Origin of the sequence: Catellatospora tritici, assembly GCF_019083965.1 — a bacterium.
Taxonomy (GTDB): domain Bacteria; phylum Actinomycetota; class Actinomycetes; order Mycobacteriales; family Micromonosporaceae; genus Catellatospora; species Catellatospora tritici.
Window position 1 is genome coordinate 114,042 of sequence record NZ_JAHRCY010000008.1, and the last position, 57,671, is coordinate 171,712.

The 57,671-nt window shown below is 71.4% G+C and carries 43 protein-coding genes, 1 tRNA gene and 1 pseudogene (2 of these 45 cut by a window edge); 16 read left to right on the forward strand and 29 right to left on the reverse strand.

The window, feature by feature from the left end; all coding sequences use genetic code 11:
• The 3 genes from KUA19_RS19665 to KUA19_RS19675 all read right to left on the reverse strand — a co-directional run.
• A protein-coding gene (locus KUA19_RS19665) for a hypothetical protein (protein ID WP_217397559.1) crosses the window boundary here: on the reverse strand, positions 1-2,604 show its 5' portion. It extends 369 nt beyond the left edge of the window; only the first 2,604 of its 2,973 coding nucleotides appear in the window; it begins with the start codon at positions 2,602-2,604; its stop codon lies off the left edge, out of view.
• Positions 2,601-5,693 (reverse strand): ABC transporter permease family protein, encoded by a 3,093-nt coding sequence (locus tag KUA19_RS19670; RefSeq protein ID WP_217397561.1) that lies wholly within the window; start codon positions 5,691-5,693, stop codon positions 2,601-2,603. The genes KUA19_RS19665 and KUA19_RS19670 overlap by 4 nt, the downstream gene beginning before the upstream one ends.
• Before the next feature lie 201 nt (positions 5,694-5,894).
• Positions 5,895-6,935, reverse strand: a complete 1,041-nt coding sequence (locus tag KUA19_RS19675; protein ID WP_217397563.1) for a glucosaminidase domain-containing protein — start codon at positions 6,933-6,935, stop codon at positions 5,895-5,897.
• Between the two features lie 131 nt (positions 6,936-7,066).
• Here KUA19_RS19675 and typA point away from each other — a divergent pair, with 131 nt between their 5' ends.
• Positions 7,067-8,929, forward strand: a complete 1,863-nt coding sequence (gene typA, locus KUA19_RS19680) for a translational GTPase TypA (protein WP_217397565.1) — start codon at positions 7,067-7,069, stop codon at positions 8,927-8,929.
• A gap of 75 nt (positions 8,930-9,004) precedes the next feature.
• Positions 9,005-9,670 carry a lysoplasmalogenase gene (locus tag KUA19_RS19685; protein ID WP_217397567.1) on the forward strand — a complete coding sequence of 222 codons (666 nt, stop codon included), beginning with the start codon at positions 9,005-9,007 and terminating at the stop codon, positions 9,668-9,670.
• Here KUA19_RS19685 and KUA19_RS19690 read toward each other — a convergent pair.
• Both KUA19_RS19690 and KUA19_RS19695 read right to left on the reverse strand, forming a co-directional pair.
• The gene (locus KUA19_RS19690; protein WP_217397569.1) at positions 9,667-10,608 is read right to left on the reverse strand and encodes a lytic transglycosylase domain-containing protein; all 942 of its coding nucleotides are present in this window, start codon (positions 10,606-10,608) and stop codon (positions 9,667-9,669) included. The two genes, KUA19_RS19685 and KUA19_RS19690, sit on opposite strands and share 4 nt — an antisense overlap.
• A gap of 64 nt (positions 10,609-10,672) precedes the next feature.
• A complete protein-coding gene (locus KUA19_RS19695) occupies positions 10,673-11,344 on the reverse strand; it encodes a hypothetical protein (protein ID WP_217397571.1) in 672 nt (223 codons plus the stop codon).
• Positions 11,345-11,405: 61 nt separating this feature from the next.
• Here KUA19_RS19695 and KUA19_RS19700 point away from each other — a divergent pair, with 61 nt between their 5' ends.
• From KUA19_RS19700 to KUA19_RS43990, 3 genes are all read left to right on the forward strand, one after another.
• Complete coding sequence (locus KUA19_RS19700) at positions 11,406-12,236, forward strand: serine hydrolase (RefSeq protein ID WP_217397573.1); 831 nt, start codon at positions 11,406-11,408, stop codon at positions 12,234-12,236.
• A 106-nt stretch (positions 12,237-12,342) separates the two neighbouring features.
• Positions 12,343-13,419, forward strand: a complete 1,077-nt coding sequence (locus tag KUA19_RS19705; protein ID WP_217397575.1) for a mandelate racemase/muconate lactonizing enzyme family protein — start codon at positions 12,343-12,345, stop codon at positions 13,417-13,419.
• A 38-nt stretch (positions 13,420-13,457) separates the two neighbouring features.
• The gene (locus tag KUA19_RS43990) at positions 13,458-14,189 is read left to right on the forward strand and encodes a C40 family peptidase (protein WP_217397578.1); all 732 of its coding nucleotides are present in this window, start codon (positions 13,458-13,460) and stop codon (positions 14,187-14,189) included.
• Here the strand turns inward: KUA19_RS43990 and KUA19_RS19715 are convergent.
• The 3 genes from KUA19_RS19715 to pnuC all read right to left on the reverse strand — a co-directional run bounded on the left by KUA19_RS19715 (position 14,173) and on the right by pnuC (position 17,134).
• Positions 14,173-15,177, reverse strand: coding sequence for a TerC family protein (locus tag KUA19_RS19715; protein WP_217397579.1), 1,005 nt, complete (start codon positions 15,175-15,177; stop codon positions 14,173-14,175). The two genes, KUA19_RS43990 and KUA19_RS19715, sit on opposite strands and share 17 nt — an antisense overlap.
• 239 nt (positions 15,178-15,416) lie before the next feature.
• Positions 15,417-16,496, reverse strand: coding sequence for an AAA family ATPase (locus tag KUA19_RS19720; RefSeq protein ID WP_308167525.1), 1,080 nt, complete (start codon positions 16,494-16,496; stop codon positions 15,417-15,419).
• Positions 16,493-17,134 carry a nicotinamide riboside transporter PnuC gene (pnuC, locus tag KUA19_RS19725; protein WP_217397581.1) on the reverse strand — a complete coding sequence of 214 codons (642 nt, stop codon included), beginning with the start codon at positions 17,132-17,134 and terminating at the stop codon, positions 16,493-16,495. Before pnuC ends, KUA19_RS19720 begins: the two co-directional genes overlap by 4 nt.
• Before the next feature lie 56 nt (positions 17,135-17,190).
• On the opposite strand from pnuC, the gene KUA19_RS19730 reads away from it, so the two are divergent.
• The 4 genes from KUA19_RS19730 to KUA19_RS19745 all read left to right on the forward strand — a co-directional run bounded on the left by KUA19_RS19730 (position 17,191) and on the right by KUA19_RS19745 (position 19,711).
• Positions 17,191-17,487: an antibiotic biosynthesis monooxygenase family protein gene (locus tag KUA19_RS19730; RefSeq protein ID WP_217397583.1), complete on the forward strand. Its 297-nt coding sequence runs from the start codon at positions 17,191-17,193 to the stop codon at positions 17,485-17,487.
• Positions 17,487-18,227 (forward strand): alpha/beta hydrolase, encoded by a 741-nt coding sequence (locus KUA19_RS19735; RefSeq protein ID WP_254549772.1) that lies wholly within the window; start codon positions 17,487-17,489, stop codon positions 18,225-18,227. Before KUA19_RS19730 ends, KUA19_RS19735 begins: the two co-directional genes overlap by 1 nt.
• A gap of 161 nt (positions 18,228-18,388) precedes the next feature.
• Positions 18,389-19,036, forward strand: a complete 648-nt coding sequence (locus KUA19_RS19740) for a DUF2238 domain-containing protein (RefSeq protein ID WP_217397585.1) — start codon at positions 18,389-18,391, stop codon at positions 19,034-19,036.
• A gap of 39 nt (positions 19,037-19,075) precedes the next feature.
• A complete protein-coding gene (locus KUA19_RS19745) occupies positions 19,076-19,711 on the forward strand; it encodes a hemerythrin domain-containing protein (protein ID WP_217397587.1) in 636 nt (211 codons plus the stop codon).
• A gap of 135 nt (positions 19,712-19,846) precedes the next feature.
• Here KUA19_RS19745 and uvrB read toward each other — a convergent pair whose 3' ends face one another.
• Entirely contained in the window at positions 19,847-21,985 is a 2,139-nt protein-coding gene (gene uvrB / locus KUA19_RS19750) for an excinuclease ABC subunit UvrB (RefSeq protein ID WP_217397589.1), read from the reverse strand.
• Positions 21,986-22,447: 462 nt separating this feature from the next.
• Here uvrB and KUA19_RS19755 point away from each other — a divergent pair, with 462 nt between their 5' ends.
• Positions 22,448-24,088, forward strand: a complete 1,641-nt coding sequence (locus tag KUA19_RS19755; RefSeq protein ID WP_217397591.1) for a hypothetical protein — start codon at positions 22,448-22,450, stop codon at positions 24,086-24,088.
• A 470-nt stretch (positions 24,089-24,558) separates the two neighbouring features.
• Here the strand turns inward: KUA19_RS19755 and coaE are convergent.
• Both coaE and rpsA read right to left on the reverse strand, forming a co-directional pair.
• A pseudogene (coaE, locus tag KUA19_RS19760) lies at positions 24,559-25,128 on the reverse strand (dephospho-CoA kinase); the annotation flags it as partial.
• Positions 25,129-25,298: 170 nt separating this feature from the next.
• Complete coding sequence (gene rpsA / locus KUA19_RS19765; RefSeq protein WP_217397595.1) at positions 25,299-26,780, reverse strand: 30S ribosomal protein S1; 1,482 nt, start codon at positions 26,778-26,780, stop codon at positions 25,299-25,301.
• A 549-nt stretch (positions 26,781-27,329) separates the two neighbouring features.
• Between rpsA and KUA19_RS19770 the strand changes: the two genes are divergently transcribed.
• From KUA19_RS19770 to KUA19_RS19785, 4 genes are all read left to right on the forward strand, one after another.
• Positions 27,330-28,181 (forward strand): class I SAM-dependent methyltransferase, encoded by an 852-nt coding sequence (locus KUA19_RS19770; protein WP_217397597.1) that lies wholly within the window; start codon positions 27,330-27,332, stop codon positions 28,179-28,181.
• 151 nt (positions 28,182-28,332) lie between these two features.
• Positions 28,333-31,014 (forward strand): alanine--tRNA ligase, encoded by a 2,682-nt coding sequence (gene alaS / locus KUA19_RS19775; protein WP_217397599.1) that lies wholly within the window; start codon positions 28,333-28,335, stop codon positions 31,012-31,014.
• A 118-nt stretch (positions 31,015-31,132) separates the two neighbouring features.
• Positions 31,133-32,596, forward strand: coding sequence for an amino acid permease (locus tag KUA19_RS19780; RefSeq protein ID WP_308167526.1), 1,464 nt, complete (start codon positions 31,133-31,135; stop codon positions 32,594-32,596).
• A 313-nt stretch (positions 32,597-32,909) separates the two neighbouring features.
• A complete protein-coding gene (locus KUA19_RS19785; RefSeq protein ID WP_308167528.1) occupies positions 32,910-33,413 on the forward strand; it encodes a gluconokinase in 504 nt (167 codons plus the stop codon).
• 338 nt (positions 33,414-33,751) lie between these two features.
• Here KUA19_RS19785 and polA read toward each other — a convergent pair whose 3' ends face one another.
• From polA to KUA19_RS19845, 12 genes are all read right to left on the reverse strand, one after another.
• The gene (gene polA, locus KUA19_RS19790; protein WP_217397601.1) at positions 33,752-36,421 is read right to left on the reverse strand and encodes a DNA polymerase I; all 2,670 of its coding nucleotides are present in this window, start codon (positions 36,419-36,421) and stop codon (positions 33,752-33,754) included.
• A gap of 37 nt (positions 36,422-36,458) precedes the next feature.
• Positions 36,459-36,854, reverse strand: coding sequence for a PPOX class F420-dependent oxidoreductase (locus KUA19_RS19795; protein ID WP_217397603.1), 396 nt, complete (start codon positions 36,852-36,854; stop codon positions 36,459-36,461).
• A 125-nt stretch (positions 36,855-36,979) separates the two neighbouring features.
• Complete coding sequence (locus KUA19_RS19800; protein WP_217397967.1) at positions 36,980-37,732, reverse strand: amino acid ABC transporter ATP-binding protein; 753 nt, start codon at positions 37,730-37,732, stop codon at positions 36,980-36,982.
• Positions 37,733-37,752: 20 nt separating this feature from the next.
• On the reverse strand, positions 37,753-38,736 hold the full coding sequence (locus KUA19_RS19805) for an amino acid ABC transporter permease (protein WP_217397604.1): 984 nt from the start codon (positions 38,734-38,736) through the stop codon (positions 37,753-37,755).
• A gap of 4 nt (positions 38,737-38,740) precedes the next feature.
• Complete coding sequence (locus KUA19_RS19810; protein WP_372451814.1) at positions 38,741-39,616, reverse strand: ABC transporter substrate-binding protein; 876 nt, start codon at positions 39,614-39,616, stop codon at positions 38,741-38,743.
• 118 nt (positions 39,617-39,734) lie between these two features.
• Positions 39,735-40,445 (reverse strand): ABC transporter ATP-binding protein, encoded by a 711-nt coding sequence (locus tag KUA19_RS19815; RefSeq protein ID WP_217397606.1) that lies wholly within the window; start codon positions 40,443-40,445, stop codon positions 39,735-39,737.
• Positions 40,435-41,214, reverse strand: coding sequence for an ABC transporter ATP-binding protein (locus KUA19_RS19820; RefSeq protein ID WP_217397607.1), 780 nt, complete (start codon positions 41,212-41,214; stop codon positions 40,435-40,437). The genes KUA19_RS19815 and KUA19_RS19820 overlap by 11 nt, the downstream gene beginning before the upstream one ends.
• On the reverse strand, positions 41,207-42,370 hold the full coding sequence (locus KUA19_RS19825; protein ID WP_217397608.1) for a branched-chain amino acid ABC transporter permease: 1,164 nt from the start codon (positions 42,368-42,370) through the stop codon (positions 41,207-41,209). The genes KUA19_RS19820 and KUA19_RS19825 overlap by 8 nt, the downstream gene beginning before the upstream one ends.
• Complete coding sequence (locus KUA19_RS19830; protein WP_217397610.1) at positions 42,367-43,317, reverse strand: branched-chain amino acid ABC transporter permease; 951 nt, start codon at positions 43,315-43,317, stop codon at positions 42,367-42,369. Before KUA19_RS19830 ends, KUA19_RS19825 begins: the two co-directional genes overlap by 4 nt.
• A 105-nt stretch (positions 43,318-43,422) precedes the next feature.
• Positions 43,423-44,586 (reverse strand): branched-chain amino acid ABC transporter substrate-binding protein, encoded by a 1,164-nt coding sequence (locus tag KUA19_RS19835; RefSeq protein ID WP_217397612.1) that lies wholly within the window; start codon positions 44,584-44,586, stop codon positions 43,423-43,425.
• 198 nt (positions 44,587-44,784) lie between these two features.
• Positions 44,785-46,050, reverse strand: coding sequence for a hypothetical protein (locus KUA19_RS19840; protein WP_217397614.1), 1,266 nt, complete (start codon positions 46,048-46,050; stop codon positions 44,785-44,787).
• Between the two features lie 32 nt (positions 46,051-46,082).
• Positions 46,083-46,697, reverse strand: coding sequence for an ANTAR domain-containing response regulator (locus KUA19_RS19845; RefSeq protein ID WP_217397616.1), 615 nt, complete (start codon positions 46,695-46,697; stop codon positions 46,083-46,085).
• Positions 46,698-46,792: 95 nt separating this feature from the next.
• On the opposite strand from KUA19_RS19845, the gene KUA19_RS19850 reads away from it, so the two are divergent.
• Both KUA19_RS19850 and KUA19_RS19855 read left to right on the forward strand, forming a co-directional pair.
• Positions 46,793-46,866: transfer RNA gene (locus KUA19_RS19850), tRNA-Leu, on the forward strand.
• 220 nt (positions 46,867-47,086) lie between these two features.
• Positions 47,087-47,671: a transcriptional regulator gene (locus KUA19_RS19855; RefSeq protein WP_308167529.1), complete on the forward strand. Its 585-nt coding sequence runs from the start codon at positions 47,087-47,089 to the stop codon at positions 47,669-47,671.
• A 187-nt stretch (positions 47,672-47,858) separates the two neighbouring features.
• On the opposite strand, the gene KUA19_RS19860 is transcribed toward KUA19_RS19855, so the two are convergent.
• From KUA19_RS19860 to gltB, 6 genes are all read right to left on the reverse strand, one after another.
• A complete protein-coding gene (locus tag KUA19_RS19860) occupies positions 47,859-48,293 on the reverse strand; it encodes an RrF2 family transcriptional regulator (protein ID WP_217397620.1) in 435 nt (144 codons plus the stop codon).
• Between the two features lie 115 nt (positions 48,294-48,408).
• A complete protein-coding gene (locus tag KUA19_RS19865) occupies positions 48,409-49,287 on the reverse strand; it encodes an acyl-CoA thioesterase (RefSeq protein WP_217397622.1) in 879 nt (292 codons plus the stop codon).
• 34 nt (positions 49,288-49,321) lie between these two features.
• A complete protein-coding gene (pyk, locus tag KUA19_RS19870) occupies positions 49,322-50,755 on the reverse strand; it encodes a pyruvate kinase (protein WP_217397624.1) in 1,434 nt (477 codons plus the stop codon).
• A 55-nt stretch (positions 50,756-50,810) separates the two neighbouring features.
• Positions 50,811-51,704 carry an LLM class flavin-dependent oxidoreductase gene (locus KUA19_RS19875; RefSeq protein WP_217397626.1) on the reverse strand — a complete coding sequence of 298 codons (894 nt, stop codon included), beginning with the start codon at positions 51,702-51,704 and terminating at the stop codon, positions 50,811-50,813.
• 232 nt (positions 51,705-51,936) lie between these two features.
• Positions 51,937-53,430, reverse strand: coding sequence for a glutamate synthase subunit beta (locus tag KUA19_RS19880; protein WP_217397628.1), 1,494 nt, complete (start codon positions 53,428-53,430; stop codon positions 51,937-51,939).
• On the reverse strand, positions 53,423-57,671 hold the 3' portion of the coding sequence (gltB, locus tag KUA19_RS19885; protein ID WP_217397630.1) for a glutamate synthase large subunit. 329 nt of this gene lie beyond the right edge of the window; 4,249 of the gene's 4,578 nt are visible here — the last part of the coding sequence; its start codon lies beyond the right edge, outside the window; it ends in the stop codon at positions 53,423-53,425. Before gltB ends, KUA19_RS19880 begins: the two co-directional genes overlap by 8 nt.

The following is a 57,671-nucleotide window of genomic DNA, read 5'->3' on the forward strand; positions in this document are numbered from 1 at the left end:
CGAGATCGCCGACACGACCAGGCCGAACCACAGCCCCAGCCGGGGCGCGACGCTGATCTGGTCGCGCCGCTGCGCCACCGTGTAGTGGCCGAGCACGGTCAGCCCGGCCGCGTGCAGCCGCTCGATCGTGTCCGGCGGCGCGTCCGCCGCCAGCCACACCTCCGTCGCCGTGAGCGTCACGCCCCGACCCAGCACCAGGTCGGCGTAGCTCAGGTCGATCAGGGCGCCGTACGTGCCGAACCGCGGCACCGACGAGGTGCGGGCCGCCGCCGCCACCGGAATCTCCAGCCCGCCGGTGCCGGTGAACTTCGGCGCGACCAGCGGCTGGGTCACCACCAGCGGCAGCGGGCCCGGCAGAATCGCCGCGACCAACCTGGTGTCGGGCAGCACGGCCCCGTCGGCCGTCATGGTCAGACCCTCGGGGGTACGGGTCAACTTCGCCACCGGCCGCGCCGAGCTGGACTCCGCCTGGGACCACCGCGCCAACCGCGACAGCTCGTCGGCGCTGAGCACCACCTGTCCGGTCTCGTCCCGCAGCGCGCCGAGGGTCAGCGTGAACCGGGTCTGTCCGGTGCGCTCCGGCACCACCGACAACTCGTCGAGGCGGCACGGCGCCTGGCCGCAGCCGTCCGTCGGCACGGTCACCCGCTGCCGACCCGGCCGCAGCTGCACCAGGCGCGCCTCCACCCGCCGCAGCGCGTCCGCGCTGATGAACACCAGCCGCACCTGCAGCGTGATCTCCGGGTCGGGCGAGGTCACCGTCACGTCGACGTCCAGGGCGTTCGCCTTGACCAGCATCTGGTCCGGTTCGACCGGGTGCAGCAGCCGAGCCGCCTCGGCCGGGCCGACGGTGGCGTCCTGCGGCCAGTTGGCCACGTTCGGCAGGCGCGAGCTGTCCACCGCCATGATCAGCTGCATGCCGCTGTTGCGGTACCGGGACACCGCCATCGCGTAGTCGCCCCGGGGGTCGACCTTCGCCACCGCCGCCAGCAGCAGCGGCGCGGTCGTGTCCTGCACCGTCACCACCTGCGCCGCGCCGGTCTGCACCCGGGCCCGCTCGGCCCAGGCCCGGCCCGAGGTGTCGTACGCGGTGAGCACGAACCCGAGCAGCCCGAACGCCACCGTGATCAGCACGACCAGGCGGGCGGCGCCGGGCACCCGCGCGATCGCGAACGCGGCCAGGCTGGTCCGCAGCCGTCCGCGCCGCAGACTGGCGCGGGCCAGGCGCACCGCCTGCGCGGGCAGCACCCGCGCGGCGACCAGGCCGAGCCCGAGCCCGAAGCAGACCGGCGCGAGCAGACCCAGCCCACCGGCACTGCCCGCCACCGCGGCCTGGTATCCGGCCAGCGCCGCCAGCGCCCCGACCGCCACCTCGATCGCGGCGGCCACCCCGGCCCGGCGGGGCGCCCGCAGCCGCCGCAGCAGCCCGAGCACCGGCGTACGCAGGGCGCCGACCTGGGCGAAGGCGCCCGCGAGCAGCGCGCCGAGCACGGCGACGGCGGCGTACTGCAGGGAGCGGGTGCCCAGGGTGACCTGTGCCTGCGGCATCGCCGAGGCGAGCACCGCCCTGGTGCCGTAGTAGCCCAGCAGCAGCCCCGGTCCCGCCGCGAGCAGCACCGGCAACGCCACCTCGGCGAACGGCAGCGCCCAGCGCAGCCGCCACGGCGTGCCGCGCAGCGCGGTCAGGCCCAGCTCCTCGCTGCGCCCCTCCACCGCCGCGGCGACCACCAGGAACAGCACGAACCAGCACAGCAGCACCAGCGGCAGCGCCGCGACGGTGACGCTGTCGGCCAGCAGGCCCTCGCCCTCGGCGATGCGGGCCATCAGCGCGGGGATGTCGGTGATCGTCACGAAGTTGCCCGCGGTCAACTCGACCCGGGCCTGGTTCAGGCCCGCGATGAGCGTGTCCGGGTCGGCGTACGCCTCAGGCGGGGCGATCAGGTCGACCGTACGGGTGACCAGCCCCTCCAGGCGGAGCACGGTGTGGTCGGTGGTGAACATCGGCGACGACTCGCCGCCGAGCAGGCCCGCCCGTCCGGCCCAGTAGGCGTCGGTGGACGACGGCGGCGCGAACGTGCCCACCACCGCCAGCGGCAGCCGCTGCTCCAGCTGGTCGCCCGGAGAGAACTCCACCGTCGCGCCCGGCTTGAGCCCGAGCCGCGCGGCGAGGTCGTCGCGGACCACCACCTCGGCGTCGGCGACCGCGCACCGGCCACTGGAGATGGTGAGCTCGCGGCAGGCGCCACCGCGCGACACCAGCCAGGCGTTGGTCTTGACCGGGTCGGTCCCGGGCGCCGCACCGGCGGGCACGGCCAGCGCCCGCCCGACGACCTGCAGCCCCGGCACGGTACGCAGCCCCGGCACGTACGGCAGCCGCGGCGACTGGCCGTTCCTGACCTCGTCCTCCTCCACCAGCCGCTGGCCCGCGACGACCCGCTCGGTCACCGGGGCGTCCTGGACCTGCGCCAGCCGCAACGCCTGGGCCGCGGCGTCGTGATACACCGGGCCGCCGGTCGCGGCCGCGGCGGCGGCCAGCGTCAGCAGCAGCGTGATCAGGGCGGCGGCGCGCCGTTCGCGCAGCATGTCCCACAGCAGCCCGGTCACCGGACCTCCTCCAGGTCGAGCCCGTCCACCCGCGACAGTCGGCCGCCCACCCACAGCGCGGCTCCGGCCAGCAGGGCCGCGGCGGGCAGCAGCACCGCGAGCAGCACCACCGGCGTCGGCGGCCCGCCGGACAGCGGCCGAACCAGCCACACCGGCACGGCCACGAGGCTGCCCGCGAGCGCCGCGGCCGCCACGACCAGCGTGTAGCCGGTCCGGGTGGCCGCCCGCACCGCCCGCTGCGGCACCCCCTGGGTACGCAGCGCGGCCAGCTGCGCCCCCCGGCCGCCGGAGTCGACCGCGGCGATCAGGGCCACCGCGACCAGCGCCAGCACCAGCGCGAGCAGCGCCGCGCCAAGATGGAACCGGGCGCCGGGCCCGGTCCGCAGCGCCAGGCCGCGCTCGACCAGTTCGTCGACGCCCACGGTGCCCACGGTGACCAGGCCCGCGGCGCGCAGCCGGTCGAGGGCGTCGGCGGGAGCGTTCTCGGCCAGCCACACCTGCAGCTCGGCGATGTTGTCGAAGGTGTCGGCGGCCCGGTCTGCGGTGGTCAGGTCGACCAGGATCCCGTCGATACCCACCCCGGGCAGCTCCGGCGCGGTGCCGACGATGTCGATCGGCCGGGGCAGCGCCCCGAACGCGCTCGCGCGCACCACCGTCCCGTCCTGCTCCACCGAGGGCGGCCCGGCGACCAGCACCGGCAGCGGCACCGCGGTGTCGGAGGCCTGGATGCGGATGTCCGGGTCGGGGTGGCGCGGGTCGGCGGGGTAGTACCGCAGGGACAGGCCCTCGGCGCTGGGCAGCAGCAGCACGCCGGACTCGGCGCCGACCTCGGTGCGGAAACGGGCCGGGGCGCTCATCCCCGCCTCGTCGAGCACGACCGCGTCGGGGGTGTGCTGCAGGACGCGGTGGAACACCACGTCGTCGGGGGAGAACGGGAAGCTGAACCAGGCCAGGCGGCAGCCGTCGCCGGTCGCGCAGACGGGCACCGGCAGCCGCTGTTCGCGGCGGCCGGGCACCGGCTCGAGCCGGGCGACGACGGAGATCTGCTCGCCCTTGGGGCCTTCCAGCACCACGGTCACCGGGACGGTGGAGCGCTGGCCGGGCGGGACGGTCACGTCCAGCGCCAGCTCCGCGCCGGTGATCCGGATCGGGTCGTTGGCGCGCGGGCTCAGCCGCCGCGCCGCCCGCTCGGCGGACTGCGTGGCGGCGGCTGGCCAGTACGCGACCCGGGCCAGGCGGGAGGTGTCCACGGCGACAGTGGTGCCGGACGAGCCGCGCTCCCGGGCGACGGCCATGGCCCACTGCCCCGCCGGGTCGGCCCGGCGCACCGCGTGCAGCAGGGCCGAGCGGGACGGCGCCCGGACGGTCACCACGCGCTCGGCGCCGAGTCCGAGGCGAGCCTGGTCGGTCACGGCGCCCCGGGTCGCCTGCCAGCCCAGGGCGGCCTGCCCAAGCAGCGCCACCACCACCACGACCAGCGCGACGAGGCGGTCGGTGCCGGGGCGGCGGGCGACGTACAGCGCGGCCAGCGCCGCACCGGGGCGGCCGATGCGCAGCAGCGCGGTGCCGACCGCCGCCGCGACGGGGCGGACGATGCGGGCCAGCAGCACGCCCGCCGCGACGGCCAGCAGCGCCGCGGCCAGCGCGGGCAGCACCGTTCCGGCGTCGTCGACCGCGCCGTCCGCCGACGGTCCGCTCTGCGTCAGCGCCGCGACCGCGAGCACCACGGCCAGCACCTCGACCGTGCCCGCGACCCGGCCGCCGCGCCGAGCGGGCACCTCGCGCAGCGCGTCGAGCACCGGGCCCGAGTGCACCCGCAGCTGCGCCACGACCGCGCCGACCAGCACCCCCACCGCCACCGCACCCGCGGTGGCGAGCGTGGGCACGTCCAGGGGCACGCTGTCGACCTGGTCGAGCGCGAGCCAGGCGAGCACCCGGACGAGCAGCCACCCCAGGCCGAGCCCGACCGGCGCGGCGGCCAGCAGCACCAGCACCGCGGGTCCGGCGGTCAGCGCGATCCGGGTCCGCCGGGGCGCGCCACGCAGGCCGCCCATCGCCACCTGGGTACGCCGCTGGGCGGCCGAGTAGACCAGGCCGAGCAGCAGCACCGCCCAGGCCACGGCGACCAACTGGCCGGCGCCGATCAGCACCGGGGTGGGCAGCGCGGCCTGGCTGGCACGAACCCGGCGCAGCAGGTTGTAGACCCCGTCGCGGACGGCGTAGCCGGGGCCGGGTGCCGACCTGGCCCCGGTCGGGCGGCTCAGCTGGTCGAGCACCGCCGGGGTCAGCCGGGTCGGCGTGAGGAAGTCGACGGTGGCGCTGACGGTGACCGGGCCGAGCTGGTCGATCGTGGTGGTGACGGTGTAGACGGGGTTCTGCGGCCGCAGCGGGATCGGCGTCAGGTCCGCCCGGCCCGCCCAGTACGGATCGGCCAGCGGCGTCGTGCCGTCGGGAGTGTGGTCGGGGTCGTAGACGCCGACGACCCGCACCGGCCGGGGCGTCAGGTCGCCCAGCCGGTAGCTCAGCGTCGCTCCTACGTCGACACCGAGCTCGGCGGCGGTCGGCGCGGACAGCGCCACCTCTCCGGCCTGGCCGGGGCAGGCGCCGCGCAGCACCAGGTGCGCGCAGGCGCCGTCGCGCGCGGCCAGCGCGGCGGCGACGGTCCGGACGTCCGGCGCCGCCCCGGCCGCGTTCGACGACGCGGTGCCGGTCGCCGGGGTCGGCGTGGGGGCGGTCGCCGGGGTCGGCGTGGGGGCGGTCGACGGCGCGGGGGCGGTCGAGATCGTGCCGAGCACGTACGCGCCGCGGACCTCGGTCAGCCCCGGGCGGGACAGCAGCGGGCCGACCTCCCCGGCGGCGGTGCCGGCGGCGGAGGCGGCGTCGGGCTTGGCGTCGATCTCGGCGGTGGTGGTGATCGCGTGCTCGGCCGCCGAGGCACCGGCCGCCTCGACGGCGATCGCCTGTGCGGTGGCCGCCGCGGCGTACAGCGGACCGGCCGCGGCGGCGGCCACGACCAGGATGCCCAGCAGCGCCAACAGCGCTGTCTCGCCACGGCGTTCGCGCAGCGCGCTCAGTATCAGCCGACCCATGTCACCCTCTGCCACCCGCGCCCAGTGCCCCGCCGCGACGAGCCGCCGCGCGACGCGTCACCGCGATAGGCGATCAAGACGGGGACCTTGGTTGACCAGGACGAGTGTTTATGGCTGCCCGGCTGACGTCACTCAGCCGTCCGTGCCGCCGGAACAGCCCGAACGGGTGACGGGACCCCCAGCGGTCGTAGCGGTACAGCCTCAGCGGTCGTAGCGGTACAGGTCGTACCGGCGCATCAGGACGGTCAGCCGCTCGGCCTGGGCGGCGGTGCCGTACCCGGCGCGGGCCAGCGCGGACGCGAACCGGTCCGGGTCGGCGCCGGGCGCGGGCGCGCCGCCGAGGCGGGTCGCCAGCAGTCGGGCCTGATCGAGGAACGCCTCGCGCGGCGAACGGTAGGCGCGCAGGCCGTCGCGGCAGCCCAGCGCGGTGGTGCCGGGGCCGTCGACGCAGTCGCGCCGGAACAGGTCGTGGTCGGCGTACGCGGTGGCCGCCCGTCCCCACCCGCTCGCCTCCGCCGCCTGCGCCAGCAGCACCGACGCGGGCACGCCGGTGGCTCGCGCCGCCGTGCGGGCGGCGTCGGCGTACGCCAGTGCGAAGGCGCGCGCCCCGGCGGGCAGTGCCCCCGGTGGCTCCTGACCGCACCAGGGCAGCCGGGGCGGGCCGGGTGACCAGCGCACGTACGCCTGCGCGACATATCCGCCGGAGCCGAGCCGCAGCCAGACCGGGCTGCGCCGCCCGTCGCCCACCGCCTGCCCCCACGCCTGACACCGCACGGCCAGGGGTGCGCCGTCGTCGAGGGCGCCCACCCGGTCGTGCCCGGTGCCGGGCCCGGAGCGGATGTTCAGCTCACCGCCGCCCGCCGCCACCCGGGCGGTCCCGGGCCGCCCCGACTCCGCGCACCAGGCCAGCCCGTCCGGCATCGCCGCGCGCCCAGGTGACCAGGCCAGGAACGCGTCGGGCACCATCCCGCCGTCGACCAGCACCCAGTACGCGCTGCCGCGCAGCGGGCCGGTCAGCCGCTGCCCCCAGACCCGGCAACGTGGCATCACCGCGGTCCCGTCCGCGAGCCGGGCGGTCACCGGACGGTCGACGCCCGGTCCCGCGCGCACCGCGAGCACCCCGCCCTCGGCGTGGACCCGGGCCGCGGGGGCGGCCGGTTCGGCGTGGGCCGTCGTGGGCAGAAGCAGCGCGGATGCGAGCAGACCCAGCAGAAGTCCGATCCGGGAGGAGTGAACCGACATATCCCGTACAACCCAGTTTTTGGGGCCGGGCCACCCGCCGTCCCTCCGCCAGGGGTCGCCCGAACGGTGACCTCTGACACGCGATGCCCCCCGAGCACGGTATTTGATCAAGCTTGCCGGAGAATAGAGGCATGCAGACCCGCCCCGATCTCCGCAATGTCGCGATCGTCGCCCACGTCGACCACGGCAAGACCACGCTCGTCGACGCCATGCTCAAGCAGGCCGGCGCTTTTCACGCCCGCGCCGAGGTCGCCGACCGGGTGATGGACTCCGGCGATCTTGAGCGGGAGAAGGGCATCACCATCCTCGCCAAGAACACCGCCGTCAAGTACGTCGGTGCCGACGGCGACCAGGTCACCATCAACATCATCGACACGCCCGGCCACGCCGACTTCGGCGGTGAGGTCGAGCGCGGCCTGACCATGGTCGACGGCGTCGTCCTGCTCGTCGACGCCTCCGAGGGCCCGCTGCCGCAGACCCGGTTCGTGCTGCGCAAGGCGCTCAAGGCCCGCATGCCGATCATTCTGGTCATCAACAAGGTGGACCGGCCCGACGCCCGGATCAAGGAGGTCGTCGACGAGACGTACGAGCTCTTCCTCGACCTCGACGCCGACGAGTCGCAGATCGACTTCCCGATCGTCTACGCCTGTGCCCGTGACGGCATCGCCTCGCTGACCCAGCCCGAGGACGGCAAGGTCCCCGGCGACAGCGACTCGCTGCAGCCGCTGTTCCAGACGCTGCTCGACGCCATCCCGGCGCCGACCTACACCGAGGGCGCGCCGCTGCAGGCGCACGTCACCAACCTCGACGCCTCGCCGTTCCTGGGCCGCCTCGCGCTGTGCCGGGTGCGCCAGGGCACCATCCGCAAGGGCCAGAGCGTGGTCTGGTGCAAGACCGACGGCACCCAGCAGAACGTGCGCATCTCCGAGCTGCTGATGACCGAGGCGCTGGAGCGCAAGCCCGCCGAGGAGGCCGGTCCCGGCGACATCATCGCCGTCGCGGGCATCGCGGACATCATGATCGGCGAGACGCTGGCCGACGCGGAGAACCCGGTGCCGCTGCCGCTGATCACCGTGGACGAGCCCGCCATCTCGATGACCATCGGCACCAACACCTCGCCGCTGGTCGGCCGGGTCAAGGGCGCCAAGGTCACCGCGCGCATGGTCAAGGACCGGCTCGACAAGGAGCTGGTCGGCAACGTGTCGCTGCGGGTGCTGCCCACCGAGCGCCCCGACGCCTGGGAGGTGCAGGGCCGCGGTGAGCTGGCGCTGGCCATCCTGGTCGAGCAGATGCGCCGCGAGCAGTACGAGCTGACCGTCGGCAAGCCGCAGGTGGTGACCCGGGAGATCGACGGCAAGCTGTGCGAGCCGGTCGAGCGCCTCACCATCGACGCCCCCGAGGAGTACCTGGGCGCGATCACCCAGCTGCTGGCCACCCGCAAGGGCCGGATGGAGCAGATGGTCAACCACGGCACCGGCTGGATCCGGATGGAGTGGCTGGTCCCGGCGCGCGGCCTGATCGGCTTCCGGACCGAGTTCCTCACCGACACCCGCGGCACCGGCATCCTGCACCACGTCTTCGAGAAGTACGAGCCGTGGTTCGGCGAGCTGCGCACCCGCAACAACGGCTCGCTGGTGGCCGACCGCTCCGGCGTGGTCACCGCGTTCGCGATGACCAACCTGCAGGAGCGCGGCACGCTGTTCGTCGAGCCGACCGTCGAGGTGTACGAGGGCATGATCGTCGGCGAGAACTCGCGCTCCGACGACATGGACGTCAACATCACCAAGGAGAAGAAGCTCACCAACATGCGAGCTTCGACCTCGGACGAGACCGAGAAGCTGATCCCGCCGCGCAAGCTGTCGCTGGAGCAGGCGCTGGAGTTCTGCCGCGAGGACGAGTGCGTCGAGGTCACCCCGGCCGCGGTGCGCATCCGCAAGGTCATCCTCGACCAGACCCAGCGCGGCCGCCTGGCGGCCCGCCGCAAGCACGCCTGACCTACCAGGTCAGGATCTTCCTGAAGGACGAGGGGTGCTGCTAGGCTGCGGCACCCCTTTCCTTTGGAGATCCACATGCGCGCTGACCGGCTGGTCCTCGCCCTCTTCGGCGTGGACGCCACGCTCAACATCATCGCGGCGGGCACCGAGAACAAGGCTCTCGACTGGGCCACCAAGCCGATCCTGATCCCGCTGCTGGCGCTGTGGTTCTGGCTGGCCGCCCGGCAGCGGGGCCTGCGGGCCACCCCGGGCATCCTGGCCGCGCTCGGCTTCTCCACCCTCGGCGACATCGCGCTGCAGAACGAGGGCACCGCCTGGTTCATCAGCGGCATGGTGCTGTTCCTCGGCGCGCACGTCTGCTACATCACCACGTTCGTGCGCAACGGCGCGCTGTCCCGGCTGCGGGCCATGCCGATGCTGCTGGTCCCGGTCGGCTACCTGGTCTTCCTGGTCACCGCGTTGACGCTGCTGTGGCCCGCGCTCGCCGAGGTCGGCCTGGCCGTGCCGATGGCCGGGTACGGGCTGGCGCTGACCGGCACCGCGGCCCTGTCGTCGGCGTTCGGCTGGCGCACCGCGCTGGGCGGCGGGCTGTTCCTGCTGTCGGACCTGCTGATCGCGGTCCGCGTCGCCGACGCGTTCACCATCCCCGGCCCGCCGATCTGGGTGATGCTGACCTACGCCCTCGCCCAGTTCCTGCTCGCGTGGGGCTGGCTGGACCGGCAGGCCCGCGCCGCCGCCTAGCCGGAGAACTCCCCCATCAGCGCGCGGACGTTGCCCACGTACTGCGGGTTCGGGTAGAAGACGGTGTCGCCGTCGGTCGCCTCGCGATCGACGGCGCCCTGCCCGTAGTTGTACGCCGAGATCACCGCGTTGAGCAGGCACCATTCCTTGCTGTCGGGCACGGCGGGGTCGCGGGCGCAGTCGGACTCGCGCAGGGTGTAGTCGACCGGGCAGGGCGCGGGCGCCGCCGACGGCGACGCGGACGGGTCCGGCTCGGTGTCGACGTCGCAGGTGCCGAAGTCGTACCGGTCGCCGAAGTACTTGATCAGCCACTGCAGGTAGGCCGAGCCGAGCATCGTGTTGCCCGACAGCTTGTGCAGGTCTTCGTCCATGGTGAACTGCGAGGCGTTGTTGAGCCAGTCCGCGGTCACCGGCATGACCTGCATGGTGCCGACACCACCGTCGCAGGCGACGATCGCCGACTGCCAGCCGCTCTCCTGTTTGGCCACCGCCTTGATCAGGCTGGTCGGCAGGGTGACGGCCGACTTCGTCCAGTAGCGGCGCGCGGCCGCGGCCTCCAGCGCCGCCTCGACCTCTGCCTTCGGCGCGTTGGTCCCCTCGTAGAAGGGGCAGGCCTTGCCCGACGGCAGCGGGGCCGGGGCGGGCGGCGGCGCGGCCGGTCCGGCGGGCTTGGTCGGTCGTGGGCTGGGCTTGGGCTGCGGCTTGCGCGTCGGCGACTTGGACGGCTTCGGCTTGGCCGACGGGCTCGCGCTCGGCGACGGACTCGCCTCGGGGGTCAACGACGGCTCGACCGGCGACCCCTCCACCGCGGCGGCCGCCGCGGGCGGCTCGGTGGTCCGCGGCGGATCGCCGCCGTCCAGCACGATCGCCGTACCCGCGATGAGCACACCCACCACCGCGAGCGCGCCGAACACATAGTGGACGCGCGTCACCCTCATTGAGCCCTCCCCGTGGTCCCAGGCCCGGAGCCTAGCCGACCACGGGGAGGTGCGCTGACCCGGTTCAGACCTGCTCGCTGGTACCGATGCACAGGTAGTCGTCGGTGATCTTGCTGCCGCCGTAGCGCGACTCGTGGAACTCCTCCACCGTGCCGATGGAGTCGCTCGGGCACTGGTCCTCGTCGTCGACGACCTTGGTGACGACACCGTCGTTCGCCGTGTCGCAATCGACGAAGAGCACGGAGTCACCGGTCGTCGCCCGGATGCACTGGCCGACCTTGCTCGAGTCGCCGCCGGTGGCCGCCGCGTAGACGAACACCCCGACCACGGCCAGCGGCACCAGCGCGCCCACGATGGTGGGGCGCTGGTACACCGGGCGGCCCGGCGACCACGGCGCCCCGGCCCAACCCTCGGGCGCCGGGACCGGCGTCGCCAGCTTGTTCAGCTTGAGCCGACCGAACAGGTTGTACAGCAGGATGAACGGCGTGATGATGAACGACGCCCAGCCCCACCAGCCCTGGACCAGGGTGCGGCTGGTCATGGTGCGGAAGACGGCCAGGCCGCAGTCGCGGCAGTAGACGCCCTTGTTCTTGAGGAACTGCATCACGATGATCATGCCGCGGTGGCCGCGGAAGGTCATCGGCGCCGCGGGGCTGCAGCCGCAGTTCTCGCAGGCGTAGGTACGGTCAACGGCCGCCAGCGGGGCCGACAGGTGCGGAGGGATCAACTCGGTCACGGCGGCGCACTCTACAAGCCGCGGCCGACACGTGTCGCCCCGCTCTCAGTAAGCTCCAAGGATGTCCACTGTGCAGTCGTTCGAGCAGGAGCTGTCCGCGTTCCCGGGGACGGCCTCGGTCTGGTTCGGGCCGGTCGGCGGCCCCGCCGCGTACGTTCGCGCCGAGCACGCCCGGCACTACGCCGCGAGCACCATGAAGGTCGGCGTGATGATCGCGGCGTGGCGGGCCGCCGAGGCGGGGGCGCTCGACCTGGACGCCCCGGTGCTGGTCCACAACGAGCACGTCTCCGCCGCGTCGGGCGCGCCGGTCTACCGCAACGACCCGGAGTACGACAGCGACCAGGCGGTCTGGGCCCGGCTGGGCGAACTGGTGCCGCTGCGCTGGCTGGCGACCCGGATGATCGTGAAGTCGTCCAATCTGGCCACCAATCTGGTGCTCGGCGCGCTCGGCCCCAACGACGAGGCGTTCGCCCAGGTCAACGAGGTGTGGCGGCTGGCCGGGGCGGTCGAGGCGCACACCGACCGGGGCATCGAGGACTATCCGGCCCGCGACGCCGGGATCAGCAACGAGGTGACCGCCGCCGACCTGGCCGCCCTGTTCGGCGCGCTGGAGGGCGGCAAGCTCGCCTCGCCCGCCGGAACGGCTCAGATGATCGAGGTCCTGGCCGCCCAGGAGTGCCGCGACGACCTGCACCGGGGGCTGCCCGCCGACGCCCGGGTGGCGTTGAAGAACGGCTGGGTGCCGCGCGAGCGCCACAGCAGCGCGATCGTGTACCCGACCGACGCGGCGCCGTACCTGCTGGCGGTGTGCACGACCGGCGACCTCCCCGACGCGCAGGCGTGCGACCTGCTGGGGCGCATCGCCGCGGCGAGCTGGGCGCAGCGCCGCTAGCACGATGTTCGATGAAGGGCCCCGTCCGGCAAAGGGGCCCTTCGCCGTACGAGTCGTTACCGAAGAATTCTTTCGCGCGGCCGGGCAGCAGGTTATCGTCTGGGACGTGTCGATCATCGAGGTCCGCACCCGCACCATCTCCGCCCCGCTGCACACGCCGTTCGTGACGGCGCTGCGCCGCGCCACGTCCCTCGAGACGCTGCTGGTCGAGATCGTCGACAGCGACGGCGTCTCCGGCTTCGGCGAGGCCCCGCAGGTCTGGGCGGTGACCGGGGCGAGCATCGCCGGGTCGCGGGCATGCGTCGAGCAGGTGCTGGGGCCGCTGCTGGTCGGGCGTGACCCCGACGACCTGGCCGCGCGCTGCCGCGAGACGGCGCGGGCCGTGGTGGGCAACGAGGCGGCGAAGATGGCCGTGGACGTCGCGCTGCACGACCTGGCCGCGCGCCGCCTGGGCATTCCGCTGGTACGGCTGCTCGGCGGCACCAGCCTGCGGGTGCCCACCGACGTGACCCTGGCCGCGGGCGAGGCCTCGGCGCTGGCGGCCACGGCCAAGCAGCGTGCCGCCGAGGGCTTCACCGTGATCAAGGTGAAGGTCGGCACGGACGCCGCGGGCGACCTGGCCCGGGTCCGCGCCGTGTGCGGCGCCGTCGACCCCGGCGTGAAGGTGCGCCTGGATGCCAACCAGGGCTGGAGCCCGCGCGACGCGGTCCGCATCATCAACCGCATCGCCGCCGAGGAGCTGCCGGTCGAGCTGGTGGAGCAGCCGGTGGCACGGGCCGACCTGGACGGACTGGCCTGGGTCAGCGCCCGCGCCGATCTGCCGATCATGGCCGACGAGTCCGTCTTCGGCGTGCGCGACCTGGTCGAGGTGATCCGCCGCCGCGCCGCCGACCTGGTGAACGTGAAACTGGCCAAGTGCGGCGGCCTGAGCACCGCGCGCACGCTGCTGGAACTGGCGGCCGCGCACGGGTTGGGCACCTGCGTCGGGTCCATGATGGAGGGCCCGGTGGGCATCGGCGCGGCGGCGAGCCTGGTCGCGGCGCACCCGACGACCGTGGTGAGCGATCTGGACGCCGCCTGGTGGCTGGCCGCCAGTCCGGTGGATGGCGGCCCCCGCTACGACGGTGCCACTGTGGTACTACCCGATGCCCCCGGACTGGGCGTGTCCGGCGCGGCACAGTGACGACAGGCGCAGTGACGAGGCGATTCGAGGTGGCGGCAATGATGAACGCGACGGTGGCGGCCCCGGTGGCGACGCTGTGGGCCCGACCGGACTCCCCCCGGCCGGGGGTGGACACGGCCGCGCTCGGCCCGTGCAGCAGCCCGCGATCCTGGGTGGACGGGCTGGACGACGCCGGGCGCATGTACACCGGCATCCTCACCCAGCTGCTGCACGGCGAGCCGGTGCTGATCGAGGAGGTCCGCGACGGCTGGGCCCGCGTGGTCGCCACCGCCCAGCCCGCGGCCAAGCTCGACCCGCGCGGCTACCCCGGCTGGCTGCCCCTGGACCAGCTCACCGTCCGTGACGGCGACTCCGACAAGGCCTTCGACCCGGTCGCGGCGGTGCCGGTGGCGCGCGCCTGGCTCGGCGTGCCGTACGTGTGGGGCGGCATGTCGCCGTACGGCATCGACTGCTCGGGGTTGATCCACATCGCGTTCCGGCAGGTCGGTCTGGTGCTGCCGCGCGACGCCGATGACCAGTTCGCCGCCGCCGAGCCGGTGGAGCTGGGCACGGAGCAGCCCGGCGACCTCTACTTCTTCTGCGGGTCCCCGACCGACCGGACGTCGATCAAGCACGTCGGGTTCGTGACCGCCGCGCCCCTGCCGGACGGCGGCCGCCGCATGCTGCACGCATGCGGCGACGGCGGTCGGGTGGTCGAGGAGGTCATGCCCGCCCCCCGCGTGGACACGCTGATCGGGGCGGGTCGGGTACGGCTCAGCCCACCGGCGTAGGCGTCCGGTCGCTGGGCTTCGGCTCCCGCGAGGACTTGATCAGGCTGGCCACGGTCGCGATGCCGAGGATGCCCACGATCACGCCCAGCGAGACGCCGATGCTGATGTGCGGCACGCTGGTGATCGGCTCGCCGCCGTTGATGAACGGGACGTTGTTGCCGTGCAGCGCCTCCATGATCAGCTTCACGCCGATGAACCCGAGCACGGCGGCCAGCCCCAGCGACAGGTAGACCAGCCGGTCCAGCAGGCCGCCGAGCAGGAAGTACAGCTGACGCAGGCCCATCAGCGCGAACACGTTCGCGGTGAAGACCAGGTACGGCTCCTTCGTCAGGCCGAAGATGGCCGGGATGGAGTCGAGCGCGAAGATCAGGTCGGTGGTGCCGATCGCGATCATCACGATCAGCATCGGCGTGAACATCCGCTTGGCGCCCACATGCGTGGTCATCCGCGCGCCGTCGTAGCTGTCGCTGATCGGCAGCACCCGGCGGCTCCACCGGATCAGCGCGTTCTCCTTGAAGTCGGACTCGTCGCTCTCCCCGTGCCGGGTCAGCTGCCACGCGGTGTAGATGAGGAACAGGCCGAACAGATAGAAGACCCACACGAACCGCGACACCAGGGCGGCACCCGCCGCGATGAACGCACCACGCATCAGCAGCGCCAGCACGATGCCGATCAGCAGCACCTTCTGCTGGTAGATCCGCGGCACCGCGAACCGGCTCATGATGATCACAAAGACGAAGAGGTTGTCGACGGACAGGCTGTATTCGGTCACCCACCCGGCGAAGAACTCCTGCCCGTACCGCGAACCGTAGTTAAGGAAGATCCAACCGCCGAACACGCAGGCCAGCAGGACATAGAAGACGACCCAACCGGTCGCCTCCTTCATCGAGGGCTCGTGCGGGCGGCGCCCGATGATCAGCAAGTCGACGGCGAGGAGTGCGGTCAACCCGATGAGGGTTGCCGCCCAGACCCACGTGGACACATTCACAGACAGACCTCCGGTCGGCATAAATCCTTGCCCCGGAGGTCTCTCCCGCCACCGGCCGGGACCCCGGCCGACGACCGACGGCGCCGGGATCACACCAGGCGCAATGCCCGGGGGGAGCCGTGTTGACGACACCGTCGCGAGGGATACTCCCCTCCCGCTCTTCCCTATTGTCTACCACGTGGAGCCACAAACCCCTGCCGGGTCGCCCGGACGGTCGACCGCGCAGGTCAGATGATCGGTCAACCGAGCGGATCGGCCAGCGGCCAGCCACCTGCGAGCAGCTTCGCGCAGGCGGCGACCGCCGTGTTCAGCCGGGCCTGGTGTGGGCCGGTCAGCTCCACCGTCGGCGCCCCGGAGGCCGCCAGCAGCTCGCGGAACCGGCCGGTCATCCAGGCCCGCAGGTGCTCGCCGTCACGCAGCCCGTCGTCATGGAACGGCACCCCGACATCCGAGGTCAGCAGGTACAGATCGGGACGCCGTGCCAGGGCGCGCACCTGCTCCGACGATTCGCCCAGGTAACGCTCCTCCCACAGGGCGGTCGCGCGGGCATCGGTGTCGCAGAACAGCAGCGGCGAACCCTGCCCGGCCGCCGCGTCCTCGGCCGCCGACTGGGCCCGAGCCACCTCCACGAAGTCCGCCCGGTCCCACACCACGTCGAAGATCGTCGCCGTCGGGTCCACCGCGCGCAGCGCGTCCAGCTTGCGCTCGGTCAGCTCCCGGCCGTACTCGGGCACCCAGCGGGTCCGGGCCCAGATCCCGCCCCGGCGGCGGTAGTGCTCGGCCAGCGCCGCCGCCATCGTGGTGGTGCCGGTCGACTCCGCGCCGACCACCACCACCCGGCGGACGAACCAGCCCCGCACCGGCGGCGACAGCCGGTCCCAGTGCGCCACCGGATCGGCGCGCACCGCCGACCCCGACACCGGCACCGCCGACCGGTCCGGGTCGACCGGCACGTGCACGGCGTCGAAGCGGCGCGCCAGCTCATCGCCGTACCCCTCGGAACTGAAGACCGCGTCCACCCGGCGGCCGCCGACGGCGTCGCGGAACACCGCGCAGTGCGCCTCCCACACCGCCGGATCGGCCAGGTCCACCCGCGTGTCGTCGTAGCGGCCCTCGAAACGCACCCACGGCGTATCCGCGTGCTCGGCGCGCAGCCAGTCCAGCCGCAGCTCCAGCGGGATCGACTCGGCCCGCGCCGGGGCCACCACCACGGTCACCTCGTCGCAGACGGCCGCGGCCGCCCGGATCAGGTGATGGTGCCCGGCGTGCGGCGGATAGAACTTGCCCACCACCATCCCGTGCCCGAACCGCGTGCTCACGCGGGCACCGCCACCACCGGACGCGGCCGCAGCGCGCCGCGCCAGGCCAGCAGCCCCGCCACACAAAGGCCGAGGAAGACGACGTACAGCACCGCGGTCAGCCACAGGTCCTTGTACAGGTACAGCGGGATGTAGCCCAGGTCGGCGACGATCCACACCAGCCAGCTCTCCACCTTCTTGCGGCACTGCAGATACGTCGCCGCCAGCGACAGCACCGTGGTGGCCGCGTCGGCCCACGGCACCGTCGAGTCGGTGACCCGGGTCAGCAGCAGCCACAGCCCGGCCGTGCCCGCCACCGAAGCGACCGCCAGCCAGCCCCACTCCCCCGCCGACGTGCGCGACACCGACAGCTCCCGCCGCCGACCGCCGCCGTAGCACCAGTGCCACCAGCCGTAGCACCCCAGCACCACGTAGACCAGTTGCAGCCCGGCGTCGGCGTACAGCGCGGAGTCCCAGAAGACCACCAGCAGCAGGAGCACGTTGAGGATGCCGACCGCCCAGTTCGCGATGTGCTCGCGCACCAGCAGCCATACGTTGACGACTCCGGACAGGAAGCCCAGCACCTCCGCCCAGGTGACCTTGGTGGTGCTGACGGTGAACGCGGGGTGGAGCAGCAGCTCGGCGAGGCGGTGCAGCATGCGGACACCCTAGGGCCCGGCGTCCCGGACGGGGAAGGCCGTGCGAGGATCCCCTCATGGTGCTCGAAGTCGCCCTGATCTCAGTCCAGCCCGGCCGCGAGGACGAATTCGCCGCCGCGTACGCCAAGGGGCACGAGGTGCTCGCGAGCACCCCCGGCTGCCTCAGCGTCCGGATGACCCGCGGCGTCGAGTCTCCGTCGAAGTTCACGCTGCTGGTCGAGTGGGAGACCGTCGCCGCGCACGAGGACAACTTCCGCGCCACCGAGCGCTTCACCACCTGGCGGGGCCTGATCGGCCCGTTCTTCGCGGCACCGCCGGTGGTCGAGCACTTCACGGACGTCCCGCACGCCTGATGCCGCGCCGCAGCCTGGTCACCACCGACGGGGTGCGCGTCGACGCTCACCACGACCCGGGTGACACCGCCCTGGCCGTGGTGATCGCGCACGGCTTCACCGGTTCCTGGCAGCGCCCCGCCGTGCGCCGCGCCGCCGCCGTCTTCGGCCGCGTGGGCGGCGTGGTCAGCTTCGACTTCCGGGGCCACGGCGCCTCCGGCGGCGAGTCGACCGTCGGCGACCTCGAGATCCACGACCTCGACGCCGCCGTGGCCTGGGCCCGCGAACTCGGCTACCGCCGCGTCGTCACCGTCGGCTTCTCCATGGGCGCCTGCGTCGCGGTCCGGCACGCGGGCCTGCTGCGCGGCGTCGACGCGATCGTGGCCGTCAGCGGCCCGGCCCGCTGGTACTACCGGGGCACCCCGCCGATGCGGCGGGTGCACTGGGTGCTGGAACGGCGGCTGGGACGCCTGGTCGGGCGGATGGCACTGAAGACCCGGATCGCCTCGGGCGGCTGGACCGAGGAACCGCTGCCGCCGTACGCGGCCGCGCCGCTGATCTCACCGATCCCGCTGCTGGTGGTGCACGGGGACGCCGACGCGTACTTCCCGGTCGAGCACGCCCACCAGATCTTCGACGCCGCCGTCGAGCCCAAGGAGCTCTGGCTGGAGCCCGGGTTCGGCCACGCCGAGAACGCCGCCGACGACGCCCTGCTCACCCGCATCGCCACCTGGGTCACCACCCACGCCCCGGCCCGCTGACCCGCCCCCGTCAAGTGGCCGGTGATCGTTCAAGTGGCCGGTGATCGTTCAAGTTGCCAGGCAATCGGGCGTATCTTGGCCGCCCGAGTGCCCGATTGCCCGGCAACTTAGACGAAGCTCGGGGCAGCGGCGACGCATTTGCGCCGGCACCATCGGACGGCATGACCCCCGCACGTACGTCGATATGGCTGCCGGTCGGGCACCGCTTGGTGCTGGCGGCGTTCGCGCTGCTCGTGGCGGCGTCGTGGTGGCATCCGCGCTGGCCGGTCGAGCAGGCGCTGCACCACAGCCTCACCGTGGTCGCGGTCGCCGGACTGCTGTGGGCGCAGCACCGGCTGCGACTGCCCCTTGGCTCGTTCGCGCTGCTGGTGGTGTTTCTGGCGTTGCACACCGTCGCCGCCCGCTGGATCTACTCGTACGTGCCGTACGACGAGTGGTTCGGCACACTCACCGGGCGGTCGCTGTCGGAGCGGTTCGGCTGGCACCGCAACCACTTCGACCGAATGGTCCACTTCGGATACGGGCTGCTGCTGGCACCGGTGCTGGTGCGGCTGTGGCGCGAGCGGGGCATGCCGCGCGGGCGGGCCTGGCTGCGCGCGGCGGAACTGGTGCTGGCCACCGGCGCGCTGTACGAGCTGTTCGAGTGGGCGATCGCGCGGACCCTGGCCCCGGCGGCGGCCGAGGCGTACAACGGGCAGCAGGGCGATCCGTGGGACGCCCACGCCGACATGGCGCTGGCGCTGTTCGGTGCCCTCCTGGGCGGCGGATTGGCACTGCTGCGACCTGCACGTCCCCGGTCGAACGGATGATGCGGTTTACCCCTATCGGGTCACGGGTAGACCGGTCACATGACTACCGACCTGCCTCCGCTTCCCCCGTTGTCCGCCGACGCCGAGGAGAACTACCAGCCCGCAGGCCAGAGCATCGTCGATCTGCTGGCCGAGGAGCACCGGCAGATCACCAAGCTGTCAGCCGAGCTCGCGGTCGAGGCCGCCTCGGCGTCGCCGTCGCGCCGCAAGCAGGTCGCCGACGTGGTGACCGCCGTGGTGAGTCGTCACCTCGCCGCCGAGGAGCAGTACCTGCTGCCCGCCGTACGCAAGCACCTGCCCGACGGCGACGACCTTGTCAGCCGGGAGCTCGCCGAGGACGGCGCGATCCGGCAGGTGCTGCAGACCCTGCAGGCCGTGCCGCCGGAGGACGACAAGTTCCAGCAGCTGGCACTCGAGGTGGACCAGCACCTGCGCCGACACAAGCACACCGCCGACCGCCGCATCCACGGCCGCCTGTCGCAGGCCGCCACGGACGAGGAACTGATCCGGCTCGGTAACCGGGCCGCGATCGCCGAGGAGGCCGCCACCACCCGGCCGCACCCGGCCGCGCCGACCACACCGCCGTGGAACCGGCTGACCGACCCGCTGCTGGGGGCCACGGACAAGGTCCGCGACGTGCTGTCCGGCCGATCGACCTACCCGGAGCAACTGTGACCGCAGATCCGAGCCGAGCCGGCCGGGGCGCACCGCACTGACGCGGGGGCGCCCCGGCTGCTTTCGAGCCGCTACGACAGGCCCGACAGCGGGCGCCGCGCCCCGCCCATCGCGGCGCGCGGCGGCAGTCGCGGATCAGGCCGCGGCGTCCATCTGGCGCAGTTCCTTCTTCAGCTCGTGGATCTCGTCGCGGATCCGGGCGGCGAGCTCGAACTGCAGCTCACCGGCGGCGGCCAGCATCTGATCGGTCAGCTCGCCGACCAGCTTGACCAGCTCCGCGCGCGCCATGCCCGCGCTCTCGGCGACCACGGTGCCGCGCCGCTCGGAAGCACCGCCCCGGCCCTTGGACTTGGTGCCCGGCACCGGTGCCTTGCCCCGCGACATCTGCCGACCGGAGCCGCCGATCAGCTGCCCCGCACCGGCCAGCGCCAGCTCGCTGTCCTCGGCCTCGCGGTAGATGTCGTCCAGGATGTCGTGGATCTTCTTGCGCAGCGGCTGCGGGTCGACCCCGTTGGCCTCGTTGTACGCCACCTGCTTGGCCCGGCGCCGGTCGGTCTCGTCGATCGCCGCCGCCATCGACGGGGTGATCTTGTCGGCGTACATGTGGACCTCGCCGGAGACGTTTCGCGCCGCGCGGCCGATGGTCTGGATGAGCGAGGTGCCGCTGCGCAGGAAGCCCTCCTTGTCCGCGTCGAGGATCGCCACCAGCGAAACCTCCGGCAGGTCCAGGCCCTCGCGCAGCAGGTTGATGCCGACCAGCACGTCGTACTCGCCGATGCGCAGCTCCTTGAGCAGCTCGACCCGGCGCAGCGTGTCGACCTCCGAGTGCAGGTAGCGCACCCGGATGCCGTTCTCCAGCAGGTAGTCGGTCAGGTCCTCGGCCATCTTCTTGGTCAGCGTGGTGACCAGCACCCGCTCGTCGCGCTCGGTGCGCAGCCGGATCTCATGCATCAGGTCGTCGATCTGGCCCTTGGTCGGCTTCACCACCACCTGCGGGTCGACCAGGCCGGTCGGGCGGATGACCTGCTCCACGAACTCGCCACCGGACTGCTTCAGCTCCCACGGGCCGGGGGTGGCCGACAGGAACACCATCTGCCCCACGCGCTCGAGGAACTCGTCGAAGCGCAGCGGGCGGTTGTCCTGGGCGCTGGGCAGCCGGAACCCGTGCTCGACCAGCACCCGCTTACGCGAGGCGTCGCCCTCGTACATGCCGCCGATCTGCGGAATGGTCACGTGGGACTCGTCGATCACGGTGACGAAGTCGTCGGGGAAGTAGTCCAGCAGGCAGTGCGGTGGGCTGCCCGGCTCGCGGCCGTCGATGTGCATCGAGTAGTTCTCGATGCCGTTGCAGAAGCCGACCTGGCGCATCATCTCCAGGTCGTAGGTGGTGCGCATGCGCAGGCGCTGCGCCTCCAGCAGCTTGTTCTGCCGGTCGAGCTCGGCCAGGCGCGCCTCCAGCTCGGCCTCGATGCCCGCGATCGCCCGCTCCATCCGCTCCGGGCCCGCCGCGTAGTGCGTCGCCGGGAAGATCAGCATCTGGTCGACGTCGCGCACCACGTCACCGGTCAGCGGGTGCAGGTAGGACAGGCGCTCGATCTCGTCGCCGAAGAACTCGATCCGCAGCGCCAGCTCCTCGTACGCCGGGATGATCTCCAGCGTGTCGCCGCGCACCCGGAACGTGCCCCGGTTGAACGCGATGTCGTTGCGCGCGTACTGGATGTCGACCAGGCGCCGCAGCAGCTTGTCGCGGTCCAGCTCCTCGCCCACCCGGACCTTGACCGCCCGCTCCAGGTACTCCTGCGGGGTGCCCAGGCCGTAGATGGCGCTGACGGTCGCCACCACGATCGTGTCCCGGCGGGTCAGCAGCGACATCGTGGCCGAGTGGCGCAGCCGCTCAACCTCCTCGTTGATCGAGGAGTCCTTCTCGATGTAGGTGTCGGTCTGCGGGATGTACGCCTCGGGCTGGAAGTAGTCGTAGTAGCTGACGAAGTACTCCACCGCGTTGTTGGGCATCAGCTCGCGGAACTCCTTGGCCAATTGCGCGGCCAGGGTCTTGTTCGGCGCGAGCACCAGCGCGGGCCGCTGCAGCCGCTCGATCAGCCAGGCCGTGGTCGCCGACTTGCCGGTGCCGGTCGCGCCGAGCAGCACCGTGTGCCGGTCCCCGCGGCGCACCCGCTTGGCCAAATCCTCGATCGCCGCGGGCTGGTCGCCTCCCGGCGTGAACTCGCTGATTACCTGAAACGTGCCATCCAGGCGCGGGATCCGGTCGCTCATGCCGCCAAACCTACGCTCAACCTCCGACATGCCACGCAAGGTGACGCTGATCACGCGGGGGCAACCAATCAGGGTGCCACGCTGCGGCGATCATGCCACCGGGCGTGGCCAGCCAACTTCCGACACCCGTCGCGTACGGCAGACAACGGGTGACCCTTAGTGAGTGACCGGCTCCAATATTGCGATTGTGTGTCATCTATCACGGGGATAACGTCATGGGGTAGGCCGCTCGCGGCGGCCGTACCGGGGAGACCGGACCTCCACACCGGCCGGTTGTAACCCTCGGCGCACCGGTAGCAGCCCCGATCCGCCCCACCGCAGGATCGCTGAGCGCACCGCTGCGGTCGCGCACGAAGTGTGCGCCGACCGGCCGCCGCGAACGGTCTGACCCGTATCCAGGGCAGTCTTCTCCACACACCCGCCGAACGTCACCTCGTACGCGCTCGGCACGTTGCACCTGCCGTGGGTGTCACCTCCGGCCGCCGCCGCGTCGTCAACATCATCGCCTCCGCCGGGCTCGTGCTCGGCCTGGCCGCCGGGCTGAGCACCGGCCTGGCCTCCTGCAGTGCCAAGAAACCGGCCACCCAGAGCACCCGGCCACTCGAGGCGGGCGAGCTCAAGCGCCTGGCCGGGATGCGGGCGCGCAACTACGAGGACGGCCGCGTCGGCCTGCGCGGCACCGTCGGCCCGACCGGACGCAAGACCAAGGTCGCGGGCTGGATCGATTGGAGCCGCGAGCTCGTGTACCTGTCGGTCACCGACCCCGGCAACCAGACCGCCCTGGTCCAGGCGATGCCAGGCGTGCTCGCGGTACGCACCGGCTCGGTCGCCCCTGTGTCGGCCTCGGCCGCCCCGGAGTCCGGCCGTGCCGAGTCCGGCACCGACACCGCGGCCCCCGGCATGCCCCCGACTGACCCACCGGAGGACGGCTGGCGAGTGCGCCCGATCCAGCTCGGCGGGGACGAGCAGCGGCCGCTGGACAACCTGGTGTCGTTCCTGTTCCTGCTCGCCCGGCCCGACAAGGACCCGGCCGACCTGCTCGGCGCGCTGAAGAACGAATGGGTGCGCCACGACGCGTTCGAGGGCACCCCGGTCGACGTGCTGCTCGGCCCGGCGCTGCCGCCGCAGACGGCCCCGGCGGCCGCCTCGCCGTCGGCCACCTCGCCGACCGCCTCGGGCACCTCCGCCGCCGACCCGGCCGCCGCCGACCCCGAGGAGGGGGAGCTGGACCCGGCGAACCTGACCGCGTCCGCCGCGCCGACCGCCAGCCCCGAGCCGTCGTTCGCGCCGGACTCGCTGGAGGCGCACGGCGGCGCGGTCGGCTACTGGCTCGACGACAAGGGCGCCCTGCGCCGGCTGGAGACGGTGCTGGCCACCGGCCTGCCCGCCACCGTGGACCTGCTGCGCGACCAGCAGCAGGAGTTCACCCGCACCGCGGTGCTGGGCGGACAGCCGAACAACCCCTCGAAGATCACCGAGAAGGAAGCCGAGATGCTGTCCCGGCTGCGCCAGCGCAACCTGCGCGCCCGCGGCGGCAAGGTCACGCTGACCATGCCGGTGCTACCCGGCACGCTGCGGCTGGGCTCGGGCTGGCTCGACTGGCAGCGACACCTGACCTACCTGGCCGTACACGACTCCGACGACACCGACTACGACGTGCTCGTGCACGCCGACCGGCTCGGCGTGGCCACCCGCAAGACCGGGCAGAAGGCCACCGAGGTGCCGCCGCTGCCCGCCCCCAACGGCGACTGGGACCGCGCCGAGTGGGCCGACCTCGGCACCAAGGCCGAGATCACCGACCTGGACTACCTGATCCACGAGGCCATGTCGCTGGCCAGCGGAACCCCCGACGACGCCGACCACATCCGCGACCACGGCCGTCGCCTGCGGGTCGACGTGCTGCGCGGGGTGCCGGTAGGGGTGTTCGAGCTGCCCACCGCGGTCGAGGTGAACGTGCCCGCCGGGATGGCCCGGATGCGGTACTGGGTCGACAACTCGGGGGTGCTGCAGCGGCTGGAGCTGCGTACCGCCACGGGCGGGTTCGCCCAGCTGGACCTCGACCTCAGCGAGGCCCCACCCACCATTCCCCTCCGCGTCAACTGACCCCTCCGGGGGTAAGGAAGGGCACCTTCTTATCGCTTTGCGAGGTAGAAGGTGCCCTTCTTAACGTTCCTGCCGTGGGTTGCCGGACCATGCGGGAGCTGTGCGTAGGGTTTTGACCGGAGATCGCGATCTTCGGCGCCGGGCGCCGCGCGTGATCGGCGTTTGCGGACGGACTCCGGGTTTCGGCGTGTGAGTCGTGCAGGGATTGACCGACAGCAGGGATCTTGGAGGCCATTTCCGTCGATGATCGCGGCCAGCGGTCAAAAGGGCGGCTTCTAGCCGAGAAAGTGACCTAAGACAGCGATCATCGCCGCCCGCCGCCACCGGTCCGCCCGCCGCCACCGGTCCGCCCGCCGCCACCGGTCCGCCCGCCTGCCGTTACCGGTCCGCCGCCGACTACCGGCCCGCCGCCAAGTCGGCGATGGCGGGATGTCATGGCCGGGGGGCGCGGGTCAGTTCCGCAGGCGCGGCCAGATCTCGTCGACTGCGGTACGCAGGTCGTCAAGACCGCCCTCGTTGACGATCGCGATGTCGGCCACCGCGCGCCGCTGCTCGTCGGTCGCCTGAGCGGCGATCCGGGCGACCGCGTCCGCCTCAGCCATCCCCCGGTCCCGCACCAGCCGGGCGATCCGGGTCGCCTCGTCGGCGAATACCACGATCACCAGCTCGTAGTTGCCCGCCAGCCCCGCCTCGACCAGCAGCGGTACGTCGTTGACGACCACCGCCCCCTCCGGTGCGGCCCCGGCCAGCTCCGCGGTCCGGTGCCGTACCCGCGGGTGGATGATCGCCTCCAGGTCCCGCCGGGCCTCGTCGTCACCGAAGACCAGTTTCCCGAGCGCGGGTCGGTCCAGGGACCCGTCGGCGGCCAGCACTCCCGCCCCGAACCGCGCCACCACCTCGGCCAGCCCATCGGTACCGGGCGCGACCACCTCCCGGGCGAGCCGATCCGAGTCGATCACCACGGCACCCAGTTCGGCCAGCCGCGCCGCCACCGCGCTCTTACCGGAGCCGATACCCCCGGTCAGTCCCACCCATCGCACGCGCCCATGGTCGCACGTCCCAAGAGCACCCGCCCTGCCGGGCAACTGGGCGAATCATGGCCGGTCATCGACCCGATTGCCCGGCAACTCAGCTATCGACTCGCGGAAAAGGCCGGTGGCCCCCGACTCCGTGGAGTCGGGGGCCACCGGCCTTTTCGCTACTGCCTACCTCAGGCCTTGCCGCCGGCGAGCTTCTCGCGCAGGGCGGCCAGGGCCTCGTCGGTGGCGAGGGTGCCGCTGGGCTCCTCCGCCGCCTTGGCCGGGACCGGGGTCGAGGTGGAGACGTTGCCGCTCGGAACCTCGCTCGCCGCGGCGGCGTCGGCCGCGCGGGAGGTCTGGACCTGCTTGGTGTGCGCCTCCCAGCGGGCACGGGCGTCAGCGTACTGCTGCTCCCACTGCTCGCGCTGCTTCTCGAAGCCCTCGAGCCACTCGCCCGTCTCCGGGTCGAAGCCGTCCGGGTAGATGTAGTTGCCCTCGTTGTCGTACGTGGCGGCCATGCCGTACAGCGTCGGGTCGAAGTGCTCCTCGCCCTCGACGAAGCCCTCGTTGGCCTGCTTCAGCGACAGCGAGATGCGACGACGCTCGAGGTCGATGTCGATGACCTTGACCATGACGTCCGAGCCCACCTGCACGACCTGCTCCGGGATCTCCACGTGGCGCTCGGCCAGCTCGGAGATGTGGACCAGACCCTCGATGCCGTCCTCGACGCGCACGAACGCACCGAACGGAACGAGCTTGGTGACCTTACCCGGCACGATCTGCGTGATCGCGTGGGTGCGGGCGAACTGACGCCACGGGTCCTCCTGCGTCGCCTTGAGCGACAGGGAGACGCGCTCGCGGTCCAGGTCCACGTCGAGAACCTCGACCTCGACCTCGGTGCCGACCTCGACGACCTCGGACGGGTGGTCGATGTGCTTCCACGACAGCTCGGAGACGTGCACCAGACCGTCCACGCCGCCGAGGTCCACGAACGCGCCGAAGTTGACGATCGAGGACACGACGCCCTTGCGGACCTGGCCCTTCTGCAGCTTGTTCAGGAACTCGGTGCGCACCTCGGACTGGGTCTGCTCGAGGTAGGCGCGACGCGACAGCACCACGTTGTTGCGGTTCTTGTCCAGCTCGATGATCTTCGCCTCGAGCTCGCGGCCGACGTACGGCTGCAGGTCACGAACGCGGCGCATCTCGACGAGCGAGGCCGGCAGGAAGCCCCGCAGGCCGATGTCCAGGATGAGACCACCCTTGACGACCTCGATGACAGAGCCACGAACGACGCCGTCGTCTTCCTTGATCTTCTCGATGGTGCCCCACGCCCGCTCGTACTGCGCGCGCTTCTTGGAGAGGATCAGACGCCCCTCCTTGTCCTCCTTCTGGAGGACCAGGGCCTCGATGTGATCACCGACGGTGACGACCTCAGCAGGGTCCACATCGTGCTTGATCGACAACTCACGCGAGGGGATGACGCCCTCGGTCTTGTAGCCGATGTCGAGCAGGACCTCGTCCCGGTCGACCTTGACGACGGTGCCTTCGACAATGTCGCCGTCGTTGAAGTACTTGATGGTCTCGTCGATCGCGGCGAGGAAGGCCTCGTCCGAGCCGAGATCGTCGAAGGTGACCTTGTTGGCGCTCGAGGTGGCCTCGATGCTGCTCGTCATGTGGACTGTTGCTCCGTCGGATGGATGTTCAGTGTGACCCAGTGGTGGTTCCACTGCCGCGCCCGCTCGTCTACGCTGCGGACGTCCGGGGCTCCGGGTGTCCGGGAACCGGGCGTCCGTCGCGACAGCGGGTCTGCTCCATGCCGAGAACCGCGGACGTGCGAGTGCATCGAACAGCTTACCGTGCCCATTACCACACGACGCAACCCCACCCCTCCCGTGACGCTCCCCTCTTCCTGATTCGCGGGGCTCCGTAGGGATTGCGGGCAGATTGTCACCTGCGTCACACCCGTTCGCACACCGCGCCGTGCCCCACATCCGCCCACGCCAGGCCACACCAGGCCGCGCCAGGCCGCGTCGGGCCGCACCACACGGCGCCACGGCGAGTCTGCGGTTTCCGGGAAACCACACGAATTCCGGACCGGATCGCCGCGGTTTCCCCGAAACCGCGCATAGTCGGAGAACTCCGCGTCGGCCGTGGTGCCGCGATCCGGCGAGTGGCGGGGCGGCCCGAGCACGGCGCGGCCCGGAGTCGGTGACAATCACCCGGTGACGTCTGATCACTTCGTCGACGAGTCGACTGAGCACGAGCCCGACTACCCCGACGACACCGCGCAGGTGTCGCGGCGTCCCGCGTCGCGGCGCGAGAGCGTACGGGCCAATCTGCGCTGGTGGGACGGCGCCGCCGACGCGTACCAGGCAGAGCACGGCGCCTTCCTGGGCGGGTCCCGGTTCGTGTGGGGACCGGAGGGCCTGGACGAGGCCGACGCCGGGCTGCTGGGCGAGGTCAAGGGCGAGCGAGTGCTGGAGCTCGGGTGCGGCGCCGGGCAGTGCGGCCGCTGGCTGACCGCCCAGGGGGCGTACGTCGTGGGCCTGGAGCTGTCCGGGCGGCAGCTGCACCACTCCCGTCGCCTCGACGAGCGGACCGGCGTGGCGCTGCCCGTGGTGCAGGCCGACGCGCAGGCGCTGCCGTTCGCGGACGCCTCGTTCGACCTGGTCTGCTCGTCGTACGGCGCGCTGCCGTTCGTCGCCGACGCGGCGTCGGTGCTGCGCGAGACCGTCCGGGTGCTGCGCCCCGGTGGGCGGCTGGCCTTCTCGGTGACCCATCCGCTGCGTTGGTCGTTCCTCGACGACCCGAGCGAGTCGGGGCTGGTGGCGGTGCATCCGTACTGGGACCGGCGCGCCTACGTCGAGGAGGACGAGGGGGGCGTGCCGACGTACGTCGAGCACCACCGCACCGTCGGGGACTGGGTGCGCCTGCTGGCCGGGGCCGGGTTGGTGCTCGACGACCTGGTCGAGCCGGAGTGGCCAGAGCACAACGACCAGGTGTGGGGCGGCTGGAGCCCGCTGCGCGGTCGCCTGATCCCCGGCACTGCCGTGTTCGTGGCACACCGCCCCTGAACCGCGCGTCGGGACGGGTGGTCGGGGCGGGTCCGGGGACGGTGTCGGTTCGCGGGGGGTAATAGGCCCGGCGGTAGCATGGCAAGTTGCATCGCACGGGGTGTTTGCCCACCTCGCCATATTCGTACCTGACGATCGGAAGGCCGTTTCCATGCTATCGGCAGAGATCCGCAAGCGTTGGCTCAGCTACTTCGAGCAGCGTGGCCACCAGGTGGTCGAGTCGGCGTCACTCATCGCCGACGATCCCACCCTGTTGCTGATCAACGCCGGTATGGCGCCGTTCAAGCCCTACTTCCTGGGCGAGATCCCGGCGCCCTGGCCCCGGGCGACCAGCGTGCAGAAGTGCGTGCGGACCACCGACATCGAAGAGGTCGGCAAGACCACCCGGCACAACTCGTTCTTCCAGATGTGCGGCAACTTCTCCTTCGGTGACTACTTCAAGGAGAAGGCCATCCCGATGGCGTGGGAGCTGCTGACCAGCTCCACCGCCGACGGCGGCTACGGCCTGGACCCCGACCGCCTGTGGATCACGGTGTACCTCGACGACGACGAGGCCGAGGACATCTGGCACAAGCAGGTCGGCGTGCCCAAGGAGCGCATCCAGCGCCTCGGCATGGCGGCGAACTTCTGGTCGATGGGCGTGCCCGGCCCGTGCGGCCCCTGCTCTGAGATCAACTACGACCGCGGCCCGTCGTTCGGCCCGGAGGGCGGCCCGCTCAAGGACACCGCCGGCGATCGGTACCTGGAGATCTGGAACCTGGTGTTCATGCAGAACATCCGGGGTGAGGGGTCCTCCAAGGAGGGCTACCCGATCGTCGGGGACCTGCCCAGCAAGAACATCGACACCGGCCTGGGTCTGGAGCGGCTGGCCACGCTGCTGCAGGGCGTCGACAACCTGTACGAGATCGACACCACCCGTCCGATCCTGGACCTCGCCGCGCAGCTGTCGGGCAGCAAGTACGGCGCCGACCACAAGAGCGACATCTCGCTGCGCGTGGTCGCCGACCACGTCCGTACCGCGACCATGCTCATCGCCGACGGCGTCGTGCCCAGCAACGAGGGCCGCGGCTACGTGCTGCGCCGCATCCTGCGCCGCGCCATCCGCAACCTGCGCATCCTCGGCGCGCACCAGCCCACCATGCACGAGCTGGTCGGCAAGACCATCGGCATCATGGGCCCGCAGTACCCGGAGCTGGAGACCGACCGCAAGCGCATCGACACCATCGCGGTGGCCGAGGAGGCGGCGTTCCTGCAGACGCTGAAGTCCGGCACCTCGATCTTCGACCTGGCCGCGGCCGAGACGAAGGCCAAGGGCGTCAACGCCATCTCCGGCGACCAGGCGTTCCAGCTGCACGACACGTACGGCTTCCCGATCGACGTCACCCTCGAGATGGCGGCCGAGCAGGGCCTGGCCGTGGACGAGGACGGCTTCCGCCGCCTGATGAAGGAGCAGCGCGACCGGGCCAAGGCCGACGCTAAGGCCAAGAAGACCGGCCACGTCGACGTCTCGGCGTACCGCGAGGTGCTCAACAGCTCGGGCCGCTCGGACTTCCTCGGCTACACGCAGACCTCGGCCGAGGGCAGCGTCCGCGGCCTGCTGGTCGCAGGCAGCCCCGCCAAGGCCGCGTACGAGGGCCAGGAGATCGAGATCATCCTGGACCGCACCCCGTTCTACGCCGAGGGCGGCGGCCAGCTCGCCGACCAGGGCATCATCGAGCTCGGCGGCGGCGCGGTGATCCACGTCGACGACGTGCAGACCCCGATCGACGGCCTGGTCGTACACCGCGGCCGGGTCATCAGCGGCGAGGTCGCGCTGGGCGCCGACGTGCAGGCGCAGATCGACCTGGAGCGCCGCCGCGCCATCTCCCGCTCGCACACCGCCACCCACCTGGTGCACAAGGCGTTCCGCGACGCGCTGGGCGAGTCGGCCGCGCAGGCCGGTTCGGAGAACGGCCCCGGCCGGTTCCGGTTCGACTTCACCACCCCGGGCGCGGTGGCCCCGTCGGTGCTGCACGACGTCGAGCAGCGCATCAACGAGGTGCTGATCGCCGACCTGGAGGTGCACGCCGAGGTCATGCCGATCAAGCAGGCGCGCGAGATCGGCGCCGTGGCCATGTTCGGCGAGAAGTACGGCGAGCAGGTCCGCGTGGTCACCGTCGGCGACTACTCGCGCGAGCTGTGCGGCGGCACGCACGCCAACCGCTCCGGCCAGCTCGGCGTGATCAAGCTGCTGAGCGCCGCGTCGATCGGTTCGGGGGTACGTCGCGTCGAGGCGCTGGTCGGCACCGACGCGTACCGGTTCCTGGCCCGCGAGCACGCCCTGGTCGCGCAGCTCACCGACGCGCTGAAGGTGCGCCCGGAGGAGCTGCCGGACCGGGTCGCGGGCATGGTCAGCCGCCTGCGCGAGGTCGAGAAGGAGATCCAGAGCCTGCGCGCCGCCCAGGTGCTCCAGGCGGCCGGCGCGATCGCCGACGGCGCCTCCGACGTCAACGGCGTCGCCGTGGTGGTCCGGCACTTGCCCGAGGCCGACAACGCCGACGACCTGCGCACCCTGGCGCTGGACGTGCGCAACCGGCTGTCGGCGCGCCCGGCCGTGGTCGCGGTCAGCGGCGTCACCGGCGACCGCCCGGTGGTCGTGGTGGCGGTCAACGAGTCCGCTCGCGAGCTGGGCATCAAGGCTGGTCTGCTGGTCCGTACCGCCGCGAAGATCCTCGGTGGTGGCGGCGGCGGCCGCGACGACGTCGCCCAGGGCGGCGGCACGAACGTGACGGCGATCCCCGAGGCGCTCGGCGAGATCGAGCGCACGGTGGGCCAGCACGCGGCGTCGCGCTGACCCTGACACTCCCTTTAGCAGGGGCGGCACCCGGCGGGGTGGCGCCCCTGCTTCTTTGAGCGGATCAAGTTGAGCGATCACGCCCAGCGGGGAGTCCGTACGCGCGTACGCTCAAAACGTGAGCAACAGCATATTTCGGACGAAGTCGGTGGAGCAGTCCATCGCCGAGACGGACGAACCCGGTCACCGCCTCAAGAAGGAACTGACCGTCTTCGATCTCACCGTCTTCGGTATCGGTGTCATCATCGGCACGGGCATCTTCGTGCTCACCGGCAAGCAGGCCGCGATCAATGCAGGCCCGGCGATCGTGATCTCGTTCATCCTCGCCGCGATCGTCTGCGCGCTGGCCGCGCTCTGCTACGCCGAGTTCGCCTCCACCGTCCCGGTGGCCGGATCGGCGTACACGTTCTCCTACGCCACGCTGGGTGAGTTCATCGCCTGGATCATCGGCTGGGACCTGGCGCTGGAGCTGGGCCTGGGCGCCGCCGTGGTCGCCCGTGGCTGGTCGAGCTACCTGCACTCGCTGCTCAACCTGCCGGACTGGCTGGCCGGGGACAAGGCCATCCCCGACTTCGGCGCGATCTTCATCGTGGCGGTCTGCGCGGCGCTGGGCGTGGTCGGCGCGAAGATCTCCGGCCGGGTCACCGCCGTGCTCGTGGCCATCAAGATCGCCGTGGTGCTGTTCGTGATCGCGCTCGGCGCGTTCTTCATCAAGGCCGCCAACTACTCGCCGTACATCCCGCCGGCGGTGCCCGCGAAGGTGGAGGAGGGCGGCGCCACGCCCCTGATCCAGCTCCTGCTCGGCATCACCCCACAGCACTTCGGGCTGTGGGGAATCCTGGCCGCGTCCTCGATCGTGTTCTTCGCGTACATCGGCTTCGACATCGTCGCCACCACCGCCGAGGAGACCAAGAATCCGCAGCGCGACCTGCCCCGAGGCATCCTCGGCTCCCTGATCATCTGCACGATCCTGTACGCGGCCGTCTCGTTCGTCATCACCGGCATGGCCAACTACAAGCTGCTCGACACCGGCGCCCCGCTGGCCTTGGCGTTCGAACTGGTCGGGCAGGACTGGGCGGCCAAGCTCATCTCGCTCGGCGCCATCTGCGGCATCACCACCGTGGTGCTGGTGCTGATGCTCGGCCAGTCCCGGGTGCTGTTCGCCATGTCCCGTGACCGGCTGCTGCCCGAGAAGCTGGCCGCGGTACACCCGCGCTACGGCACGCCGTGGATCATCACCATCGTGACCAGCGTGATCATCGCGATTCTGGCCGCCTTCCTCGACCTGACCAAGCTGTCCGAACTGACCAGCATCGGTACGCTGTTCGCGTTCGTGGTGGTCGCCGTCGGCGTCGTGATCCTGCGTAAGACACGACCCGACCTGCACCGCAGCTTCCGCGTGCCATGGGTGCCGTTCCTGCCGATCGTGGCGGTGCTGGCCTGCCTGTGGCTGATGCTGAACCTGCCCGTCGACACGTGGATCCGGTTCGCGATCTGGATGGTGCTGGGCCTGGCGCTGTACTTCCCGTACGGCCGCCGCCACAGCCGCCTGTCCCGTTCCTCGACCCCGTCGTACGACTGACCCACCGCGCGCGGCAGCGCGGATCGCCGCCCGCGGCTCTGTTCCGCACGATGATCGCCGTCTGCGGTCGGAATCTCGCCCTACAGCCGAGGTTCTGACCACAGACGGCGATCATCAGCGCGATGCGCGGCGGGCGACAGCGAGCGACGGCGCGCAACGGCGCGCAACGGCGGGCAACGGCGGGCAACGGCGAGCGATAACGCGCCACGGCGGGCGATAACGCCTCGGCGGGCGATAGCGAGCAACAGCGGGCCGAGTTCGTGGCGGAGTCGCACGGGGTGCTGCGGCGCGGTTGTGGGCTAGTCTCAGGCGCGTGAGTGACACGCCTGTACTGGTCATGGGAGTCTCCGGCAGCGGCAAGACCACCATCGGCACCAACCTGGCGCTGCGGCTCGGCGCCGCCTTCCAGGACGCCGACGACCTGCACCCGGCCGCCAACCGGCAGAAGATGCACGACGGCGTCCCGCTCACCGACGCCGACCGCGAACCGTGGCTGCGCGCCTGCGCCCAATGGCTGGCCGACCAGACGGGCGACGGCAGGCCCGCCGTGCTGGCCTGCTCGGCGCTCAAACGCCGCTACCGCGACCTGCTCCGCGACGGCGCGCCCGACCTGCGCACCGTGTACCTCGACGGCGACCGCAGGCTGCTCACCGCCCGCCTGAGCCACCGTGCCGGGCACTTCTTCAACCCGGTGCTTCTGGACTCGCAACTGGCCGACCTGGAGGTGCCGGGTCCGGACGAGCACCCGATCATCCTGCCGGTCACGCTGTCCCCCGCCGAGCTGGTCGACCGCGCCGCCACCGCCCTGACCAGCTGACCTCGCGCCAGCCGGTCGGCCTGGCGCACCTGCCGGGCAGGCCCGAGTCGCCCATCGCTCAGTCTCCCGGCAGTTCGGCGCCGTCAGAGACACCCGGCGCGGCCAGGGGAAGCATGCCGCGCTTTCAGGGAAACCGCCGCAACCGGTCCTCCGTTGGCTGCAGTTTCCCCGAAACTGCCGAAACCGCGGCCAACCCGTGTGCACAGGCCCCGGAACACGGCATCGATCATGAAGTTATGGCCGCGACACGCCGTCGAACCGTGCCATAAGTTCATGATCGACGGGAAAGGGGCGCCCCGCCCGGCGGGTGGCGGGGCGGGCGGGCGGGGCGGGGCGGGTCAGTGGTCGGCGGCGTTCCAGTCGGGGCCGGAGCCGACCGAGACCTCCAGGGGCACCGAGAGGTCGACAGCGCCCGCCATCTCGCGGCGCGCCAGCGCCTCCAGCACCTCCCGCTCGCCGGGCGCGACCTCGAACACCAGCTCGTCGTGCACCTGCAGCAGCATCCGCGAGACCAGGCCCTCGGCCTTGAGCGCCTTGTCGACCCGCAGCATCGCCAGCTTGATCACGTCGGCGGCCGAACCCTGGATCGGGGCGTTCAGCGCCATCCGCTCGGCCATCTCACGCCGCTGCCGGTTGTCGCTGGTCAGGTCGGGCAGGTAGCGGCGGCGCCCCAGGATGGTGGCGGTGTAACCGTCCTTGCGGGCCTGGTCGACGACGGCGTGCAGGTAGTCGCGTACGCCGCCGAAGCGGGCGAAGTAGTCCTCCATCAGCCCGGTCGCCTCGGCCGTGGAGATGCCCAGCTGCTGCGACAGGCCGTACGCCGAGAGGCCGTAGGCCAGCCCGTATGACATCGCCTTGATGCGGCGGCGCTGCTCGGCGCTGACCTCCTCGGTGGCGAAAACCTTCGACGCGACCGTGGTGTGCAGGTCCTCGCCGGAGGCGAACGCCTCGATCAGCCCCGCGTCGCCGGACAGGTGCGCCATGATCCGCATCTCGATCTGGCTGTAGTCGGCGGTCAGCAGCGACTCGTACCCGGAGCCGACCACGAACGCGCGCCGGATACGGCGGCCCTCCTCGGTGCGGATCGGCACGTTCTGCAGGTTCGGGTCGGTGCTGGACAGGCGGCCGGTCGCGGCCACGGTCTGGAAGAACGTGGTGTGGATGCGGCCGTCGTCGCTGACCGACTTGAGCAGGCCGTCCACGGTCGACTTGAGCTTGGCCACGTCGCGGTGGCGCAGCAGGTGCTCCAGCACCGCATGGCCGGTCTGCTGGTACAGCCACTGCAGCGCGTCGGCGTCGGTGGTGTACCCCGTCTTGATCTTCTTGGTCTTGGGCAGGTTCAGCTCGCCGAACAGGATCTCCTGCAGCTGCTTGGGCGAGCCCAGGTTGAACTCGCGTCCCACCGCCGCGTACGCCGCCTGCGCGGCCGCCTTGACCTCCGCCGCGAACGTCGCCTCCAGCTCCGACAGGTATTCGGTGTCGGCGGCGATGCCGGTGCGTTCCATCGCGCCGAGCACGTCCACCAGCGGCAGCTCCAGCTCCGCCAGCAGGCGCTCGCCGCCGTCGGGGCCGAGCTCCGCGCCGATCGCGTCGACCAGGTCGAGCGTGGCGCGGGCGCGCAGCATCAGCGCCTCCTCGGCGGCCCGGTCGGGCGCCGCGTCGCCGAAGTCCAGGGTCAGCTGGCCGTTGTCGGCGGGCGTCTCGGTGCGCAGCTCCCGGTGTAGATAGCGCAGCGCCAGGTCGGCCAGGTCGTAGGAGCGCTGATCGGGCCGGGCCAGGTAGGCCGCGAGCGCGGTGTCGCTGGCCAGCCCGCCCACCGTCCAGCCCCGGGCCTGGAAGGCGAGCATGGCCGGTTTCGCGTCGTGGATCACCTTGGGCCGCTGCGGGTCGGCCAGCCACGCCGCGAGCGCGGCGTCGTCGGCCGGGTCCAGCCCGGTCGGGTCGCACCACGCCGCCGCCTGCTCGGCCGCCAGGGCCAGCCCGGTCAGGTTGCCGGTGCCTCGCCCGAACGTGCCGCTGACCGCGACGCCGACCGTGCCACGGCCGTGCTCCTCCAGCCAGGCCGCGAGCGCGCCGGGCTCCTCCAGCACCGTGCCGTCGAGGTCGAATCCGGCCTCGGCCTCCGGCTCGGCGGTGTCGAGGTACTGGTACAGCCGGTCGCGCAGCACCCGGAACTGGAGCGTGTCGAACACCTGGTGCACCGCCTCGCGGTCCCAGCTGGTCCAGTGCGACTCGTCCAGCGGCAGCGGCAGGTCCAGATCGTCGCGCAGCTTGTTGATCTGGTGGTTGCGCATGACCCCGGCCAGGTGCTCGCGCAGGCTCTCGCCCGCCTTGCCCTTGATCTCGTCGACGTGGGCGATGACGCCGTCGAGGCCGTCGTACTGCGTGATCCACTTGGCGGCGGTCTTCGGGCCGACGCCGGGCACGCCGGGCAGGTTGTCGCTGGACTCGCCGACCAGGGCGGCCAGGTCGCGGTAGCGGTCCGGGCCGACGCCGTACTTCTCGGTCACCGCGGCCGGGTCCATCCGGGCCAGGTCCGAGACGCCCTTCTTCGGGTACAGCACGGTCACGTCCTTGGTGACCAACTGGAACGCGTCACGGTCACCGGTGCAGATGAGCACCCGCATGCCGGCCTCGCGGCCCTGCCGGGCCAGGGTGGCGATGATGTCGTCGGCCTCGTAGCCGGGCAGCTCGACGTGGCGCACGCGCAGCGCGTCGAGCACCTCCTGCACCAGGCTGACCTGGCCCTTGAAGTCGGTCGGGGTCTCGGACCGGCCCGCCTTGTACTCCGCGTACTGCTCGGTGCGGAACGACTGGCGCGACACGTCGAAGGCGACGGCGATGTGGGTGGGCCGCTCGTCGCGCAGCACGTTGATCAGCATCGAGGTGAAGCCGTACACCGCGTTGGTGGGCTGGCCCGTGCTGGTGGAGAAGTTCTCCACGGGCAGGGCGAAGAAGGCCCGGTACGCCAGCGAGTGGCCGTCGAGCAGCAGCAGGGTCTCGGTCACCCGACGAGCTTATGCCCTGCCTCCGACGGGTTCGGCGCTACGGGGTCCGGGGCGTGGCCGGGTCGGTGATGCGGACGCCGACGGTGCCGTCCAGGCCCCGCCGGACGCGGCTGCCCCACAGGGTGATCCGGCCCAGCAGCCCGTACTTCTTGACCAGCAGTTGGCGGACCTCGGCGGTGGCCTGCGCGTCCATCAGCCGGGCGCGGGCCGCGATGGTCGGGCCGGTCACCTTGCCGCGTACGTCGCAGTCGCTGATGGTGACCTTGCTGCTGCGCCGCAGCCGCTTGACCTTGCCGCTGTCGGAGACGGTCCACACCACGATCTCGGCGCCGTCGCGCACCGCCCACACCGGCGTCGGCACCGCGCGCCCGTCCCTACGGAACGTGGTGAGCAGCAGGTAGTTCCCGAACGGCAGATCCGCGACGGTTGGCATACCCGGCACCCTACCGAACCGCCGCGCGCCCGCCCATCGGCGAGTCGATCAGGAAGCTGTGCCCACGACACACCGTCGAACCGTGCCATAAGTTCATGATCGACCCGCGGGAGGGGGGTCGGGGGCTAGAGGACCTTGGAGAGGAAGTCGCGGGTGCGGGGGTGTTGGGGGTTGGCGAGGACCTCGCGGGGGTGGCCGGATTCGACCACGACGCCGCCGTCCATGAAGATGAGCTGGTCGCCGACCTCGCGGGCGAAGCCGATCTCGTGGGTGACGACGACCATGGTCATGCCGGAGCGGGCCAGGTCCTTCATCGCGTCCAGGACGTCGCCGACGAGTTCGGGGTCCAGGGCGCTGGTGGGCTCGTCGAACAGCATCAGTTTGGGGTCCATGGCCAGGGCGCGGGCGATGGCGACGCGCTGCTGCTGGCCGCCGGACAGCTGCGCCGGGTAGTTGCCCGCCTTGTCGGCCAGGCCGACGCGCTTGAGCTGCTCCATACCCTTGCGCATGGCCTCGTCCTTGCCGCGGCCCTTGACCGTGGTCGGCGCCTCCATCACGTTCTCCAGCGCGCACATGTGCGGGAACAGGTTGAAGCGCTGGAACACCATGCCGATCTCACGCCGCTGCGCGGCGACGGCCTTGTCGTGCAGCTCGTACAGCTTGTCGCCGCGCTGCTCGTACCCGACGAGCTTGCCGTCGACCCAGATCCGGCCCGAATCGATCTTCTCCAGGTGGTTGATGCAGCGCAGGAACGTCGACTTGCCGGAGCCGGACGGGCCCAGCACGACGCAGACGGTGCCGCGCGGCACCGTCACGTCGATGCCGCGCAACACCTCGACGTGCCCGAACGCCTTGTGCACGTTGTCGGTGCGCACCATCGGTTCCTCGGCGGCGTGGCTCACATCGGCTCCCCACCGTGCTCGGCGGCCAGTCCCTTGAGCTTGAGTTTGGCCTGCCCGGCGCGGCCGTAGCCGCGCCCGAAGTGGCGCTCGAGGAAGTACTGCCCGACCAGCAGCAGGCTGACCAGGAACAGGTACCACAGGATCGCCGCGACGTACATCGGGAAGATCTGGAAGGTGCGCTTGCCGATCGCGTCGAGCTGGAAGAACAGCTCCGTGGTCACCGGGACCACGATGAGCAGCGAGGTGTCCTTGAGCATCGCGATCGTCTCGTTGCCGGTCGGCGGGATGATCACCCGCATCGCCTGCGGCAGCACCACTCGGCGCAGCGCCTGGAACCGGCTCATGCCCAGCGCGGTCGCCGCCTCCTGCTGGCCGGGCTCGACCGACAGCATGCCCGCGCGCACGATCTCGGCCATGTACGCCGCCTCCGACAGCGCCAGGCCCAGCACGCCGACGGCGAAGCCGCTGAGCAGCGCCCGGGTCTCGATACCGCCCACCCGCCAGGTGGCGTTCTCGATGCCGAACAGCGCCCCGATCCACCGGTCGAACGGCACGCCGAACTCCAGTCGCGGCCACAGGATGCCCAGGTTGCCCAGCACCGCCAGCAGCACCAGCCGCGGCACCGCCCGGAAGAACCAGGTGTACGCCCACGAGGTGCCGCGCAGGATCGGGTTCTCCGACAGCCGCGCCACCGCCACCAGGATCCCCAGCAGCACCCCGATGATCATCGAGCAGACCGTGATCGACACGGTCCCCCACAGGCCGCGCAGCACCGGTGGCGTGAACATGTGCTGGAACATGAACTGCCACTGGAAGGCGCTGTTGGTCAGCAGCATGTGCAGGAACATCGCCCCGATCAGGGCGATGACCCCGATCGCCACCCACCGGCCGGGGTGCCGGACCGGGATCGCCTTGATGGGGTCGGGTGGGCGCGGGGCCGGCAGCGGGGCCGACGAAGACGAGGGCGTGGGCGCGGTCATGGCACTACGGGTTGATCTGCGAGCTCGGCACCGCCCCGCCGGCGACGCCCCACTGGTCCAGGATCTTCTGGTACGTGCCGTCCTTGATCAGCGCGTCCACGGCGCCCTGCAGCGCCTCGGCGAACTGCTGCTGGTCCTTGGGGACCACGTACCCGTAGGGCGCGGCGTCGTAGATGTCGCCGATGAGTTCCAGCTGCCCGTTGGACTGCTTGACCGCGTACGCCGCCACCGGCGAGTCGGCCAGCATCGCGTCGTCCTTGCCCGAGACGACCGCGGCCGCGACCTGGTCCTGTCCCGGGTACGGCTCGATGGTGATCTCGGGCTTGCCCGCGGCCTTGCACGCCGCGCTCTTCTTGGCGATGTCCTCGGCCTGCACCGTGTCGCGCTGGACGGCGATCCGCTTGCCGCACGGGTTGTTCGGGTCGACCCCGGCCGGGTTGCCCTTCTTGGCGGCCCACTGGGTGCCCGCGTTGTAGTAGCTGACCATCAGGGCCTGCTTGACGCGGTCCGGGTTGATGGTGAACGAGGAGACCCCGGCCTCGTACTTGCCGGAGCCGACACCCGGGATGATGTCGCCGAAAGTGGCCGGCTGGATCTCCGTCTGCAGGCCGAGCTTGGCCGCCACCGCCCGGAACAGGTCGATGTCGAAGCCCTGCACGGTCTTGCCGTCCTCGGCCAGGAACTCGTTCGGGGCGTAGGTCGCGTCCGTGCCCACGAGGATCTTGCCGTCGGACTTGACCGCCTCGGGCACCTTCGCCGCCAGCGCGGCGTCGGCCGAGATACTCGGCGTCGCTCCGGACGGGCTCTCGCTCCCGCCGCCGCAGGCGCTCAAACCGAGGGTCAGGGCAGCCACGCCGACCGGAATCAGTCTCTTGAGCACGTACATCCCCTTTGCGTACCGTATGTAGATTCACGGTAACGCAAAGTGAGACCCCGTAAACGCAACTGCGCGGAAGCGGCCCCGAATCCGGGGCGCTTCCGCGCAGTCGTCGTCAGCGTCAGGCCACGCCCAGGTAGGCCGCCTTCACCGCGGGGTCGTGCAGCAGGTCCGCGCCGCTGCCCTCCTTGACGATGGTGCCCGTCTCCAGGACGTAGGCCCGGTGCGCCCGCGACAGCGCCTGCTGCGCGTTCTGCTCCACCACCAGCACGGTCGTGCCCTGCTTGTTGATCTCCGTGATGATGTTGAAGATCTGCTGGATCAGCATCGGCGCCAGACCCATCGACGGCTCGTCGAGCAGCAGCAGCTTCGGCCGGCCCATCAGCGCCCGGCCCACCGCGAGCATCTGCTGCTCACCGCCGGACAGCGTGCCGCCCTGCTGCTTGATGCGCTCCAGCAACCGGGGGAACAGCCCGAACACCCGCTCCATGTCGGCGGCGATCCCGGCGGCGTCGCGTCGCATGTACGCGCCCATCTCCAGGTTCTCCTTGACCGTCATGCCCGGGAACACGCCCCGGCCCTCCGGCGACTGGCAGATGCCCCGCACCACGCGCAGGTCGGCGCGCAGCTTGGAGATGTCCTCGCCGTTGAAGCGGATCGCGCCGGACGCGATCGGGCGCAGGCCGGAGACGGCCCGCATCGTGGTGGACTTGCCGGCGCCGTTGGCGCCGATCAGGGCCACGATCTCACCCTCGTTGACGTGCAGGCTGATCCCGTGCAGCGCCTGGATCCGCCCGTACAGCAGGGTGATGTTGTCGATCTCAAGCAGCATCGGGGACCCCCAGGTAAGCCGCGATCACCTTCGGGTTGTCCCGCACCTCGGCCGGGGTGCCCTCGGCGATCTTCCTGCCGAACTCCAGCACCACGATCCGGTCGGTGACCTCCATGACCAGGCGCATGTCGTGCTCGATGAGCAGCACCGTCACACCCGTGTCGCGGATCTTGCGGATCAGCTCCAGCAGCGCCACCTTCTCCGCCGGGTTGAAGCCGGCGGCCGGCTCGTCCAGGCACAGCAGGGTCGGGTTGGTGGCCAGCGCTCGGGCGATCTCCAGCCGCCGCTGGTCGCCGTAGGGCAGGTTGCGGGCCAGGTCGCCGGCGCGGCCGGTGATGCCGACGAACTCCAGCAGCTGGTGCGCCCGCGCGACGCCGTTGCGCTCCTCCCGCCAGAAGCGGGGCAGCCGCAGCAGCGCGCCGGGCACGCTGGCCTGGTGGTGCGCGTCCGCGCCGACCAGCACGTTCTCCAGCGCCGTCATCTCCGGGAAGAGCCGGATGTTCTGGAAGGTGCGGGCGATGCCCATCTTCGTGATCCGGTTGCGCTTCTGGCCCGGGACCCGCTTGCCCTGGAACCGGATGTCACCCTCGGTCGGCAGGTACACGCCGGTCATGGCGTTGAAGCAGGTGGTCTTGCCGGCGCCGTTCGGGCCGATCAGGCCGAGGATCTCCCCCTCGTACAGGGTGAAGTCGACCTTGTCCAGCGCCACCACGCCGCCGAAGCGGAGCGTGACGTTGTCGACCTCCAGCAGTGGCTTGCGCTCACTCACCGACGGCCACCTCCTTCTGCCTGTCCTTGAACTCGGCCTCGCGCTTCCGGTTGGGCCAGATGCCCTGCGGCCGGAAGATCATCATGACGATCAGCACCAAGCCGAAGACCAGGTAGCGGTACTCGGTCGTCTTGATGTCCAGGCCCGCAAGCTGGCCCAGGCCCCGGATCCACTCCGGCACGTACCAGACCAGGAAGCCGCCCAGGATGGAGCCCGGGATGCTGCCCGCGCCGCCCAGGATCACCGCGGCCAGCACCAGGATCGAGTTCTCCAGGCCGAACGTGGTGGAGTTCATGAAGTTGACCTTGCTAGCCCACAGCGCGCCGGACAGGCCGCCGATCGAGGCACCGATCGCGAACGCCCACATCTTGAACTTGAACGTCGGCACGCCCATCAGCTCCGCCGCGTCCTCATCCTCGCGGATGGCGACCCAGGCCCGGCCGACCCGGCTGTTCTGCAGGTTCCGGACCCCCAGGACCACGATAATGATCACGGTCAGGACCAGCCAGTAGTACGGCTTGGGGTCGACGAAGCCGAAGATCGGCTCGCCGTTCAGCTCGCCCGGCGGGTGCGGGATGCCCGAGATGCCCCGGTCACCGTTCATCACCCACTCCGACTGCATCGCGATCACGCGGATCATCTCGGCGAAGCCGAGCGTCACGATCGCCAGGTAGTCACCGCGCAGCCGCAGCGTCGGCCAGCCCAGCAGCACACCCGTGCACAGCGTCACCAGCACCGCCAGCGGCAGCACCAGCAGCCACGGCCAGGGGCTGTCGAACCAGTGGTATTCGGTGATCAGCTTGCTGGCCGGCGAGGTGAACAGCGCCATCGTGTACGCGCCGACCGCGAAGAAGCCGAAGTAGCCCAGGTCCAGCAGGCCCGCGAAACCGACCACCACGTTCAGGCCCACGGCCAGCAGCACGTAGATGGACGAGTCGAACAGCACCGTGCCGAAGTCCGAACTCTGCGTCACCAGCGGGTTGTAGAAGCTCGACGGGTCGGCGAACCAGCCCAGCGGCATCAGGTAGAAGAACGCCACCAGGGCGAGGATGGCCAGCCACCGCTGCCACGCCGGCAGCGCCCGCAGCCGGGCCGAGAAGCCCCTCGGCTGGGACTTGCCGTTGGTCGGGGTGACCCCGTTTCCGTTGCCGCTCATGCGCGTGCCCTCCCCAGCGACTCACCCAGGATGCCGGTCGGCCGGAACATCAGCAGCGCGATCAGCGCGATGAACGCCACCAGATCGCGGAAGTTCGAGCCGAACAGCGCCGAGGCGTAGTTCTCCACCACACCGAGCAGCAGGCCGCCCAGCAGCGCACCGCGCAGGTTGCCGATACCGCCCAGCACCGCCGCGGTGAACGCCTTGATGCCCAGCAGGAAGCCCACGTTGAACTTGGTGTAGCCGTACCGGATGTTCCAGAACACGGCCGCGGCCCCGGCCATCACACCGCCGAGCAGGAACACCAGGCCGATGATGCGGTTCTTGTTCACGCCCATCAGCGCGGCCGCATCCGGATCCTGCGCCACCGCGCGCACACCCCGGCCCATCCGGGTCTTGTTGATGAACCGGTCCAGGCCGAACATCATGAGCAGCGCGCCCACGACGATGACGATCTGCACCGCCGTGATGTCAGCGCCCAGGACGTGGAACAGGACCTTGTTCGACACCGTCTCCGGCATGCCGTACGGAGCACGGTCGGTGTAGATGCCGACGATCTCCATGATCACGTAAGAGGCGCCGATGGCACTGATGAGGAACGCCAGGGGTGGGGCGTTCCGCCGCCGCAGCGGGCGGTAGGCGGCGAGCTCGACCAGCACCGCGGTGCCCGACGAGGCCGCGACCGCGGCGATCAGGCCCACGATGAGCACGCCGCTGCTGAGCAGGATGCCCGCGGGGCTGTGGTTCTGGTCGAACCCCATTGCCTGCCAGGTGAACATGGCGGCGAAGGTGCCGACCATGAAGACCTCGGAGTGGGCGAAGTTGATGAGGCGCAGTACGCCGTAAACGAGGGTGTAGCCGAGGGCGACGAGTGCGTAGATGGCGCCCATGGTCAGCCCCGTGACCGTCAGTTCCGAGAAATTCTGGAACAGCTCGGAGAAATCCACGTGGTGCTCCTGGTGAGAGGGCCTAAGGGTCGTGGCCGGGAGCCAGCTGCTCCCGGCCACGACAGATCACGAATCCGCGGTGCGCGAACTGATCATGCGATCAGGTCAGCCCTTGGGGATCTCGACCTTCGGAACGACAGCGCCGCCCTTGACCTCGAACGCCCACACCAGAACCTGGGTCGGGTCGAGCTCGCCGTTCTTCTCGAACTTGTAGGTCACACCGGTGGCCGAGCCGACGGCGTTGTAGCCGTCGATGAAGGCCAGCAGGTCGGCACGGGTGGTCTTACCGGCCTTGATGCCCGCGAGGAAGATGTTGGCGATGTCGTACGACACGTCGGCGTAGGTGCCCGGCTCGGCGTTGTTCAGCGCCTTGTAGTCGGTCACGAACGTGCCCTTGGCCGCGGTGGCCGGGGCGCAGGGGCAGGTCAGGATGGTGCCCTCGGCAGCCGCGTCGCCCGCGACCTTGACGAAGTTGGCGTCGTTGACGCCGTCACCGGCGACCATGGTGCCGGTCCAGCCCGCGGCACGCAGCTGCTTGAGCAGCAGGCCGGCCTCGGTGTAGTAACCGCCGTAGAACAGCGCGGTGGCGCCGCTGCTCTTCACCTTGGCCACGGTCGCGGCGAAGTCGGTCTGCTTGACCTGGACCTTGTCCTGGCCGGCGACGGCGCCGAGCACCTTCACGACCTCGACCGACAGACCGGCGCCGTACGCGGACTGGTCGTCCACGACGTAGGTCTTCTCAGCCTTCAGCACGTCCTTGATGTAGCGGCCGGCGGCCGGGCCCTGGGCCAGGTCGTTGCCCACGCCACGGTGGAAGACGCCCCAGTCCTTGTCGCTCAGGCTCGGACGGGTCGCGGACGGGGTGATCATCGGCAGACCGGCACCCTTGAAGGTGTCCAGGCTCGCCTCGGTCTCGCCCGAGAACGCCGGGCCGACGATACCGACGACCTTGGTGTCACCGGCGGCCTTGGTGGCCAGCGCCGGAGCCTTGGCCGGGTCGCCCTGGGAGTCGTACTCCTCGAGCAGGACCTTGCAGTCCGCGTGGTCCTTGTTGTACTGCTCAAGCGCGAGCTTCACACCGTTACGCATGTGAATGCCCAGACCGGCCGCGTCGCCCGTCAGGGCGCCGAAGAAGCCGAGCTTCAGGTCGCACACCTTCGAACCGGCACCGGGGGTGCCGGCGTCGTCCTTCTTGCATGCCGCGGCGCCGCCGGCGACGAGCGCCAGAATGGCGACGCCCCCGAGCACCCGTGCGAGTTGCTGCCTCAAGGCTGGAACCCTCCTCCATCCGAGATCCGGGTCGTCCACCGCCGCCTGGCGGCCACCGAGCACCGGACCAGACCGTGTACCACGATCTGGGCTGGGACGTTATCCCAACCGGCGCCGAAGTAGTAAGACCTCGCTGAAGGGTTGACCCAACCGTTACTTGACCAGCCCTGCGAGGTCACCCGCCCAGGTGGCGGGCCATCAGCCGACCCGTTCGGGCAGGTCGGCCAGCCACACCCGCCCGGCGGTCCCGTCATCGGCCAGCAGCACCGCCCGGCCCCCCGCCGCGGCCACCCCCGCCGCCGCGTCGCCCTTGGCCGTCAGCGCCGCCGGCAGCCCCACCGGAACCCACCGGCCCGGCTCCGGCGACAGCCACAACCGGTAGTCCACCGCGTCCGACACCGCCGCCAGCACCCCCGGCCCGGCCGCCGCCACCGACGCCACCCAGGCCGTCGGACCGTCCGTTCGGTCGAACCCGCCCGCGTCCTGCCAGGCACCGTCGACCAGGCGCCACGCGCCGAACACGGCACCGCGCAGGCCCACCGCGACCGGCACCCCGCCCGCCACGGTCACCCGCTGGAACTCCTCGTACGCCTGCGTCGCCGGGGCGGGTACTCGCTGCCACGCACGGCCGTCGGCCGACGTCCACGCCAACGGGTCGCGGTCGATCCGTCCCGACGGCGCCAGCGCACCGACCTCCAGCCATCCGCCGTCGGTCGCCGCCACGTCGTTGGCGACCGTGCGACCCCGGTCGTCGGAGGCCAGCTCGGGCGCGCCCTCCAGCAGGCTGAACTCGGTCGCGTCGGGCGACAGCCACACCGCCGCCCCGGCCTTGCGGTTACCCGCGATCGCGAACCCGCGCTGCCCGCCCCGGACCCGGGCCACGTTCACCGCGTCGTTGCCGCCGTACAGCTCGAAGTAGGCCGTCACCTCGACCAGCGAACCGTCCGCGGCGCTGTACCAGCTGCTCACCCGTGGGTTGCCGTGCGCGCCGCCGCTCTTGGCGCCCAGCACGGCCACCCGGTCACCGGCGCAGCCGACGGAGTAGAGCACGTCCTGCTCGCCGTAGAACGTCTTCGGACGCAGCACCAGCGGCTGCCAGGCCCGGCCGTCCGGCGCGGTCCAGGCCGCGGGCCGGGTGCCGCCGTCCTCGTCGGCCACCGCCCCAACCAGCACCCAACGCCCGGCGCAGACCGTCGCGTCGCGCAGCACCAGGCGGCCCGGCTTGCCCTGCGGCACCGGCAGCGACACCGGCTGCCAGGACACGCTGAGCGCGGACGGCTGCGGTGACGGCCCGGGTGCAGCCGGACCGGCCGTACACCCCGCCATCGCCGCCCCTGTCAGCAGGACCGCCAGCACGGCCGCCACCGTGCCCCGGGCGAGTCCGCCCCGGCCGGGCAGACCAACAGGCCCGCAATATTCGTCGATGGAACCGCGGCCCGTGGAAACGCCGTGACCAGTGCGCATCCGGCGATTCTAGGAGCAGCGGTCCATTGTGGCTACTCCTCCGACGCCGCCGCGTCGGCCGCCTCGACGATGATCCGCTCGGCGACCTCGCGCATCGTCAGGCGGTGGTCCATCGCGGTGCGCTGAATCCACTTGAACGCCTGCGGCTCGTTCATGCCGTACTGCGTCATCAGGGCGCCCTTGGCCCGCTCGACCGCCTTGCGGGTCTCCAGCCGGTCGTTGAGCCCGGCGACCTCGGCCTCCAGGGCCGCCACCTCGGCGAAACGGGACAGCGCGATCTCGATCGCGGGGACCAGGTCGCTCTGCTGGAACGGCTTCACCAGGTAGGCCATGGCACCGGCGGCACGCGCCCGCTCCACCAGGTCACGCTGGCTGAACGCGGTCAGGATGATCACGGGGGCGATCCTGGCGCCCGCGATCTTCTCCGCGGCGGCCAGGCCATCCATGATCGGCATCTTGATGTCGAGGATGCACAGATCGGGCCGCAGCTCCTCGGCCAGCCTCACGGCGGTCTCCCCGTCACCCGCCTCGCCGACCACGTCGTAGCCCTCCTCGCCGAGCATTTCGGCAAGGTCGAGCCGGATCAGCGCCTCGTCCTCCGCGATCAGCACCCGCTTGCGCGCGGAACTTGCCTGCACCTCGGTCACCGGAACCACAACCCCCACACCACGTACGCCTCCGACACCCCGTATCCGGGTGTCACGTGTGTCAGCCTAGTAGGTACGCTAAGCGTGCCTCAGTAGTCCCCGTACTCCAATCGGTAGAGAGACGGAGCTCAAACCTCCGACAGTGTCGGTTCGAATCCGACCGGGGGCACTTCATACCCGATGGTCCTGTCGTACCCGGCCAGCACAGTGGCTGGATGCACCCCCTGGAAGCACGACGAGCAGCCCAGCGTCTGCATCAGTCCGGGCTGACCGTGGCCCAGGTGTCTCGCAGACTGGGACTGCGGTACCGAACCACCTGGGACTGGTGCCGCAAGCCGATGCCCTCCGACGACGACCCGCAGGCGCGACGCTGTTCAAGGTGCCGTCGGGTGCCCGAACCGCCGGACGAACCGGCTGGCTATGCGTACCTGCTCGGCATGTATCTCGGCGACGGTTACCCGGTCCGGTCCGCGAGGGTACCGGTGCTCAAGATTTCGTGTGCCGACGTCTATCCGGCGATCATGGACGAGTGCGAGCAGGCGATGCTGGCGGTGCTGGCGGTGCTGGCTCGCAGTGTCAGCCGGGTGCACGCGGCCGGCTGCACGGTGCTCCAGAGCATGGCCAAGCACTGGCCATGCCTGTTTCCGCAGTCGGGGCCGGGGCGTAAGCACGAGCGGCCGATCGTGTTGGAGCCCTGGCAGGAGGAGATCGTCGCGGCCCATCCGGGCGCGTTCGTACGCGGCCTGTTCCACTCCGACGGCTGTCGCACCACCAACCGGATCGTCAAGGCGGGCCGGGTCTACCTGTACCCCCGCTACCTGTTCGCCAACGAGTCGGTCGACATCCTCACCCTCTGTGGCCAGGCGCTGGACCGGCTCGGCATCGCCTGGCGCCTGAACCGCCGCAACAGCCTCTCGGTCGCCCGCCGAGACGCCGTCGCCCGGTTGGACCGCCATGTCGGCCCGAAAGCCTGACTCCCGCGTACCGTACGCAAACCCAGACTCCGCGCCTCTCGTACGCGGAGATCCCGTCCACGCTCCGTACGCCATCCTAGGAACCCAGCCACCGACCTGGATCCGTCGGAGGTTTCCCACCGATTTAATGGGGATTTAGCGCCGGCGGACGCCGGGATGCCCGGATGAACCCCGGGGCTTCGCGGGCTCAGACGATGGCGGGATTGAACCGGGTCACCGCATCCGGCAGCGAGCCGGAGACGACGTGGGCGATGGTGACCTGGGTCAGGATGTGCCGCTCGGACTCCGCCACCGCGGTCCAGACCTGCGTCAGCGCGGCGGCCGCGCCGAGCGGGGCGTCGCCGCCGAGCGCCCGCGGCGACCCCAGCGGACCGTCGATGACCTCGATGACGTCGACGAGGGTGATCTGCTCGGCGGTCCTGGCCAGCCAGTATCCGCCCTCGGGTCCGCGCTGGGCGAAGACGATGCCGCCGCGCCGCAGCTGGAGCAGGATGCTCTCGCAGAACTTGGGCGGGATCTCCTGCGCGCGGGCGATGCGCTCGGCGGTTATCGGCGCGCCGCCGCTGGTCGCGAGCTCGATGACGGCGCGCAGCGCGTAGTCGACGCGGGCGGAAAGTCGCATGACGCGATTATCGCTCAAAAAGATCACTTCCCCCACCGCGTCGTCGTGCTGTCTGCCCCACCCCTCGTCGCTCGACGTTTCCGGTTAACAACCGCACCGATGATCTCCACCGCGCTCAGGCACCGACGCGGCGGAGCAGCCCCTCCTGGACCGCGGTGGCGATGTGGCGGCCGTCGCGGGTGAACATGCGGCCGGTGGCCAGGCCGCGCGAGCCGGAGGCGGACGGGCTGGCGCAGTCGTACAGGAACCACTCGTCGGCACGGAAGGGCCGGTGGAACCACAGGGCGTGGTCGAGGCTGGCGCCGATGACGCCGCCGGGGCCCCACACCTCGCCGTGCACGGACAGCACCGCGTCGAGCAGGGTCAGGTCGGACATGTAGGTGAGCGCGCAGGCGTGCAGCAGCGGGTCGTCGGGCAGTTTGCCGTCCAGCCGCATCCAGACACGCTGCCTGGGGTCGGCTTCGCGGGTGCCGGGGCGGACCCAGCCGGGTTCGCCGAGGTAGCGCACATCCATGGGGCGCGGGATGAGCTTCCAGACACCCAGGCGTTCGGGGTATGGCGCGAGCCGGTCGGTCATGGTGGGCACGTCGTCGGGTCCGGGGACGTCGACGGGGGCTGGTTCGTGGTGGTCGAGTCCCTCTTCGCGTACCTGGAAGGAGGCCGACATCACGAAGATCTCTTTGCCGCGCTGCCGGGCGACGGAGCGTCGGACCGAGAAGGAGCGCCCGTCGCGGATGCGTTCGACGTGGTAGTCGACGGGTTCGGTCATGTCCCCGGCGCGGACGAAGTATCCGTGCAGGGAGTGGACGGTGCGGGACGGGTCGACGGTGCGCCCGGCCGCGGTGAGCGCCTGCGCGGCGACCTGGCCGCCGTAGATGCGGGGCGGGCCGACGGGCGGGTTCTGGCCCCGGAAGACGAGTTCGTCCACCGGGGCCAGATCCAGCAGCTCGACCAGGCTGTCGACAGCCGCCTGGCCGGTCAAGGGCTCAGTCATGGCACTGAGCTTAGGGTGAGCTCGCTGGGCTCGTTCACGCGCTCTTGTTCGGCACGGCCAGGGAGCCGAGCTGGTGCACGCGCAGGGTGTTGGTCGAGCCGGGGGTGCCGGGCGGGCTGCCCGCCACGACCACCACGTAGTCGCCGACGTTGCCCCGGCCCAGGCTGAGCAGCTGCTCGTCGACCTGGCGGAACATGTCGTCGGTGTGGTGCACGAACGGCATCAGGAAGGTCTCCACGCCCCAGGAGAGCGCGAGCTGGTCGCGCGTCTCCCGCTGCGGGGTGAAGGCCAGCAGGGGCAGTTCGCAGTGCAGCCGGGCGAGCCGGTGCACGGTGTCGCCGGAGACGGTGAACGCGACCAGGGCCTTGGCGCCGACGGCGCGGGCGATCTGGGACGCGGCCACGGTGAGCGCGCCACCGCGGGTGCGGGGGTCGTGCTGCAGGCGCGGCACGGTGATCTGGCCCGCCTCGGTGGTGGTGATGATCTTCGCCATGGTGGAGACGGTCAGCACCGGGTACTTGCCCACGCTGGTCTCGCCGGAGAGCATGACCGCGTCGGCGCCGTCGAGGACGGCGTTGGCGACGTCGGAGGCCTCGGCGCGGGTCGGGCGCGAGTTCTCGATCATGGAGTCGAGCATCTGCGTGGCCACGATGACCGGCTTGGCGTACTCCCGGCCGAGCTGGACGGCGCGCTTCTGGACCAGCGGGACCTGGTCGAGCGGCAGCTCGACGCCGAGGTCGCCGCGGGCGACCATGAGGCCGTCGAACGCGTCCGTGATCGCCTCGAGGTTGTCGACCGCCTCGGGCTTCTCGATCTTCGCGATGACGGGCCGGACCACGCCGACCTCGTGCATGATCGCGTGGACGAGCTTGATGTCCTCGGGCGAGCGCACGAACGACAGCGCGATCAGGTCGACACCGAGCGCGAGCGCGAAGCGCAGGTCCTCGGCGTCCTTCTCGGACATCGCGGGCACCGAGACGGCGACGTTCGGTAGCGAGACGCCCTTGTGGTTGGAGACCGGTCCGCCCTCGACGACGAGGCAGCGGATGTCGGGCCCGTTGACCGCGGTCACCTCGACGGCGACCTTGCCGTCGTCGATGAGCAGGCGGTCCCCGACCTTGACCTCGGCCGGGAGCTTGCGGTAGGTACAGGAGACGCGGTCGGCGGTGCCGAGGATGTCGTCGCTGGTGATGACAACACTGTCACCTGTACGCCATTCGACGGCGCCGTCCGCGAACTTGCCAAGTCTGATCTTCGGACCCTGGAGGTCGGCCAGCGTCGCCACAGCCTTGCCGGTCGCCGCCGCCACCTCACGCACGCGCAGGTAGGCCTGCTCGTGGTCGGTGTGGGAACCGTGGCTGAAGTTCATGCGGGCGACGTCCATGCCGGCCTCGACGAGCCCCCGAAGGCGCTCGGAAGACCAGGTGGCCGGACCGAGAGTGCAGACGATCTTTGCGCGGCGTGTCACGACCGGCAAGCCTAGTCCTCCGATGTGACTTACGTTGCAACGGGGCAACACTGTCTCAACAATTTCCGGCTATGGCGCTCACCGCGGCGGGCAGTTCACCCCAGACGCCATTTCCGGCATCGAAGCAGGTCCCGGGCACGGGACGGTGCACGACGATCTCGTCGAAGCCCATTTCGGCGTACCGCGCGGCGAAGTCGGTGAATGCCCCGACCGACTCCAAAGGTGCTTCCTGAGTGAACCCCGTGAGCAAGATCTTGGACAGCTCGGCGCTGTCGCGGCCGATCCCGGCGCACGCCCGGTCCAACGCCGCGAGCTGTCCCGCGATGATGCCGGGGATCTGGGCGGGGTCGGTCTCGTCCCCCTTGCGAGCCGGGCCGGTGGTGATCCAGGCCTGCCCGTGGGCGGCGGCCAGGGCCAGGCCGCGCGGCCCGGTGGCGGCGACGGCCAGCGGCAGCCTCGGGCGCTGCACACATCCTGGCACCATCCTGGCCTCGTACGCGCTGTAGTGCTTGCCGTGGTGCGTCGTGACCGGGTCGGTGAGCAGCCGGTCCAGCAGCGGCACGAACTCCTCGAATCGCTCGGTGCGCTCGGCGGTGGACCAGGGCTCCTGGCCGAGCGCAGTGGCGTCGAAGCCGACGCCGCCCGCACCGATGCCGGCGGTGATCCGCCCGTCGGAGACGTCGTCGAGGGCGATCAGGTCCTTGGCCAGGGTGACCGGGTGCCGGAAGTTCGGCGAGGTGACCATGGTGCCCAGGCGCAGCCGCTCGGTCGCGGCCGCGGCGGCGGTCAGCGTGGGTACGGCGCCGAACCACGGCCCGAAGCGGAAGTCCCGCCAGGACAGGTGGTCGTACGTGTACGCCGCGTGGAACCCCAGGTCCTCGGCTTCGCGCCAGATGTGGCGGCCCTCGCGCCAGGGGTAAATGGGCAGGATCAGAGCACTGACTCGCACCGTCTCGACGCTAACAGCCCACCCACCCCACCACCCCGTCAGCACCGTCACACCACACCCGCCAAGATCACTCAAGTTGCCGGGCAATCGGGCGAAAACACGTCCATGATTCGCCCGACTGCCCGGCAACTTGAAGGATCACCGACCTGCGGCGCCCTGCCCGGGGCGTGAAGAAGGGCACCTTCTTCACGCCCCGTAAAGCGATAAGAAGGTGCCCTTCCTTACCAGCAGGTCAGACGGTGGCGAGGGGGCGGGAGGCGGGGCGGACGGGGGCCGGGAGGCTGCCCGCGCCGCCGAGGTACGAGTGGATCGCCGCGGCCGCCGAGCGACCCTCCGCGATGGCCCACACGATCAGCGAAGCGCCCTTGTGCGCGTCACCGGCGACGAAGACCCCGTCGGCCCCGGTCTGCCAGTCCGGGCCGCACTCGACCGTGCCGCGGCGGCTGCGGGCCAGCCCCAGCTGCTCCAGCGCGGGCAGCGCGTCGGTGCCCTCGAAGCCGATCGCCAGCAGCACCAGGTCGGCCGGGATCTCCCGCTCGGTGCCGGGCAGCTCGGTCACGACGCCGCGCCCTTCGATCCGCTCGACCACCACGTCCACCAGCACGATCGCCTTGACGTGACCGGAGTCGTCGCCGACGAACCGCTGCACGGCGACCGCGAACACCCGGTCGCCGCCCTCCTCGTGGGCGGCGTAGTTGCGCAGGATCCAGGGCCAGGTGGGCCACGGGTCGCGCTCGGCGTCGCGGGCGTCGGGCGGCTGGGGGTACCGGTCGAGCTGGGTCACCGAGGCGGCGCCCTGCCGGTGCGCGACGCCGAGGCAGTCCGCGCCGGTGTCGCCGCCGCCGATGATGATCACGTGCTTGCCCGCCGCGGTGAGCGTCGCGGCCGGGCCGCCCGCCACCTCGACGTTGGCCTGCACGAGGTGCTCCATGGCCAGATGGATCCCGGCCAGGTCGCGGCCGGGCGAGTCGGTGTTCCGTCCGGCCAGGGCGCCGGTGGCCAGCAGCACCGCGTCGTGTTCGGCGCGCAGCTGCGCGGCGGAGACGTCGACGCCGACGTTGACGCCGGTGCGGAAGCGCACTCCTTCGGCGGTGAGCTGCTCGACGCGGGCGTCGATGTGGTGCTTCTCCAGCTTGAAGTCGGGGATGCCATAGCGCAGCAGGCCGCCGATGGCGTCGTCGCGCTCGTACACGGTGACGTCGTGTCCGGCGCGGGCCAGCTGCTGGGCGGCGGCCAGTCCGGCGGGGCCGGAGCCGACCACGGCCACCGTCTTGCCCGACGGGGTCACCGCGGGCTGGGGCTTGACCTTGCCGTTGGCGTACGCCCGGTTGATGATCTCGACTTCGACCTGCTTGATCGTGACCGCGCCGCCGGAGGCGGCCAGTGGCTCAGTGTCGCCGATGGCGAGCACGCAGGACGCCTCGCACGGGGCCGGGCACAGCCGCCCGGTGAACTCCGGGAAGTTGTTGGTGCTGTGCAAGGACTGGATCGCGGCGTTCCAGCTCCCCGTGCGGACCAGGTCGTTCCAGTCCGGGATGCGGTTGCCCAGCGGGCAGCCCTCGTGGCAGAACGGGACGCCGCAGTCCATGCAGCGGCCCGCCTGCTCGCGGATCAGCTCGTCGTCGGCGGAGGGGTACACCTCGCGCCAGTCCATGATCCGCACCGGGACCGGGCGCCGGGACGGCATCCGCCGGCCGAAGCGCAGGAAACCATTGGGGTCAGGCACGTGCCACCTCCATGACCGCGGCGTTGACGTCACGGCCGGCAGCCTCGGCGGCACGCATTGCTTCGATCACGCGCTTGTAGTCGCGCGGGATGACGGCGGTGAAGCGCTCGACGCTGCCCGCCCAGTCGGCCAGCAGCTTCTCGGCCACCGCCGAGCCGGTCTCGGCGTGGTGCCGCTCGACCAGCTCGTACAGGGCCTCGGCGTCCACGTCGGAGATCGGGCCCAGGTCGACCAGTTCCCGGTTGACCAGCAGCGGGTCCAGGTCGAGCAGGAACGCGGCCCCGCCGGACATGCCCGCGGCGAAGTTGCGGCCGGTCGGGCCGAGCACCACCACGGTGCCGCCGGTCATGTACTCGCAACCGTGGTCGCCGATGCCCTCGACGACGGCGGTCGCGCCCGAGTTCCGGACGGCGAACCGCTGCCCGGCACGGCCGCGCAGGAACGCCTCGCCGGAGGTCGCGCCGTACAGCAGCGTGTTGCCCGCGATGATCTGCTCCTCGGCGGTGAACGGGCTGCGCTCGTCGGGGCGGATGACCAGCACCCCGCCGGACAGGCCCTTGCCGACGTAGTCATTGGCGTCGCCGAACAGGCGCAGCGTCACGCCCGAGGGCACGAACGCGCCGAACGACTGGCCCGCGGTGCCGTGCAGGGTCACGTCGATGGTGCCCGCGGGCAGGCCCGCGCCACCGGCACGGCGCACGACCTCGCCGCCGAGCATGGCGCCGACGCTGCGGTGCTCGTTGCGCACCGCCGCCTCGATCCGCACCGGCAGCCCGCCGACCAGCGCCGCCTCGGCGTCGCGGATCAGCTGGTTGTCCAGTGCGGCGTCCAGCCCGTGGTCCTGCTCGCGCACCTTGCGGGGCGCGTCGCCGTACGGCGAGGTCGGCACCGCGAGCACCGGCGACAGGTCCAGCCCGTGCGCCTTCCAGTGGTCGGTGGCCGGGGCCAGGTCGAGCAGGTCGGCGCGGCCGACGGCCTCGTCGATGCTGCGCAGGCCCAGCTGGGCCAGGTACTGACGCACCTGCTCGGCCAGGAACCAGAAGAAGTTCTCCACGAACTCCGGCTTGCCGGTGAACCGCTCGCGCAGCACCGGGTTCTGGGTGGCGATGCCGACCGGACAGGTGTCCAGGTGGCACACGCGCATCATGACGCAGCCCGCGACGATCAGCGGCGCGGTGGCGAAGCCGAACTCCTCGGCGCCCAGCAGCGCCGCCACGACCACGTCACGGCCGGTCTTCAGCTGGCCGTCGACCTGCACGGTGACCCGGTCGCGCAGGCCGTTGAGCAGCAGCGTCTGCTGCGTCTCGGCCAGCCCGAGCTCCCATGGGGTGCCCGCGTGCTTGAGCGAGTTCAGCGGGGACGCGCCGGTGCCGCCGTCGTGGCCGGAGATCAGGATGACGTCGGCCTTGAGCTTGGCGACACCCGCCGCGACCGTGCCGACGCCGACCTCGCTGACCAGCTTGACGTGCACCCGGGCGCCCGGGTTGACGCACTTGACGTCGAACACCAGCTGCGCCAGGTCCTCGATCGAGTAGATGTCGTGGTGCGGCGGCGGCGAGATCAGGCCGACGCCCGGCGTGGCGTGCCGGGTCTTGGCGATCCACGGCCACACCTTGTTGCCGGGCAGCTGGCCGCCCTCGCCGGGCTTGGCGCCCTGCGCCATCTTGATCTGGATGTCGTCGGCGTGCACCAGGTACTCGGTGGTCACGCCGAAGCGGCCCGAGGCGACCTGCTTGACCGCGGAGCGGCGCAGCGGGTCGTAGAGGCGCTCGACGTCCTCGCCGCCCTCGCCGGTGTTGGACTTGCCGCCGATCCGGTTCATGGCGATGGCCAGGGTCTCGTGCGCCTCGGCCGAGATCGAGCCGTACGACATCGCGCCGGTCGCGAACCGCTTCACGATCTCCGTGACCGGCTCGACCTCCTCGATCGGGATCGGGGTGGCGTCCTTGAACGCGAACAGTCCGCGCAGCGAGCCCGCCTCGGCCGCCAGCCCGTCGACGGTGTCGGTGTAGCGCTGGAAGACCTCGGCCTGGCCGGAGCGGGTCGCGTGCTGGAGCAGGAACACCGTCTCCGGGTTGAACAGGTGCACCTCGCCCTCGCGGCGCCACTGCCACTCCCCGCCGACCTCCAGGCGGCGGTGCGACTGCTCGGCCGGGTTGGTCGGGTACGCCACCGCGTGCCGGGCGGCGACCTCGGCGTGGATCTCGGCCAATCCGACGCCCTCGATGCGGCTCGGGGTGCCGGTGAAGTACCGCTTGATCAGCCCTGAGCTGAGGCCCACGGCCTCGAAGACCTGCGCGCCGCAGTACGACGACACGGTGCTGATGCCCATCTTCGACATGATCTTCTGGACGCCCTTGCCGAGCGCCTTGACCACGTTGCGGATCGCCTTCTCCGGCGCGATGCCCGGCAGCATGCCGGTGGCGATCAGGTCCTCGACGCCCTCGAACGCCAGGTACGGGTTGATCGCTGCGGCGCCGTAGCCGATCAGCACCGCGGCGTGGTGCACCTCGCGGCAGTCGCCGGACTCGACGACCAGCGCCACCTGGGTGCGGGTCTGCTCGCGCACCAGGTGCTGGTGCACCGCGGCGGTGAGCAGCAGCGACGGGATCGGGGCCAGGTCGGCGGTGGAGTCGCGGTCCGACAGCACCAGGATGCGCACGCCGTCCTCGATCGCCTCGGACACGTGGCGGCAGATCTCGGTGAGCCGGGCGCGCAGGCCCGCGTGGCCGTCGCGCAGCGGGTACAGGCCGGAGACCCGCACCGCCTTGAAGCCGGGCAGGTCGCCGTCCTCGTCGATCGACAGGATCTTGGCGAGCTCGTCGTTGTCGATGATCGGGTACGGCAGCACGAGCTGGCGGCAGCTGCCCGCGCCCGGGTCCAGCAGGTTGCCCTCCGGGCCGATGGTCAGCGACAGGCTGGTCACCATCTCCTCGCGGATGGCGTCCAGCGGCGGGTTGGTGACCTGCGCGAAGATCTGGTGGAAGTAGTCGTAGAGCAGCCGCGGGCGCTTGGACAGCGGCGAGATCGGGGTGTCGGTGCCCATCGAACCCAGCGGCTCGGCCCCGGCCCGCGCCATCGGCGCGAGCAGGATCTTCAGCTCCTCCTCGGTGTAGCCGAAGGTCTGCTGGCGCCGCTGCACCGAGTCGTGGGTGTAGACGATGTGCTCGCGCTCGGGCAGGCCCTCCAGGTGCATCAGCCCGCTGTGCAGCCACTCGCCGTACGGCGCGGCCGCGGCCAGCTCGCCCTTGATCTCGTCGTCGGAGATGACGCGCCCGGCGGCCGTGTCGACCAGGAACATCTTCCCGGGCTCCAGGCGGCCCTTGGCCACGACGGTGGCCGGGTCGAGGTCGAGCATGCCCGCCTCGCTGCCCAGCACGACCAGGCCGTCGGCGGTGCGCCACCAGCGGCCGGGGCGCAGGCCGTTGCGGTCCAGCACCGCGCCGACGATGGTGCCGTCGGAGAACGCGACGCTGGCCGGGCCGTCCCACGGCTCCATCAGGCTGGCGTGGAACTGGTAGAACGCCTTCTTCGCCGGGTCCATCACGGCGTCGTTCTCCCAGGCCTCCGGGATCATCATCAGCACCGCGTGCGGCAGGCTGCGCCCGGCCAGGTGCAGCAGCTCCAGCACCTCGTCGAAGTTGGCCGAGTCGGAGCCGTCGGCGGTGCAGATCGGGAACAGGCGGCGCAGGTTGCCCGGCAGCAGCGGGCTGGCCAGCAGCGCCTCGCGGGCCTGCATCCAGTTGCGGTTGCCCCGGATCGTGTTGATCTCACCGTTGTGCGCGATGAACCGGTACGGGTGGGCGAGCGGCCAGCTCGGGAACGTGTTGGTCGAGAAGCGCGAGTGCACCAGGGCGATCGCGCTGACCACGCGCTCGTCGGACAGGTCCGGGAAGAACGAGGCGAGCTGGTCGGGCGTGAGCATGCCCTTGTAGACCATGGTCCGCGCCGACAGCGACGGGAAGTACACCGGCACGCCACGCTCGCGGGTCTCCCGCTCGGTCTGCTTGCGCACGCAGTACGCCACCCGCTCCAGCTCCAGGCCGGTCAGCGGCTCGCCGTAGCGGTGCGCGGCGATGCTGTGCGCGGCCAGGAACACCTGGCGGATGCGCGGGCGGGCCTGCTCGGCGGTGGCGCCCAGGCCCTCGGCCTCGACGGGCACGTCGCGCCAGCCGAGGATCTGCGCCCCTTCGACCAGGGCGTACTTCTCCAGCACGGTCAGCGCGCGGGCCTCGTCGGCA

Excerpts from the sequence above, each read along its gene's own strand:
- KUA19_RS19670 (WP_217397561.1), bottom strand. The coding sequence starts at position 5,693 with ATGGGTCGGCTGATACTGAGCGCGCTGCGCGAACGCCGTGGCGAGACA.
- KUA19_RS19675 (WP_217397563.1), bottom strand. The coding sequence starts at position 6,935 with ATGTCGGTTCACTCCTCCCGGATCGGACTTCTGCTGGGTCTGCTCGCA.
- typA (WP_217397565.1), top strand. The coding sequence starts at position 7,067 with ATGCAGACCCGCCCCGATCTCCGCAATGTCGCGATCGTCGCCCACGTC.
- KUA19_RS19685 (WP_217397567.1), top strand. The coding sequence starts at position 9,005 with ATGCGCGCTGACCGGCTGGTCCTCGCCCTCTTCGGCGTGGACGCCACG.
- KUA19_RS19690 (WP_217397569.1), bottom strand. The coding sequence starts at position 10,608 with ATGAGGGTGACGCGCGTCCACTATGTGTTCGGCGCGCTCGCGGTGGTG.
- KUA19_RS19700 (WP_217397573.1), top strand. The coding sequence starts at position 11,406 with ATGTCCACTGTGCAGTCGTTCGAGCAGGAGCTGTCCGCGTTCCCGGGG.
- KUA19_RS43990 (WP_217397578.1), top strand. The coding sequence starts at position 13,458 with ATGATGAACGCGACGGTGGCGGCCCCGGTGGCGACGCTGTGGGCCCGA.
- pnuC (WP_217397581.1), bottom strand. The coding sequence starts at position 17,134 with ATGCTGCACCGCCTCGCCGAGCTGCTGCTCCACCCCGCGTTCACCGTC.
- KUA19_RS19730 (WP_217397583.1), top strand. The coding sequence starts at position 17,191 with ATGGTGCTCGAAGTCGCCCTGATCTCAGTCCAGCCCGGCCGCGAGGAC.
- KUA19_RS19735 (WP_254549772.1), top strand. The coding sequence starts at position 17,487 with ATGCCGCGCCGCAGCCTGGTCACCACCGACGGGGTGCGCGTCGACGCT.
- KUA19_RS19740 (WP_217397585.1), top strand. The coding sequence starts at position 18,389 with ATGACCCCCGCACGTACGTCGATATGGCTGCCGGTCGGGCACCGCTTG.
- KUA19_RS19745 (WP_217397587.1), top strand. The coding sequence starts at position 19,076 with ATGACTACCGACCTGCCTCCGCTTCCCCCGTTGTCCGCCGACGCCGAG.
- uvrB (WP_217397589.1), bottom strand. The coding sequence starts at position 21,985 with ATGAGCGACCGGATCCCGCGCCTGGATGGCACGTTTCAGGTAATCAGC.
- rpsA (WP_217397595.1), bottom strand. The coding sequence starts at position 26,780 with ATGACGAGCAGCATCGAGGCCACCTCGAGCGCCAACAAGGTCACCTTC.
- alaS (WP_217397599.1), top strand. The coding sequence starts at position 28,333 with ATGCTATCGGCAGAGATCCGCAAGCGTTGGCTCAGCTACTTCGAGCAG.
- KUA19_RS19795 (WP_217397603.1), bottom strand. The coding sequence starts at position 36,854 with ATGCCAACCGTCGCGGATCTGCCGTTCGGGAACTACCTGCTGCTCACC.
- KUA19_RS19800 (WP_217397967.1), bottom strand. The coding sequence starts at position 37,732 with ATGGTGCGCACCGACAACGTGCACAAGGCGTTCGGGCACGTCGAGGTG.
- KUA19_RS19805 (WP_217397604.1), bottom strand. The coding sequence starts at position 38,736 with ATGACCGCGCCCACGCCCTCGTCTTCGTCGGCCCCGCTGCCGGCCCCG.
- KUA19_RS19815 (WP_217397606.1), bottom strand. The coding sequence starts at position 40,445 with ATGCTGCTTGAGATCGACAACATCACCCTGCTGTACGGGCGGATCCAG.
- KUA19_RS19825 (WP_217397608.1), bottom strand. The coding sequence starts at position 42,370 with ATGAGCGGCAACGGAAACGGGGTCACCCCGACCAACGGCAAGTCCCAG.
- KUA19_RS19840 (WP_217397614.1), bottom strand. The coding sequence starts at position 46,050 with ATGCGCACTGGTCACGGCGTTTCCACGGGCCGCGGTTCCATCGACGAA.
- KUA19_RS19860 (WP_217397620.1), bottom strand. The coding sequence starts at position 48,293 with ATGCGACTTTCCGCCCGCGTCGACTACGCGCTGCGCGCCGTCATCGAG.
- KUA19_RS19865 (WP_217397622.1), bottom strand. The coding sequence starts at position 49,287 with ATGACTGAGCCCTTGACCGGCCAGGCGGCTGTCGACAGCCTGGTCGAG.